Consider the following 53,511-nt stretch of genomic DNA (forward strand, 5'->3'; position numbering starts at 1 on the left):
AATTAATTTTGATGCTCGATGCTGTGAGTGCCCACACAGATTGCTTGATTCAAATTGTTAAAGAGCGACGCAGCTTTTGGCTGCTGCGGGAGTGGCATTCTACTCAACCGCCTTCTCGAGTCAAGCCTTATTTTCAAAGGCTTTTTCGAGGCACCGACCGGCTTGTCTGCGTTGCCGCTTGCCCTGTCGATGGAGGCGCATTATAGGGAGCAGAAACTTTCTGGCAAGCTCATTTTCGTAAAAAATGGCAATAAATCTTCAAAAATGGGCCTTTCTCTAGTTATTCATGTCCAAACACAGCTTTTTCACAAACTTATCCACAAAATAGTCCCGTGAGAGCAAACCCGACACTTTAGTCGTCTATCTTATTATTCATCATGACCAAAGACTTGGATACTAGGATGCTGGAAACAGGAATCTGACATTGGTGGGAACCTCGTTCCTATAACGAGTGTTGTATACGGGGGAGAAGGGACTATCAAGGCAGTTGAGGCAGTTGAGGCAGTTGAGGCAGTTGAGGCAGTTGAGGCAGTTGAGGCAGTTGAGGCAGTTGAGGCAGTATCAGAATCCATTAAGAGAAAAGCCGGGACAAGCCCGGCTTTTTCTTTATCACTCAGCAGCTGCTTCAGCAGCGGCCGGGCGGTCTACCAGCTCGATGTAAGCCATCGGAGCATTGTCGCCGGCACGGAAACCGCATTTCAGAATGCGAGTATAACCGCCGGCGCGCTCCAGGTAGCGCGGGCCCAGTTCATTGAACAGCTTAGCCACGATCGCGTTATCGCGAGTGCGGGCAAATGCCAGACGACGATTAGCAACGCTATCAGTCTTGGCAAGGGTGATCAGCGGTTCAACGACACGACGCAGCTCTTTTGCCTTAGGCAGAGTCGTCTTGATGATCTCATGACGAACCAGGGAGCTGGCCATGTTGCGGAACATAGCCTGACGGTGGCTGCTGTTCCGGTTCAGTTGACGACCACTCAAACGATGGCGCATGACCTTATCCTTCTAACTAAATCTGTGAAACCCGTAATCTGGATTACTCGTCAGCGATGCTGGCGGGCGGCCAGTTCTCAAGGCGCATGCCAAGAGACAGACCACGGGAGGCCAACACGTCCTTGATCTCAGTCAGGGACTTCTTACCAAGGTTGGGAGTCTTAAGCAGCTCAACCTCGGTACGCTGTACCAGATCACCAATATAGTGGATAGCTTCTGCCTTCAGACAGTTCGCAGAACGAACTGTCAGCTCCAAATCATCGACAGGACGCAGCAGGATCGGATCGAACTCGGGCTTCTCTTCTTTCTTCTCGGGCACGCTGACATCGCGCAGATCCACGAAGGCTTCCAGTTGCTCGGCCAGGATGGTGGCGGAACGACGGATGGCCTCTTCAGGATCCAGGGTACCATTGGTCTCCATGTCGATGACCAGCTTGTCCAAGTCGGTGCGCTGTTCCACACGTGCTGCCTCAACATTGTAGGCAATACGAACGATGGGGCTGAACGCGGAGTCCAGCAGCAGGCGACCTATCGGGCGCTCTTCATCATCGTTGTGAACACGAGCAGAAGCAGGCACATAACCACGACCGCGCTGAACTTTCAGACGCATGCTGATCTCAGCATTGGCGCCAGTCAGGTGGCAGATTACGTGCTCCGGGTTAACAATCTCGACTTCATCACCGTGAGTGATATCACCTGCGGTAACGGGGCCTGTTCCAGACTTGGTCAGGGACAGAGTTACCTCGTCCTTGCCTTCCAGCTTCACAGCGATACCTTTCAGGTTGAGCAGGATTTCAAGAATGTCTTCCTGTACACCTTCTTTGCTGCTGTACTCGTGCAGTACGCCGTCGATCTCGACTTCAGTGACTGCACAACCGGGCATAGATGACAGCAAAATACGACGCAGGGCATTACCCAGCGTGTGACCAAAACCACGCTCAAGCGGCTCAAGAGTCACTTTTGCGTGAGTCGGGCTAACTTGCTCGATGTCAACTAGCCGCGGCTTAAGAAAATCTGTTACAGAACCCAGCATTGTGTCCTCTCTTTAGAAGCTAGCTTTACTTGGAGTAAAGCTCGACGATCAGCTGTTCGTTAATGTCGGCAGACAGGTCAGAACGCTCCGGCAGGCGCTTGAAGGCACCTTCCATTTTAGCGGCATCAACCTCTACCCAAGTCGGCTTCTCGCGCTGACCAGCAACTTCCAGGGAAGCTTTGATACGCGCTTGCTTCTTAGCCTTCTCACGAACGCAGATCACGTCCTCAGGGGAAACCTGGAAAGAAGGAATGTTAACAACGCGACCGTTTACCAGGATAGCCTTATGGCTCACCAGCTGGCGAGACTCAGCGCGGGTAGCACCGAAGCCCATGCGATAAACGACGTTATCCAGACGACCTTCCAGCAGCTGCAACAGGTTTTCGCCGGTGTTGCCTTTTTGACGGGCAGCGTCACGGTAGTAGTTGCGGAACTGTTTTTCCAATACGCCGTAGATACGACGAACTTTTTGTTTCTCGCGCAGTTGCACGCCGTAGTCGGACAGACGCGCTTTACGCGCACCGTGTTGACCCGGAGCAGTGTCAATCTTGCACTTGGAATCTATCGCACGAACACCTGACTTCAGGAAGAGGTCGGTGCCCTCACGACGGCTAAGCTTAAGCTTAGGACCGATATATCTTGCCATCTTCTTTCTCCAACAATCCTAGACCAATAAGCTACCAGCGTTACACGCGGCGCTTCTTGGGAGGACGACAACCGTTGTGCGGGATCGGAGTCACATCAGTAATGTTAGTGATGCGGAAACCAGCCGCGTTCAGCGCGCGGATGGAGGACTCACGACCGGGACCCGGACCTTTAACCATGACTTCCAGGTTCTTCACGCCGTATTCTTTGGCGATCTCACCAGCACGCTCAGCAGCTACCTGGGCAGCAAACGGAGTGGACTTACGGGAACCACGGAAACCTGAACCACCGGAGGTAGCCCATGACAGAGCATTGCCCTGACGGTCAGTAATGGTCACGATTGTGTTGTTGAAAGATGCATGAACGTGCGCAATACCGTCGCTCACTTGCTTTTTAACGCGCTTGCGAGCACGAGTCGGAGTTTTAGCCATTTTCTACCTTCCCGTTACTTCTTGATAGCCTTGCGCGGACCCTTACGGGTACGAGCGTTGGTCTTGGTACGTTGACCACGAACAGGCAGGCTACGACGGTGACGCAAACCACGGTAGCAACCCAGATCCATCAAGCGTTTGATGTTCATGGAAATCTGACGACGCAGGTCACCTTCAACGGTGAATTTACCTACTTGTTCACGCAGACTCTCGATCTGAGCTTCGTCCAGGTCTTTAATTTTCACATTCTCAGCGATACCGGCTGCGGCACAGATGGCCTTGGAGCGGGTACGACCGACGCCATAAATCGCAGTCAAAGCAATGACTGCATGCTTATGGTCAGGAATGTTAATGCCAGCGATACGGGCCACTATTCACTCCTACATATAGTAGATTACGACCACCACAAAGCCCGTGAGCGGATACGTGGCGGTCAACCAATACACAACAAAAGTTGGCTGGCTATATTAGCCAGCACAACTATTTGTTGCAAGTACTAACCGTAAAAAATTAGCCTTGGCGCTGTTTATGCTTTGGCTCGCTGCAAATCACACGCACCACACCGTGACGCTTGATGATTTTGCAGTTACGGCAGATTGCCTTAACGGAAGCACGAACTTTCATTGCTTAACTCCGTAACTACGCCGACCTTTAGCGGCCGTAGCCCTTCAGGTTGGCCTTCCTCAGGACGTCGCCATATTGATGAGACATCATATGGGTTTGTACCTGAGCCATGAAGTCCATGATAACTACCACGATAATCAGCAGCGAGGTGCCACCGAAGTAGAACTGTACGTTCCAGGCAGTCATCAAGAACTGGGGTACCAGACAGATAAAGGTTATATAGAGCGCACCTGCCAATGTCAGGCGAGTCATAACCTTATCGATGTAACGTGCTGTCTGCTCGCCCGGGCGGATCCCCGGGATAAAGGCTCCACTCTTCTTCAAGTTGTCTGCCGTCTCGCGTGGATTGAACACCAGCGCGGTATAGAAGAAGCAGAAGAAGATAATGGCTGCTGCATACAGCATCTCATACAAGGGCTGACCCGGCTGCAGGACCATAGAGACCTGCTGCAGAATGTCGGCTACCTTGCCCTCCCCCTGACCAAACCAAGAGGTAATGGTCCCCGGGAAGAGGATGATGCTGGATGCGAAAATCGCAGGAATCACACCGGCCATATTCACTTTCAATGGCAGGTGCGTGCTTTGCGCTGCGAATACCTGGCGGCCTTGTTGACGCTTGGCATAGTTCACGACGATACGACGCTGACCACGCTCCACGAACACCACAAAGTAAGTCACTGCGAAAACAATCAAGCCCAGCAACAACAACAGCAGGATGTGCAATTCCCCTTGACGTGCCTGTTCGGCCGTAGCACCAATGGCATGAGGCAGCCCAGCAACGATCCCGGTGAAAATGATCAACGAGATGCCGTTACCGATACCACGCTCGGTAATCTGTTCACCCAACCACATCAAAAACATGGTACCGGTGACCAGACTCACAACCGCCGTGAAATAGAAGCCCAAACCCGGATGAGTCACGAGTCCTTGCATCATGTTCGGCAGACCGGTTGCGATACCAATGGCCTGGAAGGTTCCCAAAATCAATGTACCCCAACGGGTATACTGATTGATCTTGCGACGGCCGGATTCACCTTCTTTCTTGAGTTCAGCAAGAGCGGGATGAACCACGGTCAGTAACTGGATGATGATCGACGCCGAAATGTACGGCATGATCCCCAACGCAAGAATAGAAGCACGCGAGAGTGCACCACCACTGAACATGTTGAACATCTCAATGATGGTGCCCTTCTGTTGCTGGAACAACTCGGCCAGTACGGCGGCGTCAATACCAGGAATAGGCACATAAGAGCCTGCACGGAAAACGATAATCGCCCCGAGAACGAAGAGCAGACGGCTCTTCAGCTCACTCAGACCACCTTGCGCTTTAACATCCAATCCTGGTTTCTTAGCCATTGTACTGATTATTCCTCGATTTTACCGCCAGCGGCCTCGATGGCTGCACGTGCACCTTTGGTGACGGACAGACCACGAACGGTCACAGCACGGTCAATGTTGCCAGACAGAACAACTTTAGCGAACACGATGTTCTTGGTCAGAACGCCGGCTTGCTTCAGAGTGCTCACATCGACCACATCACCTTCTACCAGGGCGATTTCGTTCAGGCGCACTTCGGCAGAAACCAAAGATTTGCGAGAGAAGAAACCGAACTTCGGCAGACGGATTTTCAAAGGCATCTGGCCGCCTTCGAAACCGTTGCGGACTTTGCCGCCACCGGAACGAGAGGTTTGACCTTTCACACCACGACCACCAGTCTTGCCCAGACCAGAACCGATACCACGGCCCGGACGGTGCTTAACAGACTTGGAACCAGGGGCCGGAGACAGAGTGTTCAGACGCATGCTTAGCCCTCCACCTTAACCATGTAATAAACCTGGTTGATCATGCCGCGTACGCAGGGAGTATCCTCCAGCTCAACGGTGTGACCAATGCGACGCAGACCCAGACCACGCAGAGTCGCCTTGTGCTTTGGCAGACGGCCGATAGAGCTGCGAGTTTGAGTTACTTTTACAGTGTTAGCCATGTCGCATTACCCCAGAATTTCTTCAACGCGCAGACCACGCTTGGCAGCGATCTGAGCCGGGGATTGACCCTGAACCAGAGCGTCTACAGTTGCGCGAACAACGTTGATCGGGTTAGTGGAACCGTAGGTCTTGGCCAGCACGTTGTGGATACCAGCAACTTCCAGCACAGCACGCATGGCGCCGCCTGCAATGATACCAGTACCTTCAGAGGCCGGCTTCATGAACACGGTGGAACCGGAGTGAACGCCTTGCACCGGGTGGTGCAGGGTGCCGTTGTTCAGTTCGACCTTGTTCAGGTTACGCTTGGCCTGTTCCATCGCTTTTTGAATCGCGGCGGGAACTTCACGGGCCTTACCGTAACCGTAACCTACACGGCCGTTACCATCACCCACCACGGTCAACGCGGTGAAGGACATGATACGACCACCTTTAACAGTTTTCGAAACACGGTTTACTGCAATCAGCTTTTCTTGCAGTTCGCCGGCTTGAGATTCGACTTTAGCCATCTTCGACTCCTAGCTTAGAACTGAAGACCAGCGTCACGAGCAGCGGTAGCCAGAGCGGCAACACGACCGTGATACTTGAAACCGGAACGATCGAAAGATACGTTCTGAATGCCTTTGGCGATAGCACGCTCAGCGATAGCCTTACCGACTGCGGTAGCTGCATCAGCATTACCGGAGTACTTGATTGCTTCACTGATGGCTTTCTCTACTGTGGAAGCAGAGGCCAGAACTTCGGAACCGTTGGCTGCGATTACCTGCGCGTAGATATGACGCGGGGTACGGTGAACAACCAGACGGGTAGCTCCCAGTTCCTGCATCTTCTTCCGAGCACGAGTAGCACGACGGAGACGAGCTGCTTTCTTGTCCATAGTGTTACCTTACTTCTTCTTAGCTTCTTTAGTACGCACTTGCTCGTTGGCATAGCGTACACCCTTGCCCTTGTAGGGCTCCGGAGCGCGGTAAGCACGGATATCGGCGGCGACTTGGCCAACCAGCTGCTTGTCCACACCACGCAGAACGATCTCTGTAGCGGTCGGACATTCAGCGGTCACACCAGCCGGCAGCGCATGCTCAACCGGGTGAGAGAAGCCCAGTGCCAGCGCGACAGCATTGCCCTTGATGGAGGCTTTGTAACCTACACCAACCAGCTGCAGCTTACGCTCAAAGCCTTGGGTAACACCGATTACCATGTTGTTGACCAATGCACGGGCAGTACCGGCCTGAGCGTCGGCACCATTGGAGCCGTCGCGCGGGGCGAACTTCAGTACATTGTCTTCTTTGGTCACTTCTACACCGGCGTGAATAGAACGAACCAGGGAACCTTTACCACCTTTGATGGACAGTTCCTGACCGTTCAGAGTCACCTCTACGCCAGCAGGAATAGTGACGGGTGCCTTAGCAACACGAGACATTTCCTACCTCCTATTAAGCGACGTAGCAGATGATCTCACCGCCCATGCAAGCTTTACGAGCTGCACGGTCAGTCATCACACCTTTAGACGTGGACACGATAGCAACACCGAGACCGCCCATAACTTTCGGCAGATCAGTAGTGCGCTTGTAAATACGCAGGCCGGGACGGCTCACGCGTTGGATCAGTTCTACAACCGGCTTGCCCTGGAAATATTTCAGTTCAATTTCCAGTTCCGGCTTCACATCACCCGCTACGGAGTAGCCAGCGATGTAACCTTCTTCTTTCAGCACGTGGGCGATAGCCACTTTCAGCTTGGAAGAAGGCATGGAAACCGAAACTTTGCTCGCCGCTTGACCGTTACGGATGCGGGTCAGCATATCCGCGATCGGATCTTGCATGCTCATAAGTCTAACTCCCGAGATTCGTTACCAAGAAGCCTTCTTCAGGCCCGGAATTTCGCCCTTCATGGCATGCTCACGCACCTTGATGCGAGACAGGCCAAACTTGCGCAGGAAACCGTGCGGACGACCAGTAATATTGCAACGGTTACGCTGGCGGGACGGACTGGAATCACGGGGCAGCTGTTGCAGTTGCAGGACAGCATCCCAACGCGCTTCTTCAGAAGCGTTCATATCAACGATGATAGCTTTCAGCTCGGTTCGCTTGGTCGCGAACTTGGCTACCAGCTTCGCACGCTTTGCTTCACGTGCTTTCATGGATGTTTTAGCCATAACCCTAACCTTACTTGCGGAATGGGAAGTTAAAGGCAGCCAGCAGAGCACGGCCTTCTTCATCGGTATTCGCGGAAGTGGTGATGGTGATATCCAGACCACGGACGCGATCGACTTTGTCATAGTCGATTTCCGGGAAGATGATTTGCTCACGCACGCCCATGGAGTAGTTACCACGACCGTCGAACGCTTTAGCGTTCAGGCCACGGAAGTCACGGATACGCGGTACGGAGATGCAAATCAGCCGTTCCAGGAACTCCCACATACGCTCGCCACGCAGGGTTACTTTACAACCTATCGGGTAGCCTTCACGAATCTTGAAGCCCGCAACAGATTTGCGAGCTTTGGTGATCAGCGGCTTCTGACCGGAAATGGCAGCCATATCGGCAGCAGCATTTTCCAGCAACTTCTTGTCAGAGATCGCTTCACCAACACCCATGTTCAGGGTGATTTTCTCGATCCGAGGGACTTGCATGATAGTCTTGTAACCGAACTGCTTTGACAGTTCATTTACTACATCGGATTTGTAGTAATCATGCAGTTTCGCCATCGTTAAACTCCAATTACTTCACAAGTTCGCCGGTGGATTTGAAGAAACGAACTTTTTTGCCGTCTTCAATCCGGAAACCAACGCGATCAGCCTTGCCAGTGGCAGAGTTGAACAGCGCTACGTTTGAAACATCGAGGGGGGCTTCTTTGGTGACGATACCGCCAGCCTGACCCAGTGCGGGTACCGGCTTCTGGTGTTTCTTCACCTGGTTGATGCCTTCCACGATTACCTTACCCTTGGCAATCAGAACTTGAGTGACTTTGCCACGCTTGCCCTTGTCTTTGCCGGTAAGAACAATCACTTCGTCTTCGCGACGGATTTTAGCTGCCATCGTTCGACTCCTTACAGTACTTCGGGTGCCAGGGACACAATCTTCATGAACTTCTCATTACGCAGTTCACGGGTCACCGGGCCAAAAATACGAGTACCGATTGGCTGTTGGTTGTTGTTAAGCAACACAGCCGCATTGTTGTCGAAACGGATGACTGAGCCGTCCGGACGACGAACGCCTTTACGGGTGCGTACGACCACCGCGTTATACACATCACCTTTCTTCACTTTACCGCGAGGAATGGCTTCCTTGATGGAAACCTTGATGATGTCGCCGATGCCGGCGTAACGGCGGTGCGAGCCACCCAGAACCTTAATACACATTACACTGCGAGCGCCGGAGTTGTCGGCTACACCCAGCATACTTTGCATCTGGATCATTTTAGTGCTCCGCTTTGTTTACTTCTTATCCCTCTCGGGATCTGGCTGCCTTCAAAAGGCGCGAAACTATAACACAGGAAAATTGGAAAAGGTAGCCTAAAAAACAAACGGCCCCCAAAGGGGGCCGTTTGGGCTATAAAGGACCGATTAGGCCTTTTCCAGGATCCCGACCAGGGTCCAAGACTTGGTCTTGGACAGCGGACGGCACTCGCGGATTTCCACGAGGTCGCCAGCTTTACACTCGTTGGTCTCATCGTGTACGTGCAGCTTGGTAGTGCGCTTGATGATCTTACCGTAGATCGGGTGCTTTACCTTGCGCTCGATAGCGACGGTGATGGATTTGTCCATCTTGTCGCTAATGACACGACCTTGCAGAGTACGGATTTTGTCAGTCATTACGCACCTGCCTTCTCAGTCAGTACAGTCTTGATACGTGCGACGTCACGACGCACTTGTTTCAGAGTGTGAGTCTGAGCCAGTTGGCCGGTGGACGCTTGCATGCGCATGTTGAATTGCTCACGCAGCAGGCCCAGCAGCTCCTGGTTCAGTTCTTCGACGCTCTTTTGACGCAGATCTTGAGCTTTCATCACATCACCGTCTTGATTACGAAAGTGGTCTGAACGGACAGCTTAGCAGCGGCCAGGGCGAATGCTTCACGGGCCAGAGCCTCGGGAACACCGTCCATCTCGTACAGAACCTTGCCAGGTTGGATCGGGCATACCCAGTATTCGACGTTACCCTTACCTTTACCCATACGAACTTCGAGGGGCTTTTCGGTAATCGGCTTGTCCGGGAATACACGGATCCAGATTTTACCCTGACGCTTGACGTGACGGGTCATGGCACGACGGGCTGCTTCGATTTGACGAGCAGTCAGCTGGCCACGGGATGTCGCCTTCAGGCCAAAGGTACCGAAGGATACTTCGTTACCAGAGTTGGCCAGACCGCGGTTACGACCCTTATGGGTCTTGCGGAATTTAGTACGCTTAGGTTGCAACATTTACCGAATCTCCTTACTTAGCAGCGCGGCGCTTGTTGTCACGCTTGGGCTTTGCAGGAGCTTGCTCTTGAGCAGCGGCAGCGTTAACAGCAGCCAGACCGCCCAGAACTTCGCCCTTGAAGATCCAAACTTTGACGCCGATCACACCGTAAGTGGTGTGGGCTTCAGAAGTTGCGTAGTCGATGTCGGCACGCAGGGTATGCAAAGGCACACGACCTTCACGGTACCATTCGGTACGCGCGATTTCAGCGCCGCCCAGACGACCGGACACTTCCACTTTGATGCCCTTGGCACCCAGGCGCATGGCGTTCTGTACGGCGCGCTTCATGGCGCGACGGAACATTACGCGACGTTCCAGCTGGGAAGTGATGCTGTCGGCAACGAGTTTGCCATCCAGCTCCGGCTTGCGGACTTCGGAAATGTTGATCTGAGCAGGCACGCCAGCGATAGCGGCGACAGCTTTGCGCAGTTTCTCAACGTCTTCGCCTTTCTTGCCGATCACGACACCCGGACGAGCGGTGTGAATGGTCACACGGATGCTCTTGGCCGGACGCTCGATGGTGATCTTGGACAAGGAAGCGTTTTTCAGCTCCTTGGTCAGGAACTGGCGTACTTGAAAATCGCTGTACAGGTTGTCAGCGAAGTCTTTGGTGTTCGCGAACCAGGTAGAATTCCAAGGCTTGGTAATACCCAGGCGAATGCCATTAGGATGTACTTTCTGACCCATTGCTTATCTCCCAGCCTTAGCGTCGGATACCACCACAGTGATGTGAGCGGTACGCTTGAGGATACGATCCGCGCGACCTTTGGCGCGAGGACGGATACGCTTCATGGAGGGACCTTCGTCGACCATGATAGTAGCAATACGCAGGGCGTCGATGTCGGCGCCTTCGTTGTGCTCAGCGTTTGCAATGGCAGATTCCAGCACTTTCTTAACCAGAGCAGCAGCCTTTTTCGGGCTGAAGGTCAGGATATTCAGAGCCTTGTCTACGGACAGACCACGTACTTGATCGGCTACCAGACGAGCTTTCTGGGCAGAAGTACGGGCATAACGGTGTTTAGCGATAGCTTCCATCATTTATCCCTTAGCGCTTCTTAGCCTTCTTATCAGCAGCATGGCCGCGATAAGTACGAGTCGGTGCGAATTCACCCAGTTTGTGACCGATCATTTCTTCGGTAACGAAAACCGGAACGTGCTGACGACCATTATGGACAGCGATGGTCAAACCGATCATGTTCGGGATGATCATTGAACGACGGGACCAGGTTTTAACCGGCTTTTTATCCCCGCTTTCCACCGCTTTCTCTACCTTCTTCAGCAAGTGCAGGTCAATAAATGGACCCTTCTTGAGAGAACGTGGCATGGTGATTCCTCTATGTTAACAATTACTTGTTACGACGACGTACGATGTACTTGTCGGTACGCTTGTTCTTACGGGTCTTGAAGCCTTTAGCCTTCTGGCCCCATGGGGACACAGGCTGCATGCCCTTGTTACGACCCTCACCACCACCGTGCGGGTGGTCGACCGGGTTCATCGCCATACCGCGAACGGTCGGACGAATACCACGCCAGCGGTTGGCACCGGCTTTACCCAGTTGACGCAACATGTGCTCGGAGTTACCGACTTCACCGATGGTGGCACGGCACTCGGCCAGAACTTTACGTACTTCGCCGGAACGCAGACGCAGAGTTACATAGTTACCTTCACGAGCCAGGATCTGGATGAAAGTACCAGCGGAACGAGCCAGCTGGGCACCTTTACCAGGTTTCATCTCGACGGCGTGAACGGTAGAACCAACCGGGATGTTGCGCATCGGCAGGGCGTTGCCCACCTTGATGGCAGCATCAGCACCAGAAGCGATCGCGTCACCAGCTTTCAGGCCTTTCGGAGCCAGGATGTAACGACGCTCACCGTCTGCATACAGCACCAAGGCGATGTTTGCGGTACGGTTAGGATCGTATTCCAGGCGCTCTACTTTAGCCGGGATACCGTCTTTGTCGCGTTTGAAGTCGACGATACGGTAGTGCTGCTTGTGACCACCACCGATGTGACGAGTGGTGATGCGGCCGTTGTTGTTACGACCACCGGACTTGCTTTTGCTGTCCAGCAGAGCGGCGAAGGGCTTGCCCTTGTACAGCTCTTGGTTGACGATCTTGACGACGTGGCGGCGGCCCGGAGAAGTAGGCTTGCACTTAACGATTGCCATTTTTGAGAACTCCTCTTACTCGGCTGCGCCCATGAAGTCGATGTCCTGACCTGCTTTCAGGGTCACATAAGCCTTTTTCCAATCGGAACGACGGCCTACACGCGCACCTGAGCGCTTGGTTTTACCCTTCATGTTCAGGGTACGGACGGTCTCAACTTCGACCTCGAACAGTTTTGCAACTGCAGCTTTGACTTCCGCCTTGGTGGCATCGACAGCAACTTTGAACACGATAGTGTTCTGCTTCTCGGCGACCATGGTGCTCTTTTCAGAGATATGCGGAGCCTTCAGAACTTTCAACAGACGCTCTTCGCGGATCATGCCAGCATCTCCTCGATTTGCTTAACTGCGTCAGCAGTCATCAGAACCTTGTCGAAAGCGATCAGGCTGACCGGGTCGATACCGGCTACGTCACGCACGTCGACCTTGTACAGGTTGCGAGCAGCCAGGAACAGGTTCTCATCGACTTCAGCAGTCACGATCAGAACGTCGTTCAGTTCCATTTCTTTCAGCTTGGCGATCAGTTCTTTGGTCTTCGGCGCTTCGATGCCGAATTTCTCAACAACGATCAGGCGCTCTTGACGTACCAGCTCGGACAGGATGCTACGGATAGCGCCGCGGTACATCTTCTTGTTTACTTTCTGGCTGTGATCTTGCGGCTTAGCAGCAAAAGTCACACCACCGGAACGCCAAATGGGCGAACGGATGGAGCCAGCACGGGCACGACCAGTACCCTTCTGACGCCACGGCTTTTTGCCGCCACCAGACACTTCAGAGCGAGTCAGCTGCGCACGAGTACCCTGACGGGCACCAGCGGCATATGCAACGACGACCTGGTGAACCAGAGCTTCGTTGAATTCGCGCCCGAAGGTAGTCTCGGAAACTTCAAGAGCGCTCTTGGCGTCTTTCATTACCAATTCCATTACTATCTCCTCAGACGTTACGCTTTGACGGCAGGTTTGACGATCACGTTGCCGTTGGTTGCACCCGGTACTGCGCCTTTGATGAGCAGCAGGTTGCGTTCAGCGTCAACACGAACCAGTTCCAGGTTCTGAGTCGTTACACGCTCAGCACCCATGTGACCAGCCATCTTTTTGCCCTTGAATACACGGCCCGGGGTCTGGTTTTGACCGATGGAGCCAGGTACACGGTGGGACAGGGAGTTACCGTGGGTCATATCCTGGGTGCGGAAGTTGTGGCGCTTAACAGTACCAGCAAAGCCTTTACCCTTGGATGTGCCGGTAACGTCTACCAGCTTAACGTCAGCGAGAAGATCTACTTTCAGCTCGCTACCAACAGTGAAAGCTTCACCGTTGTTCAGGCGGAATTCCCACAGACCGCGACCGGCTTCAACACCAGCTTTGGCGAAGTGGCCAGCTTCCGGCTTGGTCACACGGCTGGCTTTCTTGGCGCCAGTGGTAACCTGAATAGCGTTGTAGCCGTCGGTTTCTACAGATTTGACCTGAGTTACACGGTTAGCTTCAACTTCGATAACAGTCACCGGGATAGAAACGCCATCTTCAGTGAAGATGCGAGTCATACCCACTTTGCGACCTACAAGACCGATTGTCATTGTTATCAACCTCTTTCCGTAATTAACCCAGGCTGATCTGGACGTCTACACCAGCTGCCAGATCCAGACGCATCAGGGCGTCTACGGTCTTGTCAGTCGGCTCAACGATGTCTACCAGACGCTTGTGAGTGCGGATCTCGTACTGATCACGCGCATCTTTGTTGACGTGCGGGGAGATCAGGACGGTGAAGCGCTCTTTGCGAGTCGGCAGCGGAATAGGACCGCGAACCTGCGCGCCGGTGCGCTTTGCAGTTTCAACGATTTCCGCAGTGGATTGATCGATCAGGCGATGATCAAAAGCCTTCAGGCGGATACGGATTCTTTGGTTCTGCATTGACAGAGCTCCAATAGAGAAAAGAACATAAATCAACACCGCCCAACCAGGACTAATCCTGCCGGAGGTGCGATTTTTCACGTTTCTCCCCATATCGGGGAGACTGTATGGCCGGTCTTTCGCAAGCGAATCGACGCGGCAGCAGACATATCGTCTGGCTTACCTGATGGGTAAGCGGAGGGGATTATACGGATATTTTCAATGGGCGCAAGCCATGAGGCCTGGATAGTGCGCATTTTTTATCCTCCGCAGGACTCGGCTCCCCGAGGGGGTACCATCCCCCCGTTGCTCGGCGACAGCGCGATGGCAAGGCTGATAGACTGCGAAACCAATTTGTTCCCGTAACCTGCCCCCCAAGGAGATGCAGCATGGTGAAGAGTCAGCGGAAAGCCTATCAGTACGGCCTGTGCGCCGTTGCACTCTGGTCGACGGTGGCCACTGCCTTCAAGATCTCCCTGCGCTACTTCGAGCCGGTGCAGTTGCTGCTGGTCGCCGCCCTCACCTCGACCCTGGCCCTCGGCGCCCTGGTGATCAGGCAGGGCAAGCTGCCACTGCTAGCCCAGTACCTCAAGCAGCGCCCGCTTTACTACCTGGCCCTGGGCGCCCTCAACCCCTTCCTCTATTACCTGCTGCTGTTCAAGGCCTATGACCTGCTGCCGGCGCAGCAGGCGCAGACCCTCAACTACACCTGGGCCATCAGCCTGAGTCTGCTGGCCGTGCCCTTCCTCGGCCAGAAGCTGCGTCGCCGGGACGGGGTGGCCATCCTGCTCGGCTACTTCGGCGCCCTGGTGATCGCCACCCGGGGAGATCTGCTCGCTCTGCAATTTGACAGTCCCCTCGGCGTCGGGCTGGCGCTGCTCTCGACGCTGATCTGGGCCGGTTACTGGATCCTCAACACCCGCAATCAGGGGGACCCCATCGTCAGCCTGCTGCTCGGTTTTCTGCTCAGCCTGCCCCTCATCCTGGTGGCCACCTGGTGGCTGGCCGATTTTCACATGACGGCCTGGCAAGGGTGGGCCGGTGCCATCTATGTGGGCCTGTTCGAGATGGGATTCGGCTTCGTACTGTGGCTGATGGCCATGCGCAGCGCCACCGATACGGCGCCGCTCAGCAACCTCATCTTCATCTCGCCCTTTGCCTCCCTGATATTGCTCAACCTGCTCATCGGCGAGGAGATCCACCTCGCCACCCCCATAGGCCTGAGCCTGATCATCGCGGCCCTGCTGGTGCAACAGCTCAAATATGGCAAGCGCTATCGGCGCCAGGCGGCCCCAGAGCGTTGAGGAGAACCGCAGATAACACAGAGGGAGCCCATGGCTCCCTCTGTGTTATCTGGGTCATTCGTGCATCAGGCTTGCGGCTCGGTCGATACGAGGCCAAGCGCTCAGTCGGTCCACTCCAGGGGTTGCTGCCTGGGCAGACGGATCTCCACCAGCAGGCCGCCCCACTCCGAGACGCCCAGTCTGAGGGTGCCATGGTGCTGGGCCACTATCTTGGCGACGATGGCGAGCCCCAACCCGCTGCCCCCGCCGGTACGGGCCTGATTGCCCTGGGTGAAGGGCCTGAGTACCCGCTGATGATCCGCCTCCGGTATCCCAGGGCCATCGTCGGCCAGCCGCAGCCGGACCCAGTGACCGTCATCCCTCAGCTCGGCTTGCAGCCTGCCGGCACCATAGCGTTCGGCATTGCTGCACAGGTTGTTGAGCACCCGTCGCATGCCCAGGGGGTGACACTCCACCAGCACGGCCTCGGTCGGCAGGGCCAGCTCCAGCTCCAGGCCCTGCTCCCCTTGCAGCAGCAACACGTCGTGGATCAGCCGGGTCAGATCCGTGGGGCGGGTTTCGATGCTGCCGGCCGGCCTGATGTAGTCGATGAACTGATCTATGATGGCGTTGGTTTCATCTATGTCGGCGTTGATGCTCTCCTTGAGCCCCTCTTCCCGGGACGACATCATCTCGGTCGCCAGCCGAATGCGGGTCAAGGGGGTACGCAGGTCGTGGGAGACCCCGGCCATCATCAGGTTGCGCTCCTCGATCAGCTCCTTGATGGAACGGGACATGTGGTTGAAGCTGCGAGTCAGGCGCCGCAGCTCCCTTGAGCCCTGCTCGCCCAGGGCATCGGGGAACTGGCCCCTGGCCACGGCGACGGCCCCCGCTTCCAGCTCTTCCAGGGGGCGCATCAGCTGGCGGGCAAAGAACCAGGCGGCAAACAGTATCATGGCCAGCAGCACCGTCAGGTAGTAGATGAGCGGCTGGATATCGTCATCGTCGATCTCGGTAAGCGGCACCCGCAACCAGACATCCCTGGCCTGGGGTGGCTGGACCCAGATGATGTAGTGATCCCGGATCTCCACCCGCACCCTGGCGGGCCCGCCCAGTTCATGACTGATCCCCTCCTCCAGGAAGGCATAGTGCTTGGCCGCCGCCAGGCCGTGCTGCTCGGCCTCGTCCTGGTGATAGATGTCGATGCCGGTCGCCTGATAGACCAGAAGCTGGGCATCCTCGGGCATGCCCCCCTCGCGCCCTGCCGGGAAGATGAGCTTGACCTGGTTGGCCAGCAGATGGCTGATCTGTTTGACCGTGGGCTCCAGCAGGTAGTTGTAGAAGGCGAGGTAGGAGACCAGCTGATAGACCACCAGCACGGAAGCCAGGAACCAGAGGGTGCGAGAGAACATGCTGGTCGCACGCCTCATCGGCTGCCCCCGTCCGGCACAAACACATAACCCAGGCCCCACACGGTCTGCAGGTATCTGGGCTGGGCGGGATCCTGCTCCAGCAGGCGACGCAGGCGCGACACCTGCACGTCTATGCTGCGCTCGGTGGCCGTGTACTCGCGGCCACGGGCCAGGTTCATCAGCTTGTCCCGGGAGAGGGGCTCGCGGGGATGACTGACCAGCACCTTGAGCACGGCGAATTCACCGCTGGTCAAGGCAACCGGCTCGCCATCACGGCTCAGCTCGCGGGTCGCCAGGTTGAGTTGATAGGCACCGAAACTCACCATTTTCTCTGCCGCGGAAGGGGCGCCGGGGAGCTCGACGGTATGACGGCGCAGCACGGCGCGGATGCGGGCCAGCAGCTCGCGGGGGTTGAACGGCTTGGGCAGATAGTCATCCGCCCCCATCTCGAGGCCGACGATACGATCCACCTCGTCCCCCTTGGCGGTGAGCATCAGCACCGGGATCGGGTTGCCCGCCTCGCGCAGGCGGCGGCAGATGGAGAGGCCATCCTCCCCCGGCAACATGAGATCGAGCACCATCAGGCTGAAGTTTTCCCGCGCCAGCAGGCGATCGGCCTGCTCGCCATTGGCGACCCCGCGCACCCCGAATCCCTGCTCGCTCAGATAGCGCTCCAGCAGGGCCCTCAGCTTGAGGTCGTCATCGACCACCAGCACCTTGTATGGCTGACTCATCTTGCCTCTCCTTACCCATGAGGGCTCATCCTAGGTCGTCCCCCGCCCCCGGCCAAGGTGAAATATGTTACCGGTTATTGCGTGCGGGCGTGACCCGGCGCCTCGAAGGGGCGATAGCGGATCTCGTTGATATACCAGAACTGCAGGCCGGAGGGCGTATTCACCTCCACCTCGTCGTCCACCTGCTTCTTGAGCAGGGCGCGGGCCAGGGGGGAGTCGATGCTGAGCTTGCCCTCGGCCAGGTTGAACTCGTCCGGCCCCACCAGCCGGTAGCGCACCCGCTGGCCCGCCTCGTCTTCCAGCTCGACCCAGGCGCCGAAGAAGACGCGACCCTCCTGCTGGGGGCTGGGATCCACTATGGTGAGGGCGTCGAGTCGCTTGGTGAGAAAGCGCAAGCGCCTGTCTATCTCCCGCAGCCGCTTCTTGCCATAGATATACTCGGCATTTTCCGAGCGATCGCCGAGGGCCGCCGCCTCCGAGACCGCCTGTGTCACCCTGGGACGCTCCTCCTTCCACAGGTACTTGAGTTCTCGGTCCAGTTCGAGCCACCCTTCGCGGGTGATATAATCGCTTTTTTTCATCTTTACATGTCCTTGCCACTTGGGTTCTATTCTAACCCCGCGCGGGGTGGGCTCGCGAGCCGCCAGCCAGTGACCATGAGGATCGAGAGCACAGATGCATACCATAGAAAAACAGATAGCCACCGAGCTGAGTGCCCGCCCCGAGCAGGTGAACGCCGCCATCCGCCTGCTGGACGAAGGGGCCACTGTCCCCTTCATCGCCCGCTATCGCAAGGAGGTGACCCAGGGGCTCGATGACGCTCAACTGCGCACCCTGGAGAGCCGGCTCGGCTATCTGCGCGAGCTGGAAGAGAGACGCAGGACCATACTCGGCTCCATCGAGGAGCAGGGCAAGCTCATCCCCGAGCTGGCCCGGGCACTGGCCGAGGCCGATACCAAGACCCGGCTCGAAGATCTCTACCTGCCCTACAAACCCAAGCGCCGCACCAAGGGCCAGATGGCTATCGAGGCCGGCCTCGAGCCCCTGGCCGATCGCCTGTTCGGCGACCCGACCCGGGACCCCGAGCAGGAGGCCGCCGCCTTCCTCAATATCGAGGCGGGCATCGCCGATACCAAGGCGGCTCTGGATGGTGCCCGCTACATCCTGATGGAGCGTTTCGCCGAGCAAGCCCCCCTGCTGGCCCGGCTGCGGGACTACCTGTGGCACAACGCCACCCTGCGCGCCCGCGTGGTGGCGGGCAAGGAACAGGAAGGAGCCAAGTTCAAGGACTACTTCGAACACGACGAACCGCTGCACAAGGCCCCCTCCCACCGGGTGCTGGCCATGCTGCGCGGCCGCAACGAAGGGGTGCTCAATCTGGCCCTGGTCGCCGGTGACGACGAGAACGCCAGCCCCTGCGAGGGGATCATCGCCCACCAGCTCGGTATCCAGGCTCAGGGGCGCGCCGCCGACAAGTGGCTGCAAGGGGTGGTGAGCTGGACCTGGAAGATCAAGCTGTCGCTGCAGATGGAGACCGAGCTCATCGGCCAGATCCGCGAGCGGGCCGAGGAGGAGGCGATCAAGGTGTTCGCCATGAACCTCCAGGATCTGCTGATGGCGGCCCCGGCGGGGATGCGCACCACCATGGGGCTGGATCCCGGCATCCGCACCGGGGTCAAGGTAGCCGTGGTCGACGCCACCGGCAAGCTGGTCGACACCGCCACCATCTATCCGTTCGAACCCAAGAAGCAGGTGGAGCAGAGCCTCAAGACCCTGCGGGATCTGTGCGTGAAGCACAAGGTGGAGCTGGTCAGCATAGGCAATGGCACCGCCTCCCGCGAAACCGACCGCCTGACGGCCGAGCTGTTCAAGCGCTACCCGGAGGCCAGGGCCCAGCAGATCGTGGTGAGCGAGGCTGGCGCCTCCGTCTACTCTGCCTCAGAACTCGCCTCCCTGGAGTTCCCGGGGCTGGACGTCTCCCTGCGCGGCGCCGTCTCCATCGCCCGCCGCCTGCAGGATCCCCTGGCCGAGCTGGTCAAGATAGATCCCAAGAGCATAGGCGTCGGCCAGTACCAGCACGACGTCGGCCAGAGCCAGCTCGCCCGCAAGCTCGATGCCGTGGTGGAGGATTGCGTGAACGCGGTCGGGGTGGATGTGAACACCGCCTCGGTGCCGCTGCTGACCCGGGTCTCCGGCCTCTCCCAGACCCTGGCCCAGAACATAGTGGCCTACCGGGACGAGCACGGCGCCTTCCAGAGCCGCCAGCAACTGCTCAAGGTGAGCCGGCTCGGCCCCAAGGCGTTCGAGCAATGCGCCGGCTTCCTGCGTATTCGCGGCGGCAGCCACCCCCTGGACGGCTCTGCAGTCCATCCGGAATCCTATCCCGTGGTGGAGCGGATCCTGGCGCGGCTCCAGCAACAGGTCGAGACCCTGCTCGGCAACAGCAGCCTGCTGCAGAGCCTCAGACCCGCCGACTATACCGACGAGCGGTTCGGGGTACCCACCGTCACCGACATCATCAGGGAGCTGGACAAGCCGGGCCGGGATCCGCGCCCCGAGTTCAAGACCGCCACCTTCAAGGAAGGGGTGGAGAAGATCAGCGATCTGGTGCCCGACATGGTGCTGGAAGGGGTGGTCACCAACGTCACCAACTTCGGCGCCTTTGTCGATGTCGGGGTGCATCAGGATGGCCTGGTCCACATCAGCGCGCTGACCGACCGCTTCATCAAGGATCCCCGCGAGGTGGTCAAGGCGGGGGATGTGGTGCGGGTCAAGGTGCTGGAGGTGGATGCCCCGCGCAAACGCATCAGCCTCACCATGCGCCTCGACCAGCAGGCGGGCGAGGCCGGTGAGCGCAAGTCCAGGGGGGAAGCGCCGCGCCGCGCACCGACCCAGGGCAAGATGGCCAAACCGGCACGGCCAGCCAGCCAGGGCAAGTCGCCCGCCGAGCATGGCGCCTTCGGCAATGCCTTTGCCGCCGCCTTCGCCAAGGCCAGGAAGTAAAGCCCCGATAAACCGAAAGCCCCGCGAGGGGCTTTCGATTGTTCGGAAATGTGCTGGCCAGGGTCAGATCCGCAGATCGAGCTGCTGGGGGGCGGCAGGCCGACTGGCGCCGCGATAACGCTGGGCGATGGCCTGACTGCGCAGCTCCATGTAGGCATTCAACACGCCCCCCGTGGCCGCCACCGACCCCGGGGGACCGGCCGGGCGCAATTGCAATCCGGTCTGGGGCGGCTCGAACGACTGGGTTCTGGCTCCTCCCCCAGACTCCCGAGCCCGCCCCGCCTCGCCCTGCCTCTCCCCCTGGCCCTGCTGACCGTCGCCATGATCCGAGTGTGACTCACGCTCCTCGACCCTGTGCCGGCCAGGATGCACGCCGAAGGGCGGATCCCCTTCCTTGCCCACGCCTTCCCGTCCCGGCCCCTGGCCGTGAGCCTGTCTCGCCTGATCCTGCTGGCTGGCAGATTTCTGGCTTCCCCCGGAGGCGGCACCTTCCGGGGGCCGGGGGATCAGCTCGGCGCGGCGATTGTCGCTGCGCGCCGCATCCGTCTGGGGTTGCAGCGTCGTGGGCAGGCCGGGAGGAAGGGTGACGTTGAGGCTCATGGGACGGTGTGCCGACCGGGGAGCCGGGCCCCTAGACCCGGATGTCGATCAGACTGCCGAGCATGTCGCTGGCGGTCTGGATCACCTTGGCCGAGGCACCGGCCTGCAACTCGCCCAGCTTGAGGTGGATGAGCTCCTCGGTGATCTCGCCCGGGGCGGCTTGCGGCTCGCTCGGGGTCAGGGTGGCACGGGCGATGGCGGTGCTGGCGTCATCGACCCTCTGCTCGGCGCGCTGATATCCCTGCAGCCCTGTGGTAAACGCGGAATCAATCTGCATCTGGTGCTCTCCTTGGCAATGGGCTAAGTATCCACCGCCGGGGGCGATTATCAAAGCGATGAGCTCACTTTTTGTCCACCTTGGCGAGCCAGTCCATCAAGCCGGTGACAAATGCCTCCGGGTGGGAGATGAAGGGCGCATGGGACGCCTTGGCCAGCACCTGATGCTCGCTGTGGGGGTATCGCCCGTCAAGCAGGGGGATGCTGGCCCTCGGCACCAGGGAATCGAGACGGCCATAGATGCGCAGCCAGGGAGTTGTCAGCTGCGCCAGTTCGTCCCGCAGATCCACCTCGGCCAGCATGGTCAGCCCCGCCGTCAAGGCTGGCAATTGCGGCGCAGGCCGTTCGGCCAGCCACTGCTTGAGCTGGCGGATATCATCCCTGGCGTGTTCGCTGCCCATGGCCTGGATGGCGAGGAAGCGCTCCACCGTCTGGCGAAAGTCCCCCCCCAGGGCAGCCATGAAGCCATCGAGTACCTTGGGCGCTATGCCGGGCCACTCCTCCCGGGCCAGGAAGCAGGGAGAGCTGGCCACCGTCACCAGGGAGGCCACCCGTTCGGGGTGATCCAGGGCGATGCGGCTCGCCACCAGTCCCCCCAGGGACCAGCCAAGCAGGTGGGCTCGCACCGGCAAGACAGCGGCAACCTCCCGAGCCAGCCAGGGCAGGTCATACTCGACCCCCTCGGCAAGGGGGCTGCCACCAAAGCCCGGCAGATCCACCAGATGCAGCCGGAAATGGGGACTGAGCAGGGGCACGATCCCATGCCAGACGGCGCCATTCATGCCCCAACCGTGCAACAACACCAGATCCTGCCCCTGACCGAGGCGCTCCACCACTATGCTCATCAGACTCCCTCACTCCAGCCTATTGGGTGTCGCATGTTAAAGCGCCTGCTCGCCAAAGCAAGTCCGATGCTGGGGACCAGCGCCGATTGGCTGGGCCACTGCCTGCTCTGCCGCCAGCCCTGCACGACGGAACCCCTGCTCTGTCACTGGTGCCGCGCCAGCCTCAAACAATCTTCCCAGCGCTGCCAGCTCTGCGCCGCGCCCCTCACACAACCGTGGCCGCTCTGCGGGCGTTGCCAGCGCCGACCACCCCCCTGGGATCGGTTGCAGGTCATAGGCGACTATCAGGCCCCCTACCCCTGGCTCATTCCTCGCCTGAAATATGGCGGCGACCTCTTGCTGGCCCCCCTGCTCGCCCGGCTGCTGGCCGATCACCTGGTGCTGGACAATCCCCCCGAGGCTATCCTGCCCGTTCCCCTGCACTGGTGGCGGCAATGGCGGCGAGGCTTCAATCAGGCGCAGTTGATTGGCACCGACCTGAGTCGCCTCACCGGCATTCCCCTCGACACCGGGGTGATCCGCCGCATCCGGGCGACGCCTCAACAGACCCAGCTCAGCGCCGGTCAGCGCCGACGCAATCTCAGGGGCGCCTTTGCGCTGGCGCCCCACCCATACCGGCACGTGGCCTTGCTCGATGATGTGGTGACCACGGGGGCCACCGCGGGCCAGCTCAGCCGTCTGTTGCGCCACAGCGGCATAGAGAAGATAGAGGTGTGGGCCCTGTGTCGCACCCTGCCCCATCCCAGGGGATGAGTCCGCCGGGCCGGGGCCATGCCGTCTCCCTCTCGAGGCGAACACTTGCTACCCAAGGACAGGCAACCGCGTTATCATGAATACCCTAGTCGTACACTCAGGTTTATGAGGATAGTGATGATCAGCATTTCCGACACCGCCCAGGCCCACTTCCGCAAACTGCTGGAAAATCAGCCTGATGGCACCAATATCCGGGTGTTTGTGGTCAATCCGGGAACCCAGAATGCCGAGTGCGGCGTATCCTATTGCCCGCCGGATGCGGTAGACCCGGAAGATCAACACCTGCCCTTCAGCGGCTTCGACTGTCTGGTCGATCCCCTGAGCGCCCCCTTCCTGGTCGATGCCACCATCGACTTCGTCACCGACCAGATGGGCTCCCAGCTCACCCTCAAGGCACCGAATGCCAAGATGCGCAAGGTGGCCGACGATGCGCCCCTGATCGACCGCATCGAATATGTGCTCACCTCAGAGGTCAACCCCATGCTGGCCGGTCACGGTGGCAAGGTGACCCTGGTCGAGCTGACCGAAGACAAGCTGGCCATCCTGCAGTTTGGCGGCGGTTGCAACGGCTGCTCCATGGTCGACTACACCCTGAAAGAGGGGATCGAGAAGCAGCTGCTGGAGAAATTCCCGGGCGAGCTCAACGGCGTCAAGGATGCCACCGAACACCAGCGCGGCGATCACTCCTACTACTGATTTGCAGCCCTTGTGGCAAAGACATGCGGCAAAGAAAAGGCCCCGCCAGCTGGCGGGGCCTTTTGCATTCTGCGGCGGACCGATCACTCGTCCTTCTTGTCTCGCGACAGCAGGGCGATGGCCGCCTCTTTCGGGTTTTTGCCCTGGTAGAGCACCTGGAAGATCTGCTCGCAGATAGGCATCTCGACGCCGCAACGGGCCGCCAGCAGATGCACCTCCTTGGTGTTGCGATACCCTTCCACCACCTGGCCTATCTCGGTCATGGCGGTGTCGACATTCTTACCTGCGCCCAGCGCCAGACCGAAGCGGCGGTTGCGCGACTGGTTGTCGGTACAGGTCAGTACCAGATCCCCCAGGCCCGCCATTCCCATGAAGGTCTTGGCATCGGCACCGAGGGCGGCGCCCAGACGCTGCATCTCCACCAGTCCCCGGGTGATGAGCGCGGTTCTGGCATTGGCGCCAAAGCCCAGCCCGTCGGAGAGGCCGGCACCGATGGCAATGACGTTCTTGACCGCGCCCCCCAGCTGCAGACCGATGAAGTCCGGGTTGGTGTAGACCCGGAACGAACGGCCGCAGTGGAGCAGGTGGGAGAGATCGTCGGCAAAGTCGTCGTGGGTAGAGGCCACCGAGATGGCGGTCGGCAGACCGGCGGCCAGCTCGCGGGCGAAGGTGGGGCCCGAGATCACCGCCAGCGGAATGGCATCCCCCAGCACCTCCCGGGCCACATCCTGCAGCAGACGGCCGCTATCGGGCTCCAGCCCCTTGGTGGCCCAGGCGATCCGGGTATCCGGGCGAAGGAACGGCTTGACCCGGGCCAGCACGTCGCCGAACACATGGCTCGGCACCACCAGCAGCAGCACGGGAGCGGCTTGCACCGCAGTCTGCAGATCCGCCGTCAGTTGCAGATCGGCAGGGAAAGAGACGTCGGGCAGGAACGCCTTGTTGCAGCGATCCGCCTCCAACACGGCCACATGGGCCGGATCATGGCCCCACAGCAGGGTCGGATGGCCGTTGCGGGCCAGAGAAATGGCAAGGGCGGAGCCATAAGACCCCGCCCCCAACACCGAAATCGCGATCGGGTCGGCCATGGATCAGGCTTCCGCTGTCGCCTGCTGAGCCTGCGCCATGTGCTGGGCAAACAGGGCATCGAAGTTGACCGGCGCCAGGTTCAGCTGCGGGAAGGACCCCTTGCTCACCAGGTTGGCCACGGCTTCGCGGGCATAGGGGAACAGGATGTTCGGGCAGAAGGCGGCCAGGCAGTGGGCCAGTTGCGGCTCCGGCAGGTTGCCGATGCTGAAGATACCGGCCTGCTGCACTTCGCACAGGAAGGCGGTCTCGGTTTCCAGCTTGCAGGTGACGGTCAGGGTCAGCACGACCTCGTAGACGCTATCGGCCAGGATGCTGGTCTTGGTATCCATGTCCAGCTTGACGTCCGGTTGCCACTCTTTCTGGAAGATGTGCGGCGTGTTGGGCGCTTCGAAGGAGACATCCTTGGTGTAAACGCGCTGGATGTGGAATTCCGGTTGTACTTCCTGGTTGTTGATTTCGTCAGCCATTCGTTTGATTCCTTTGATAAAAAGATTGGGCGCACGCCCTTAATTCAGCGTTTTTTGGTTACCGGCAGATTATCTGCACGCCACTGGGCCATGCCACCACCGAGCACATATACCTGCTTGAAGCCGGCTTTGCTCAGCTGGCGGGCCGCGCCACCGGCGGTCATCCCCGACTCGCACACCACTATGATGGGGGCATCTTTATGCTTTTCAACCGTGCCCAGGTTATTGCCCTGGATCTGGCTGAGCGGCAGGTGCAGGGCCCCGGCCAGGTGGCCTTTGGCATACTCGTCCTGGCCGCGGGTATCGATGACGATGGCATCTTCACGGTTGATGAGCAGGGTAGCGCCGTGATTATTCACCGTTTTGACCGGCGAGAGCGTGGCGCGCACCGTGGTGTAGACCAGGGTGCCGGCCAGACCCAGCCAGGCTGCCGACAGCAGCGGATTGCGGGTCACAAAATCCAAATACTCTTGCATCTTTTACTATCCAAAGACCGAGACAAGTGGCCGAGTATACATGGGGGCCTGGAGAAGATCAGCCATCTTGGCGGCAAAGCGGGAGCGGGCTCCCATCATGATGGGAACCCTGACAGCGCCACCATCCCGAGCAGGGGAAACCGATCTCTACGAAGAGCGCCGAGCGGCGATCCCCTCGTCACCACATGCCCTGTCGACAAGCTGGCAACATGCACAAAACCGGGTGATAACAGCAGAAAGACCAAGGAGTTTAGGGACTTGGGGATCAGGTGACTATTTCGGCAGATGTAGTAATATTACGCTAGTTTCACTTCCCCCAGTTCATTCCTATCCGAGAGGACATAGTCTTATGTCAACAGCGAAGAAACCCCTGGTTCTGGTCATCATGGACGGTTGGGGCTACAGCACCAAGCAAGAGCACAATGCCGTCGCCGCCGCCAAGACCCCCAACCTGGACCGCCTGGCCCGTGACTACACCAGCACCCTGATCTCCGGCTCCGGCCTCGATGTCGGCCTGCCCGACGGCCAGATGGGCAACTCCGAAGTGGGCCACGTCAACATCGGCGCCGGTCGCATCGTCTATCAGGAGCTGACTCGCATCTCCAAGGATATCGCCGAAGGCACCTTCTTCGACAACGTCGAGCTGGGCAAGGCCGTCGATGGCGCCGTCAGCAAGGGCAAGGCCGTGCACATCATGGGCCTGATGTCCCCGGGCGGCGTACACAGCCACGAAGAGCACATCATGGGCATGATCGAGATGGCCGCCAAGCGTGGCGCCGAGCAGATCTACTTCCACGCCTTCCTGGATGGCCGTGACGTGCCGCCGCGCAGTGCCCAGTCCTCCATCGAGCAGTTCGATGCCCTGTTCGCCCGTCTGGGCAAGGGGCGTTTTGCCTCCATGATCGGCCGCTACTACGCCATGGACCGTGACAACCGCTGGGATCGCGTGCAGCAAGCCTATGACCTGATGACTCAGGGCAAGGGCGAGTTCACCGCCGACAACGCCACCGACGCTCTGGCTGCCGCCTATGCCCGCGACGAGAACGACGAGTTCGTCAAGGCCACCCGCATCGGCGAAGCCGCCCCCATGCAGGATGGCGATGCCCTGATCTTCATGAACTTCCGTGCCGACCGCGCCCGCGAGATCACCCGTGCCTTCGTCGACAGCGACTTCACCGGCTTCGCCCGCACCGCCACCCCGGCCCTGAACTTCGTGATGCTGACCGAGTACGCGGCCGACATCAAGACCGCCTGCGCCTACCCGCCGACTGCCCTGGTCAACACCCTGGGTGAGTGGCTCGCCAAGCAGGGCAAGACCCAGCTGCGCATCTCCGAGACCGAGAAGTATGCCCACGTCACCTTCTTCTTCAACGGTGGCGAAGAGTCCTGCTTCACCGGCGAAGACCGCGAGATCGTCGCCAGCCCGAAAGTGGCCACCTATGATCTGCAGCCGGAGATGAGCTCGGGCGAGCTGACCGACAAGCTGGTCGGCGCCATCAAGAGCGGCAAGTACGACGTCATCATCTGCAACTACCCGAACGGCGACATGGTCGGTCACACCGGCGTGTTCGATGCGGCCGTCAAGGCCTGCGAAGCCGTCGACCACTGCATCGGTCGTGTCACCGAGGCCCTGGCGGAAGTGGGTGGCGAGTGCCTGATCACCGCCGACCACGGCAACGCCGAGAAGATGCTGGACGAAGAGACGGGTCAGGCCCACACAGCCCACACCAATCTGCCGGTTCCCCTCATCTATTTCGGTCGCAAGGCCGAGGTACTGGAAGGGGGCAAACTGTCCGATCTGGCCCCGACCATGCTGACTCTTATGGGTCTTCCTGTGCCGCCTGAAATGACTGGCAAGCCCCTGATGATTCTGAAATAATCCTGCCCCATGCGGGGATGCGAAGTTATTTCACACCAAACCAGTCGCGTCTGCCTGTTGGCAGGCGCGCTGTTTTTTGCGTTTGTCCCGACCCCGGCGTCGGCGGCCAACGACCTCGGTCAGATGCAATCCCAGATCAAGGCGCAGCAGAAGACCATCAAGCTCAGCAAGAGTGAACTCGCCAGGCTCAACGCCCAGTTGAAGCAGGACGAGCAAGCCATTTCCGCCGCCGCCGCCAAGCTCGACGAGACCAAGGGGCGACTGCGACAAAACCAGCGCAAGCTGGTCGAACTGCAACAGGACAAGAGCGAACTGGAGCAGCAGGCCGGGCGCCAGAAACAACTGCTGGCCAAGCAGGCCGAGAGCGCCTTTCAGGCGGGCAACCACGACTATCTCAAGCTGCTGCTCAACCAGCAGGATCCGGCCAAACTGAGCCGCTCTCTCGATTACTACGACTACCTCAACAAGGCGCGCATCGAGGCCATCGAGACGCTGCGCGCCACCCGCGCCAAGCTGGCGAAAAACCAGCTCGCCACCAAGGAGACCGAGAACCGGCTCCAGACCCTGCTCGGCGAACAGCAGCAGTATCACCAGACCCTGCTCGCCAGCCAGCAGAGCCGCGCCAAGGTGCGCAACCAGTTGCAGCAATCGGTGCAGGCCGACGAGCAGAAGCTCGGCAAGCTGGTCAAGGCTGAGCAGGCCCTCAAGGCCAAGCTGGAAGAGCTCAGGCGCAAGCGGGAAGAGCAGGAACGCCGCGAGCGGGCCGAGCGGGAGCGCCTCGCCAAGATCAAGGCCGAGCAGGAGCGCCAGCGCCGCCTGGAGGCACAACGCCTGGCCGCCGAACAGAAGCGGATTGCGGAGCAGCAGCGCATCGCGGCCCAGCAGCGCCAGGTCGGTGAACAGCAGCGGCTGGCCGCCCAGCAGCAGCGCGTCGCCGAGCAACAGCACAGAGTGGCGCAGCAGCAAGCCGCCGCCGACAAGGGGGCCAAGGCAAATGCCGGCGGCTATGGCGGCCTGCGTACCGGCGGCAATCTGCGCTGGCCGGTGCAGGGCCCCATCCTCATCGCCTATGGCTCCCAGCGCACCGCCCAGCTCAAGTGGAAGGGCACCCTGATCGGGGCCAGTGAAGGCACCCAGGTCAAGGCGGTCGCGCCGGGCCAGGTGGTCTATGCGGACTGGCTCGACGGCTTCGGCATGCTGCTGGTGATCGACCACGGCAAGGGCTACATGAGTCTGTACGGTCACAATCAGTCGCTGCTGCGCCAGACCGGGCAGAAGGTGGAGCAGGGGGAACCCGTGGCCCTGGTCGGGGACAGCGGCGGCCAGGACAGACCCGGACTCTACTTCGAGATCCGCTACCAGGGCGAGGCCATCAACCCGACCAGATGGCTGGCCAGACGCTGAGTCCCTGCTGATGGAGCCATCAACCCGGCCAACAATAGCTGGCCAGACGCTGAGTTCCTGCTGATGGGCCATCAACCCGGCCAACAACAGCTGGCCAGACGCTGAGTCCCTGCTGATGGAACCATCAACCCGGCCAACAACAGCTGGCCAGACGCTGAGTCCCTGCTGATGGGGCCATCAACCCGGCCAACAACAGCTGGCCAGATGCTGAGTCCCTGCTGATGGGGCCATCAACCCGGCCAACAACAGCTGGCCAGACGCTGAGCCAGCCCCCTCATCCCCAGCCCTTCTCCCGCGAGGGTAGAAGGGTGCAAAAGGCGGCAACGCCATTCCGTTTGCCACTTCACCTAACAGAAAGCCTGCATCGCGCAGGCTTTTTGCTTTGCAGGGCAAGCGCCACACCGCCCCATTGATGAAAACTTACCTCTTTTCCGCCCCGCTCAGGGGAAGACCACCAGCCCGATCTGCTCCAGCAGTCCCCGCTGCTGCTCTTCATTGATCTGCACCCCGCTCAGGTCGACCCAGCGCAGATCCAGCCCGGGCAGATCGCAGCCCCGCAGATCGCAGCCGGTCAGGGTCACCTCCTGCCAGTCGAACTGGCCGAACTCACCATCCCGCAGATCCGAGCCCGCCAGGGAGGCGCCCCTCAGGTTCGCGTTCTGCCAGCGATTGCCATGGAGCTCGCAACGCTCCAGCAGGCAGGATGCCAGATTGGCAAAGCTGAAGTTGTTGCCGGTCAGATAAGCCTCGCAGAAGTAGCTGCTGGGGGTGATCCGGTTGGCGAAGCTGGCCTGGGACAGGTCGATGCCCATGGCCTGGCAGTCCCGCATCTCCAGCCCCAGACACTCGCTGCGACTGAGGTTGGCCAGGGTCAGATCGCAGCGCAGGAAACTCGCTTCGCGCAGATCGCAACCCTGCAGCTGGCAGGTCAGCTCCTCCTCCCTGTCGTAGAAGCGGCAGTCGACGAAGCGGCACTCCCGCAGATCCAGCCAGGAGAAGTTGCAGGCGAGGAAGAGGCACCGCTCGAACCGCTGCCCCACCACCTCATCGGCCTCGAACCTGTGCTGGCGGAAGGTCTTGTCGCTCACCATGATTTTCTCCTCTTCATCGGCGCCAAATGCTGACTTTGTTGCGCAAAAACGATAATGTTACCTGTAACATTTTTCAGGATCCCGCCATGAACGACAGCCGTAAACGCCGCCCCACCTTGCAGGACATCGCCGACCTGACCGGGGTCACCAAGATGACGGTGAGCCGCTATCTGCGCGATCCCCAGGCCGTGGCCGAAGGCACCCGGGAGCGGATCGCCGCCGCGGTAGAGCGGCTCGGCTACATTCCCAACCGGGCACCGGACATTCTGTCGAACGCCACCAGCAAGGCGATCGGCATCCTGATCCCCTCCCTCTCCAACCAGGTGTTCGCCGCCCTGGTGCGCGGCATAGAGTCGGTCACCCGGCCCGCAGGCTACCAGACCCTGCTCGCCCACTACGGCTACAGCCCGCAGCGGGAGGAGGAACAGGTTGCCTCCCTGCTCTCCTATCACGTGGATGGCCTCATCCTCTCCGACAGCCAGCACACGGCCCGCACCCGCAAGATGATCGCCACCGCCGGCATACCTGTGGTGGAGACCATGGATCTGCCCGAGCAGCCCATCGACATGGTGGTCGGCATGGATCACAGGGCGGCCGCCCGGGCCATGGTAACAGAGATGCTGCGCCGGGGGCGGCGCACCCCCGTCTACCTGGGGGCGCGTCTCGACGTGCGTACCCGGCTGCGGATGGAAGGTTACTACCAGGCGATGGAGCAGGCCGGCCTGGCGGGCCGCCACCTGCTGACCGAGCAATCCTCCAGTTTCACCCTGGGGGGCGAGCTGCTGGAGCAGGCCCTGACCCGCTATCCCGATCTGGACGGCCTCTACTGCACCAACGACGACCTCGCGGTCGGCGCCCTGCTGCGCTGTCAGGCCAGGGGGATCGCCGTGCCCCAGCAGATCGCCATCGCCGGCAGCAACGCCCTCGACATCGGCCGGGCCATGTCGCCCCAGCTGGCGAGCATAGTCACCCCACGCAAGGAGATAGGCTGCGAGGCCGCCACCCTGCTGCTGGCCCGCCTCGCTGGCGCCCCCCTCACCGAGCGGCGCAAGGATCTCGGCTTCTCCCTCTTCGAGGGGGGCAGCCTGGGCTGATCCCACGCCCTGCCCTCCCGGGGATCAGGTTGGCGCCAAACACCAAGGGGATGGCGGCTGGGCCAGATCCCCTCAACCCCCTCCTGGCTTACACTGGCGGCGCCATTTACCCAGGAGATCACCATGGATTACCCGCAACGACTGCAAGCCTGCCTGCACCGCGTGATTTGCGATCCCGCCTTCCCCCCCGCCGAACTCGACCACTGGTTCACCCCGGATTACGTGCAGCACGTCGACGACAAGGTGCTGGACTACGCCGCCTTTCGCCGGCATATCCTCGCCCTGCGAGAGGATCTCGCCGAGTGCCAGATAACGTTTCTGGCCCTGATCGCCCAGGGTGAGCGGGTCCACTCCACCCACCTGGTCCGGGCCCGCCGCCGGAATGGACAGACCCTGGTCTGCAAGGTGAGCGGCCTGTTCACCTTCCGCGCCGGCCGTCTCTGCCACACCGACGAGCTCACCTGCTTGCTGCAGGGCGATGCCAGGGACAGGGACATAGGCTCACGACACTGACTCGCTGCGCAGGAAACGGTTGAACGCATGGGAGAAGGCGCTGAGATCCCCGTATCCCAGGATCTCGGCGATCCGGCCATGACTCAGCCCCTGGTGCTGCAACTGGCGGGCCCGCCCCATCACCACCTGCTGGCGCCACTGCCGGAAGGTGCAGCCCAGCTGCCGGACAAACAGCCGGTTGAGGGTACGCTCCGACGCCCCGCAGCCTGCCGCAAGCTCCGCCAGGCCCGGCTGGATGGAGGGGGCCTGGCAGACCTTGTCCAGCACCCGCAACAGCCTGGGATCCAGCGCCGCCGCACAGGGCTGCTGCCCTGCCAGGGGCGGCGCGCGCCCCAGTTCGAGGCCGAGCACCCTCAGATAGGGCTCGCCATCGCCCCCAGCTTCCTCCAACTGGGCCAACCGGGCGAAGAGGCCCGCCACCATGGGGCTCACCTCCAGCTGGCCGAAGGGGGCGCCCCGCTCCCGATCGGCGTAGATCAGGCTGAGGCGGGAGCGGCGCAGGACGCGAAACTCGTGCTCCTGGCCCTGTGGCAGGAAGCAGAGCTGGCCCGCCACCAGCAGGCAGCCCTGCTGGCGGCTGCTGATGACGCCACCGCCGCCATGCAGGTAGCAGTACTGTGGCCGATCGTGACCATGGGGCGCGGTCAGGTGCCCCTCGGGATAGGATTGATAGAGATGGATCATGACACTGGCCTCTCGGGACTCGCACAGACTCTAAACGCCGAGGCGATGGCAGTGCAATCCTGAGGAGCCTCACCCCAAGCCATCCCGTCCGTCGACGCCCGCCCGCCGCAGCCCAGTCAGTAGCAACGCTGTCCGTGGCCCCCCAAAAAGAAGAGAGGCCACCCCAGGGTGGCCTCTCTTGCTCACGTCGAACCCGCGGCCCTTAGCGCCGGACCAGCTCGACCGCCTCGCGGGAGAGGCGGGTCACCTCTGCCCAGTTGCCGTGCTTGAGGGCGTCGGCGGGCAGCATCCAGGAGCCGCCGACCGTGGCGACACATTTGAGCGCCAGATAGTCGGCCACGTTGTTCGGGCCTATGCCACCGGTGGGGCAGACCCGCATCTGGGTGAGGGGCGCCGTGATGGCCGCGAGCGCCTTGGTGCCGCCGTTCGCCTCGGCCGGGAAGAACTTGATATGGTCATAACCCGCCTCCAGGGCCTGCATCATCTCGGAGGCGGTGGCCACCCCGGGGATCAGGGGCGCCGTGCCCTTGGCGGCATGGGCCAGCAGGGCGGGAGTCATGCCCGGGGAGATGACGAAGCGGGCTCCGGCGGCCACGGCGGCATCATATTGAGCGCAGTTGAGCACGGTACCCGCCCCCACCATGGCATCCGGCATCGCCTTGGCGATGAGGGCGATGGCATCGAGGGCCACCGGGGTGCGCAGGGTGATCTCGAACACAGAGATGCCGCCCTCCAGCAGCGCCTTGGCCATGGGCAGGGCCTGTTCCAGGTCGCTGATGACCATCACGGGTACCAGGGGGGAGGCGGCAAACACCTCGGCGGGGGTCACTTTCCAGTTTTGCATGGCTCTTCCTCAGTCAGATTTCAATCGAAGATGGTGGCGCCGCACTCGGCGCTCGATACCGCGCGACGCATCACGCTGAACAGTTCGCGGCCCCACCCTTCCTGTTCCAGGGTGAGGTCGATCTCGGCCTGGCGGCGACCGGTCAGGTCGGTCAGGCAGTCGAGCCGGCCCGTCTCGGCATCCAGGCGCAGCAGATCGCCGTCGGCAAGCAGGCCGATGGCGCCGCCGTGCAGCGCCTCCGGCGTGACATGGATGGCGGCCGGGATCTTGCCGGAGGCGCCGGAGAGGCGGCCGTCGGTGACCAGGGCCACCTTGTGACCCGCCTTCTGCAGGTTGCCGAGCACGGGCATCAGCATGTGCAGCTCCGGCATGCCGTTGGCGGCCGGGCCATTGTGGCGCACCACTATGACGGCATCCTGGTTGAGCTCGCCCGCCTGATAGGCGGCGGCCACCGCATATTGGGAGGAGAAGATGCGGGCCGGCGCCTCGACCACCCGATACTCGGGGGCCACGGCGGAAACCTTGATCACGGCGCGTCCCAGGTTGCCATCCAGCACCTTGGTGCCGCCGCTGGCCTGGAACACCTGGCCGCTCGGGGAGAGCACGGCGGGATCCGTGCTCTCGCCCACCGGGCGCCACACCAGCGAGCCCTCGACCAGTTCGGGGGCGGTGAGGTGATCCGCCAGGGTGCCGAAGGTGGGGATGGCATCCATGTTGAGCAGGTTCAGCTCCGCCAGCCGGCGCATCAGGCCGGGCACGGCCCCCGCCTGCTGGAAGGCATTCACGTCTGCCGGGCCGTTCGGGTACATGCGCACCAGCAGCGGCACCACGTCGGAGAGATCGCTCAAGTCGTCCCAGGTCAGCACCAGGCCGGCGGCCCGCGCCAGGGCCACCATGTGGATGCTGTGGTTGGAGCTGCCGCCGGAGGCGAGCAGGGCCACCAGGCCGTTGACCAGGGTGCGGGCATCCAGCACCTGGCTCAGGGGGCGATAGGCCGGGGAGCCGGGGATCAGGGCACTGATGCGGCGGGCCGCCTCCTCGGTGAGGGCGCGGCGCAACTCGCTGTGGGGATGGACGAAGGCGGAGCCCGGCAGCATCAGGCCCATGGCCTCGAACACCAGCTGGTTGGTGTTGGCGGTACCGTAGAAGGTGCAGGTGCCAGGGGCGTGGTAGGCGCCGCACTCCATCTCCAGCAGGGCCTCGCGCCCCACTTCCCCTGCGGCATACTGCTGGCGCACCTTCACCTTGTCATCGTTGCTGATGCCGCTGGCCATGGGGCCGGCGGGCACGAAGGCGGTGGGCAGGTGACCATGGGAGAGGGCCCCCATGATCTGGCCCGGGGCTATCTTGTCGCAGATGCCGAGCAGCAGGGTGGCGTCGAAGGTGTTGTGGGACAGGGACAGGGCGGTGGCCTGGGCGATGAGATCCCGGGAGAACAGGGACATGTCCATGCCCGGCTGCCCCTGGGTGACGCCGTCGCACATGGCGGGCACGCCGCCGGCGACCTGGGCGCTGTGACCGAGCGCCGCCAGGGCGGCCTTGATCCGGTCCGGGTAGTCCTTGTAGGGCTGATGGGCGCTCAGCATGTCGTTGTAAGCGGTGACGATGCCGACGTTGGCCCGGGTCATGTCGAGGATGCGGCCCTTCTCGTCCGTGCTGCAGGCGGCCACGGCATGGGCCAGGTTGCCACAGGCCAGGGCGGCGCGGGTCTTGCCCTGCTCGGCCTGACGGCTGATGCGGGCCAGGTAGGCCGCCCGGCGGCTGGCGCTGCGCGCCGCGATCCGCTCCGTGACCTGGGTGATGATCGGATGAGTCATGCTGTTTCCTCCAAGGCGTGAACGGCGCGAGCGATCACCTGATCCAGGCTGCCGTCGATGTCGATGCGATGGACGCCGGGTTCTGCATCCGGGCGCTCCAGGGTATCGAATTGGCTTTGTAACATGGATTCCCGCATGAAGTGGCCATGGCGCTCCTTCATCCGGGCCAGGATGAGGTCGTATTCCCCGTCGAGGAACAGGAACTGGACCGCCTGGTTGCCTTCGCGGATCTGGTCGCGGTAGCGGCGCTTGAGCGCGGAGCAGACGATGACGCCCACCTCGTTCTTCTGCTCCAGGCTGTAGGCGGCATCGCGGATCCGCTCCAGCCAGGGGGCGCGATCCTCATCGTTGAGGGGGGTGCCGCCGGCCATCTTCTGGATGTTGGCCCTGGGGTGCAGATCATCGCCATCGATGAACTTGGCCCCCAGCGCCTCGGCCACCTGGGCCCCCACGGTAGACTTGCCGCTCCCCGACACACCCATCACGATAATGCTCTTACCCGCCATTGTTTGACCTCTATCTCATTTTTCAAAAAACGTGCTGTCGATGGGTTCTAACTTACCACGTTACCGGTAACATGTTACCGGTAACAACAAGAATTGTGAAGTCTGCCACAGACGGAACATCGCACACAGTCACCCGGGCTTCCCCTGGCAGCCATGGCCATATACATAAATAAATCAAATAGATATGTTCTGCCCCTGCGGGCAGGGTGACGATACCGAACTTGGAATAAGGAACGCACAACAATGTCTGACCTCTCCCTGATCATGACGGCCGCAGGCTCCATCCTGCTGCTGCTCTTCCTGGTGATGAAGGCCCGCCTGCACGCGGTGGTCTCGCTGATCCTGGTCTCCATGGTGGCTGGCCTCGCCGCCGGCATGAACCCGGCCGACATCGCCGCCACCATACAGAAAGGCATGGGCGGCACCCTGGGCTTCGTCGCCGTGGTGGTGGCGCTCGGCGCCATGTTCGGCAAGGTGATGGAGGTGACCGGCGCCCTGGACCGCATCGCCCACACCCTGCTCAACAAGTTCGGGGTGGAGCGGGCCAACTGGGCCATCGCCCTGACCGGTTTCGTCTGCGCCTTGCCGCTCTTCTTCGACGTGGCCGTGGTGCTGCTGATCGGGGTGGCGTTCGCCATCGTCCGTCGCGGCGGCGGCAGCGTGGTGAAGATAGGCATCGCCCTGCTGGCGGGGATTGCCACCTGTCAGGCCTTCCTGATCCCGGCCCCTGGCCCCATCCTGGTCGCCTCCCAGCTCGGTGCCGACTTCGGCTACATGATACTGTTCGGCCTCATCGCCGCCGTGCCCGCCCTGATCCTGGCCGGCCCCCTGTTCGGCAGCTTCATCAGCAAGCTGGTCGACGTGCCGCTGCCCGCCGATGCCCAGAACAGCATCCACGACCATGGCGACAAGCTGCCCTCCTTCGCCCTGGCCATGGGCCTCATCGGTCTGCCGCTGCTGCTGATCGGCCTCAAGACCATCGTCAGCCGCTTCGTCGAGGCAGGCTCCACCCTGCACGGCTGGCTGGAATTCATCGGCCACCCCTTCACCGCCATCATGGTCGCCTGTCTGGCCGCCTTCTATCTGCTGGGGGTACGCCGCGGCATGAGCCGTGACGAGGTGATGGCCGTCTGCTCCAGCGCCATCCAGCCTGCCGGCGTCATCATTCTGGTGACGGGGGCCGGCGGCGTATTCAAGCAGGTGCTGGTGGATTCCGGCGTAGGGGCGGCCCTTGGCAACATGCTGGCCGACTCCGGCCTGCCCATCGTCGCCCTGGCCTTCATCCTGGCCGCCGCGGTGCGGGTGATCCAGGGCTCGGCGACGGTCGCCATGCTGACCGCCTGCGGCCTGGTGCTCCCCATGCTGGAACCCCTGGGTCTGAACGGTGCCCAGCTCGCGGCCATCACGGTCGCCATCGGCGGTGGCTCCATCGTGCTCTCCCACGTCAATGACTCCGGCTTCTGGCTGGCGAACCGCTACCTCGGCCTCACCGAGAAGCAGACCCTGCAAACCTGGACCCTGATGGAGACCATCATCGGCACCACGGGCGGCCTGGTCGCCATGCTCATTTTCAGCCTGCTCTGAAGAGCTGCCTCCCCACCCCAAGGCCTCCATCGCGAGGCCTTTTTCATCTTTCCGACGATTGTTGCTTTGGCTGAAGGGGTGAGATTGCTAGAATCGCCTATTCGTCGCCCCGAGTGGAACGCTTAACTCAGTGATATCAGGTTTCTCTATGCATTCATCGGCCCATTATCGACACCTGTTGGCGCGCCTGCCCCAGATTGCCGTTGCCGCCCAGCAGTTTCAGACGCTCTACAACGCCCGTGACTTCAAGAGCCGGATCCTCTCGCTCATCCAGCAAGCCACCCAGCGCATCTATCTGGTCGCCCTCTATCTGCAAGATGACGAGGCGGGCCGCGAGATCATGGCCGCCCTCCACGCCGCCAAGCAGCGCAACCCGGCGCTGGACATCAAGCTGTTCGTCGATTTCCACCGGGCCCAGCGCGGCCTCATCGGCAAGGGCAAGCAGGGGGGCAACCACCTGATGTATCAGGAGATGGCCGCCCGGCATGAACATCCCATCGCCGTCTATGGCGTGCCGGTCAAGGGGCGCGAGCTGCTCGGCGTGCTGCACCTCAAGGGCTTCATCTTCGATGACACCCTGCTCTACTCGGGTGCCAGCCTCAACGACATCTACCTGCATCAGCAGGATCGCTACCGCTTCGACCGCTATCACCAGATAGAGAGCGCCGAGCTCTGCCGCGCCATGGTCAACTATGTGGACGATCAGTTCGTCGCCAACCCCGCCGTGCAGCGCCTGGATCAGACGCCGATCCCGACCGCCAAGCAGCTCAAGGGACCGATCCGCCGCTTCAAGCTGAGCCTGCGCCAGAGCCAGTACCGCTTCAACACCAGCAAGGCGGGCGAGGCCGAGGTTGCCATCACCCCCCTGGCGGGCCTGGGCAAGCGCAACAACCTGCTCAACCGTACCATCCGCAACCTGGTGCGAACCACGGAGCGGGAGATCTTCATCTGCACTCCCTATTTCAACCCGCCCAAGGAGCTCAGCAAGGACATAGAGTCCCTGCTCAACCGGGGTTGCAAGGTGACCATAGTGGTGGGGGACAAGACGGCCAACGACTTCTTCATTCCCCCCGGCGAGAAGTTCAGCACCATAGGCGGCCTGCCCTATCTGTACGAGACCAACCTGCGCAAGTTTGCCCAGCGCAACCAGCATCACATCGATGCGGGCAGGCTGGATCTCATGCTGTGGCGCCACGATCGCAACTCCTATCACCTCAAGGGGATCTTCGTCGATGAGGAGTGGGCCATGCTCACCGGCAACAACCTCAATCCCCGCGCCTGGGCGCTGGATCTGGAGAACGGCCTGCTGATCCGCGACGAACAAGGGCTGCTGGCCGGCCAGTTCGCCGAGGAGAAGGCCAACATATTGGCCAATACCAGCCGCATCGACAGTTTCAGCCAGGTGGAAGAGCCCAAGGACTACCCGGAGCAGGTGCGCAAGCTGCTGGCTCGGATCCACAGGGTCAAGGCGCATCTGCTGCTCAAGCGCATCATCTGAGCCCTCATCCGCCGCCCGTTTCCGCCCCTCCAGAGGCCTGCCGTTTTCGGCAGGCCTCTGTCATACGGGCCATGCCCCCCGTCCGCGCGGCTTGCGTCGCAACCTCAATAGACCCTATCATCTGGACATATTTACAGTGATCGCAGGCATCTGATTGATGAAATTGGATAAAATCCCTCTCGATAGCCTGAAGGGTGTCGGCAGCAAGATGCAGGAGAAGTTCGAGCGGCTCGGGCTCGCCACCGTGCAGGACCTGCTGTTCCACCTGCCCCACCGCTACGAGGATCGCACCCAGGTGTGGCCCATCGGCGACCTGATGCCGGGTCTCCATGGCGCCGTCGAAGGGGAGATCCAGGATACCCAGCTGGTGATGGGTCGCCGCCGCATGCTGGTCTGCCGCATCATTGACGGCACCGGCTCCCTCACCCTGCGCTTCTTCAATTTCACCGCGGCCCAGAAAAACAGCCTGGCCCAGGGACGCCTGATCCGCTGCTTCGGCGAGGCCCGCCCCGGCAAGTTCGGCCTGGAGATGGCCCACCCCGAGTACAAGCTGCTCGGCGAGGAGCAGGCCGGCCAGACCGAAGAGGCCCTCACCCCCGTCTACCCCACCACGGAGGGGCTGCGCCAGCTCACCCTGCGCAACCTCACGGATCAGGCACTGCTGCTGCTCGATCAACACGGGGTGGAGGAGCTGCTGCCCGCCGGTCTCTACCCCCAGCAGATAGAGCTGGCTGCCGCCCTGAAACTGCTGCACCGCCCCCCTCCCTCCGTGGCCCTGGATCAGCTCGACCGGGGTCAGCATCCGGCCCAGCGCCGTCTGGTGCTCGAAGAGCTGCTGGCCCACAACCTCTCGGTGCTGAAAGTCCGCGCCCAGGCCCAGACCCAGCATGCCCATGCCCTGGCTCCGGCCCCGGCCCTGGTGGCACAGTTGCTCGGCGCCCTGCCCTTCAGCCCCACCGGAGCCCAGCGCCGGGTGGTGGATGAGATAAGCCGGGATCTGCAGCTGGGCCATCCCATGATGCGGCTGGTACAGGGAGACGTGGGCTCGGGCAAGACGCTGGTGGCGGCGCTCGCCGCCCTGCAGGCCATCGGCAACGGCTGTCAGGTGGGGCTGATGGCGCCGACCGAACTGCTGGCCGAGCAGCACGCCATCAACTTCGCCAACTGGCTGGCGCCGCTGGGCATCAAGGTCGGCTGGCTGGCGGGCAAGCAGAAGGGCAAGGCGCGGGAGGAGGCGCTGGCCACCATTGCGGATGGCAGCGTCAAGATGGTGGTGGGCACCCACGCCATCTTTCAGGAGCAGGTGGTGTTCGAGCGGCTCGGGCTGGTGATCATCGACGAACAGCACAGGTTCGGGGTGCACCAGCGCCTCGCCTTGCGGGAAAAGGGGGAACGGGACGGCGTCCACCCCCATCAGCTGATCATGACCGCCACCCCCATCCCCCGTACCCTGGCGATGACCGCCTACGCCGACCTCGACACCTCCGTCATCGACGAGCTGCCGCCGGGCCGTACCCCCATCACCACTGTGGCCCTGCCGGACAGCCGCCGGGGGGACGTGATCGAGCGGGTCAGGCTCGCCTGCGAGGAGGGCAAGCAGGCCTACTGGGTCTGCACCCTGATCGAGGAGTCGGAGGTACTGGAGTGCCAGGCCGCCGAGGACACGGCCACCGAGCTGCAAAATCTGCTGCCCGGCCTGCACATCGGCCTGGTCCACGGCCGGATGCGCCCGATCGAGAAGCAGAGGGTGATGGAGGAGTTCAAGGCGGGCATATTGCAACTGCTGGTCGCCACCACCGTCATCGAGGTGGGGGTGGACGTACCCAACGCCAGCCTGATGATCATCGAAAACCCGGAGCGGCTCGGGCTGGCCCAGCTGCACCAGCTGCGGGGCCGGGTCGGCCGGGGGTCTGTGGCCTCCCACTGCGTGCTGCTCTATCACGCCCCCCTCTCCAAGACGGCCCAGAGCCGGCTCGGGGTATTGCGGGAGACCAACGACGGCTTTCTCATCGCCCAGCGCGACCTTGAACTGCGCGGCCCTGGGGAACTGCTCGGCACCCGCCAGACCGGGCTGGCGGATCTCAAGATCGCCGATCTGGTGCGCGACCAATCGCTCATTCCCCAGGTGCAGAAGCTGGCCCGCTTCCTGATGGATCAGCACCCAGGCCAGGTCGACCCCTTGATCCGACGCTGGCTGGGCCTGCGGGATCACTACTCCAATGCCTGAGCGGAGAAAACCATCACCATGATACCCAAGCTGCCTGATGGATCCGCACCCGGGCCACGTCATATCGACCCGCTGCTCCGCCGACGTTCGGGGCGGCGGGACCACGATTCCAACGCCTGACCCCCATCCAGCCACAGGAGGAACACACGGATGAATGCCTGGTTACGTGCCCTGCTCTACTTCTTCGCCTTCCTGCTGCTGTTCGTCTGGATGGGGCTCGGCCTGTTCGATGCCCAGCGGGCCAAGGATCCCATCGCCAACTGGCTCAGTCGCCAGACCGGAGAGCCGGTCACCATAGGCCGACTGGTGTTCAACCCGCTGCACCCCTACACCCTGCTGGCGGAACAGGTCAGTTATGGGGATGGGGTCAGGGTCGAGAAGCTCTATGTCGAGGTCGACAGCATCGACTGGCTGAGCCGGGACGTGCGCCTCGCCCATCTGGATCTGATCAAGCCCAGCATCCGCTGGCCCCTGCCCAACCAGCTCCCCGCCCTGCCGCTGCGCTCCCTCACCATAGGGGACAGCAAGATAGATGGCCTGAACCTGACCAGCGACGGCCTCACTCTGCGGGGGGCCAGCGCCACCCTGCGCAACTGGCAGCTGCTCGGCCCGGGCCAGCAGGTGCAGGCCGACCTCTCCCTCACCATCAACCGCCTGGAGAGCCCCAAGCTGACCCTGAGCCAGCTGGCCCTCGACGGCACGCTGCAAGGCCAGGTGCTGAGCACGGACCGCCTGGTCACCCGGCTGTTCGATGGGGTGTTGGAGAGCGCCATGGTGCTGGACTGGCCCGCTCGCAGTCTGCGTCTCGGGGATCTCAAGGCCCGGGGGCTGCGCATCGAACTGGCGGATCTCGGCGATCAGCCCTGGCCCCTGCGCCGGGTCAGCCTGGATCGGGGCGACTTCCAGCATGTCAGCCTCAACTCCCTGGAAGGCGAGTTCGCCCTCAACGACTTCAACGGCGAGCTGAGCCAGTTCGAGTGGCAGGCGGGGAGCCCCGCCAGCGGCCAGCTGCTTGGCAGCCTGGGGGATGCGGGCCGCGGCCTGTTCCAGCTGGAGGAGATAGAGGGACAGCTGAGCTTCTCCGGCCAGCAGATCGGCGCCGCCCTCAAGGGCAAGGCCTATGACGGCCGCTTCGACACCCTGTTCAGCCTGGATCCCGATCGCCAGCGCCTCACCCTGCGCCAGCTGACCCTGAGCGGCATGGACATCAGCCTACCCCAGGGGTGGTGGCAGGCCTGGCAGGCCGCAGCGCCGACCCGGCTCGAGATAAGCCAGCTCCATTTCGACAAGCTGAGGGTCCTCTCCTTCGACGATGCCCTGCCCCTCTCCCTGAGCGGCTGGAACCTGGAGCTGGCGCAGCTGGGAGTCGAGGGTGGACAGCCCCTGGCCCTGAGCGAACAGGGCACCGTCAAGAGCGACTGGATAGAGCTGGTGTGGGATGGCCTCTCCGCCCGCAATGGCCAGCTGGCGCTCACGGCCACGCCGCAGCAATGGCAGCTGGAGAGCCTTGCCAGCCAGCTGGCCGACGGCGGCAACCTGAACGCCAGCGGCCTGTGGAGTCGCCAGCCCCGGCAAGCCTCCCGCCTGCGGCTCAAGGGAGAGCAGCTGGATCTGGATCTCTGGGGGGAGCTGCTGCACAACCCCCTCTCCTTCGCCGGCAAGGCCGACCTGGATCTGGCGCTGCAGGCCGATCTCGCCGACTGGCGCCACAGCCTGAGCGGCAGCCTGAGCCTGGATGCCAGGGACCCCTTCTGGGACGGGGTCAAGCTGGACCCCCTGCTCGATGCCTGGTTCAAGGAGCCACAGCCGCCGACCCTGAACCCGCAGGCGCTCTGGCAGGCGATGCAGGGGGGCGATACCCCCTTCTATCGGATCAGACTCGAGGCCAAAGCGGATCAGGGGAAGATCACCATCGCGCAGGGCGGAGCCTCCACCATCACCCATCTGCTGGCCCTCGGCGGCGGGCTGGATCTGGGGGCGGACAGCTGGCAGCTCGATGTCGGCGCCCTCAACCGCGAGGGGTGCGCCGAGCTGGTCGGCCAGTGGCGCGATCGGCTCGCGGCCCCCACCCTCGGCTGGCAGCTGCTGGACGAGAAGGCCAGCTGCGACTGGCAACCCGGGGTCACCTATCCCGCCCAGGGACGCAGCAGTCCCCTCCATCGGCCCGGCTCACGTCAGGGCGGATAGGACGCCATCAGCAGCAAGGCCTCCCGCGGGAGGCCTTGTCGATCATGCAGGACAAGCCCCGCCCTAGCCGCGCCTCACCGGTTGCACCACATAATGGCCGAGGAACTCGGCGGCGAGCCGGCAGCCGCTGAACAGCTGGATCTTGAGGCTGAACCTGGCGGACTGGCCCGCCTTGAGTGGCGCCAGCACGGCGGGCATGCCTTCCCGGGCGACCCGCGCCTCCGGCTCCTCGGTGACGGGACGGTAGTATTTGATCTCCCCCTGGGCCAGCACGGTGTCTCCCACCAGCCCCTCCTCCTTGAGTTGCAGCCAGATGAGGCCCCAACCCGCCAGCACGCACTGGCTGTAGATGCTGCCGGCGAACATGGTGTCATGGACGTTGAGGTTGGCCGCCAGGTTGGCCTTGAGGTGGAAGGTCTGGCCGTCATAGTGGGTGATGTGCACCCCCATCTTCTCGCTGATGGGGATGCCCCGCGACCAGCGGGTGGTGAGATCCTGACACCACTGGGGACGATACTGGATGGTCTGCAAGGGGCTCAGGGACTTGATCATCTGCCGATGGGGGATGCGGCCAAAGGAGACGGGGCCCTCGCCCACCTCGAGGAAGCCGCACTTGCGATAAAACTCCACCGCCTCCTGGCGGGCGTTCATGACCAGGCGCTTGACCTTCTCCTGGCAGGCGAGCTGCTCCAGATCCGCCACCATGCGCGCCCCCAGTCCCTGGCCGCGATACTCTGGCAGCATGGCCATGAAACGGATCTGGGCCTCGTCTCCCCCGACGAACAGCCGTCCCACGGCGATGGGAGTACCATCGGGGGCCAGCATCATCCGATGAATGGCAACCGAATCGTATTCGTCCCGCTCCGAGCCCAGGGGGAAGTTGAATGGCTTGCGCAGCAGTTCCCAGCGCAGTTGATAATACGCCTCCAGCTCCGACTCCGTTTGAGGGGTTACCACCCGGTACATAGCGACATCCTTGAGTTACACTGGTCGAAAGCCATCTTGCCGTGCAATTTCATGGACTTCAATCTACAGACGTATCGCGCCGAACAGTTATTGCACCTGGGAGTCAGTCCGGCTCGCCGCATCTGCGTACAGCAAAACGAGCTGCATCGCTGGCTGGAGATCGACGGAGTGGTGCAGTCCGCCATGATCCTCAGCGCCCCTCATCGCCTCTGCCTGCCCCATCAACAGACCATCGCCGCCCTGCTGCCGGAGCGGGCCAGCCGCGTGCTCGAGCTGGGGCTGGGGGGCGGAGACATGGGCCGCCATCTGCAGGCCCGCTGGCCTGAGGCAGAATTTGACGGCGTGGATCTCGATGCCGAGGTGATCGGCCTCTATCGCGACTTTTTCATGACAGACGAGGCCCTCGGCCGCCAGCGGCTCCATCGGGCCGATGCCCTCTCTTTCCTGATCGAGATGCCGGGATGCCATGACCTGATCCTGGTCGACCTATTCAGTCAGGATGGCAACCCCCCGCTCCTGTTCGCCCCCGACTTCTATCAGGCCCTGGCCGCCCGGCTGGAAGGCGAGCTTATCATGAACCTGCTGCCAAGGACGGGCCGAGAGCTGGACCGGGTGCTGACCCTGGTCGAACACTGGATTGGCCCGGCGCAGCTGCGCGGCGTGCCCGGCTGTCTCAACCGGATAGTCCACGCCAGGAAAGGCTGAGCGACACTAGACCTGCAACCAGAAGGTGACCGGGCCATCGTTGAGCAGGCTGACCTTCATGTCCGCGGCAAACCGGCCGGTTTGTGTCGGCAGATTGTTGGCACGGGCCCGGGCCACGAAGTAGTCGTAGAGCCGCTTCGCATCGGCGGGATGAGCGCCACCGGAGAAGCTGGGGCGCATTCCCCGACCTGTGTCTGCCGCCAGGGTGAACTGGGAAACCACCAGCAGGCTGCCGCCGACCTGGCCCACATTGAGGTTCATCTTGCCCTCGGCATCGGAGAAGATGCGATAGCCGCTCACCCTGTGCAGCAACTTGTCGGCCTTGGCCTCGTCATCTCCCTGCTCCACCCCGAGCAGTACCAACAACCCCTGGCCGATGGCGCCGATGACCTCCCCCTCGACGGTGACGCTGGCCTCGCTGACCCGCTGAATCAATGCAATCACTCGCAGCTCCTCTGACTGACAACCCTGGAAATGAAACGACCGCCTCAGGGGCGGTCGTCGATGCTACCAATAAAACGGGGGGCAAGGCGATGATTCAGATGGCTCAGGCCAGCTCGTCGCTCCCCGGCTTCTCGTACTCCCCGAGGCAGGCGGTGGTCTCGGCGCCGAGCAAGACCACCAGCCAGCTCAGATAGACCCAGACGAACAGGATCGGAATGGTCGCCAGGGCACCATAAATGGCCTGATAGGAGGGGAAGTTGGTGATGTAGAGCGCGAAACCGCGCTTGGCCAGCTCGAACAGCACGGCCGCCACCAGGGCGCCGATCAGCGCATGCACCAGCCGCACCTTGCAGTTGGGCACCACGGTATAGATCAGCAGGAAGCCGAACACCGAAAACAGAAACGGCAGGCTGCGCAGCAGCAGGTAACCGACGCCGAACAGGCTGTCCGCGGCAAACAGCCTGAGGGAGAGGATGTAGGAGGAGATGGCGATGCTGGCACCGATGAGCACAGGGCCCAGGGTCAGTATCATCCAGTACATGGCAAAGGCCTGACCCAGGGGGCGGCTCTGGGTGGAGCGCCAGATGTAGTTGAGGTTCTTGTCGATGGCCGAGATCAGCATCAGGGCCACCACCACCAGGGCGCCTATGCCCACCGCAGTGGTGTTGGTGGCGTTGGCCACGAAGCCGTCGATGTACTCCTTGAGCATCTCTCCCGCGGTAGGCACGAAGTTGTGATAGACGAACTGCTCCATCGCCTGTTTCAGGCTCTGGAAGACGGGAAAGGCGGACATCATGCCGAATACCACGGCGATCATGGGCACCAGGGAGAGCAGGGTGACATAGGCCAGATAGCCGGCGGTGACGGTCAGCCTGTCCTGCTGAAAACGGCCCCAGACGAACTGGGCAAAATGGCGGCCATCATGGCGCAAGAAGGAGGAGGCATGCGCCAGCTGGCGACGAAGATGATGCTGCATATTGGCTTCCTGACGAACAAATCATGACGCTATTGTGCCAGCTTAGCCCCCGGATTGCCCGATACCGAACGAAATGAGTCCCGAGATCGGCCCGCGCCGGCCTGTGACGCCCCCACCTTCTGGCCATGAAGAGCCGTGGTGCACTAAGCCCTTCCCAAGCATCGCCCATAAAAAAGTCCGAACGCCTGGGGCGTTCGGACTCTGATTGCCGTCATTCGGGCCGGTTCAGCGGCCCGATGAGGGAGGGATCAGGCGCGGCCGGCGCGCTTGCGATCCATCTCGGTCAGCAGCTTTTTACGGATGCGGATGGCCTTGGGCGTGATTTCCACCAGCTCGTCGTTGTCGATGAACTCCAGAGCCTGCTCCAGGGTCATGCGGATCGGCGGAGTCAGCACCTGGGCTTCGTCGGTACCGGAGGCACGCATGTTGGTCAGCTGCTTGCCTTTCAGGCAGTTGACGGTCAGGTCGTTGGAACGGGAGTGGATCCCGATCACCTGGCCTTCGTATACCTCGGTCGCGTGACCGATGAACAGGCGACCACGGTCCTGCAGACCGAACAGGGCGAAGGTCAGGGCCTTGCCGGTAGCGTTGGAGATCAGCACGCCGTTCTGACGCTCGCCGATGCTGCCACCCTTGTGCGGACCGTAGTGGTCGAAGGTGTGGTACAGCAGACCGGTGCCTGAGGTCATGGTCAGGAACTCGGTCTGGAAGCCGATCAGGCCACGGCTCGGGATCATGAAGTCCAGACGGACACGGCCCTTGCCATCCGGGGTCATGTTGGTCATCTCGCCCTTACGCAGGCCGAGTTGCTCCATGACGGAACCCTGGTGGGCTTCTTCCACGTCGACAGTGACAGTTTCGAACGGTTCTTGCAGAACGCCATCCACGGTGCGCAGGATAACTTCCGGACGGGAAACCGCCAGTTCGTAGCCTTCGCGACGCATGTTTTCGATCAGGATGGAGAGGTGCAGTTCACCACGGCCGGAGACGCGGAACTTGTCCGGATCTTCGGTCTCTTCCACGCGCAGGGCCACGTTGTGGACCAGTTCCTGGTTCAGGCGCTCCAGGATGTTGCGGGAGGTGACGAACTTGCCTTCTTTACCGGCGAACGGCGAGGTGTTGACCTGGAAGGTCATGTTCACGGTCGGCTCGTCGACGGAGAGGGGCGGCAGCGCTTCCACGGCGTTGTTGTCACAGATGGTGTCGGAAATCTTCAGCTCGCCCAGACCGGTGATGGCGATGATGTCGCCCGCTTGCGCGTCGGTCACTTCGGTACGGGACAGACCCAGGTAACCCAGGACCTGACCGACCTTGCCGGTACGGTTCTTGCCGTTGGCACCGACGATGGTGACCTGCTGGTTGGTCTTGACGCGGCCGCGGGTGATGCGGCCGATGCCGATGACGCCCACGTAGGAGTTGTAGTCCAGCTGGGAGATCTGCATCTGGAAACCACCGTCGGCATCGGCCGCAGGCGCTTCCACGTTGTCGACGATGGCCTGGAACAGGGGTTCCATGTTGTCGGATTCAACGTTCGGATCCAGGGTGGCAAAACCGTTCAGTGCAGAGGCGTAAACAACCTTGAAGTCCAGTTGCTCATCGGTGGCACCCAGGTTGTCGAACAGATCGAAGACCTGATCCATGACCCAGTCGGGGCGCGCGCCCGGACGGTCGATCTTGTTGATGACCACGATGGGCTTCAGGCCCTGGGCAAATGCCTTCTGGGTCACGAAGCGGGTTTGCGGCATGGGGCCGTCAACGGCGTCGACCAGCAGCAGCACTGAGTCAACCATGGAGAGCACGCGCTCAACCTCACCACCGAAGTCGGCGTGACCCGGGGTATCTACGATGTTGATGCGGTAGTCGTTCCAGCGGATGGCAGTGTTCTTGGCGAGAATGGTGATGCCACGTTCCCGTTCCAGATCATTGGAGTCCATGATCCGTTCCTGACCTTCGCTGGTGCGGTCCAGAGTACCGGACTGCTGCAGCAGCTTGTCCACCAGGGTTGTCTTGCCGTGGTCAACGTGCGCAATAATCGCAATATTGCGTAAATTCTCTAACATTCTCGCCTCAATCACCGGGTAAAATTGGGCGCTAATTGTACTCTCGCCTTTGTGATCTGCCTAGCAGAATCGCAGTAGATTCACGCATGACAGTGGATCTGGATCATGGACCCGGGGCAACAAGCCTGTTTAGATGGGACTTCGTGGCCGTCGCACTGGTTTGGTGCACCAAAAAGATCCCTGAATGCACCAATATGATGCACGTCGGCATGAACCCAGCTGGTTTTGGGACGCCAAGATGCGGCAACTGCCCTGAAATCAAGCTGTCACAAACTTGGCACGATACTCGCTTATGTGAATCTGATGACGCATTCACCCAAAGAGTTTTAACACCGGAGGTTACTTAGCATGTCAGCTCAGAACGTAATGGCCTTGATCCAGGAACATGAAGTCAAGTTTGTCGACCTGCGCTTTACCGACACCAAGGGTAAAGAGCAGCACGTTTCCATTCCCTCCCACCAGATCGACGAAGACTTCTTCGAAGACGGCAAGATGTTCGATGGCTCCTCCATCGGCGGCTGGAAGGGCATCAACGAGTCTGACATGGTGCTGATGCCGGATCCGGCCTCCGCCAAGCTGGATCCGTTCACCGAAGAGACCACCCTGAACATCGTCTGCGACATCCTGGAACCGGCCACCATGCAGGGCTACGACCGCGATCCGCGCTCCATCGCCAAGCGTGCCGAAGACTTCCTGAAGTCCAGCGGCATCGCCGATACCGTGCTGTTCGGACCGGAACCCGAGTTCTTCATGTTCGACAACATCACCTTCTCGAACACCATGGGTCACAGCTTCGTCAAGATCGAATCCGAAGAAGCGGCCTGGAACTCCGGCACCGCCTACGAGCACGGCAACAAGGGTCACCGTCCCTTCGTCAAGGGTGGCTACTTCCCGGTTGCACCGGTTGACTCCTCCCAGGACATCCGCGCCGCCATGTGTCTGGTGCTGGAAGAGATGGGCCAGGTCGTCGAGGCTCACCACCACGAAGTGGCCACTGCCGGTCAGAACGAGATCGCCACCCGCTTCAACACCCTCACCCTGAAAGCGGACGAAGTGCAGGTATTGAAGTACGTGATCCACAACGTGGCCCACGCCTACAACAAGACCGTCACCTTCATGCCCAAACCCATGTTCGGTGACAACGGCTCAGGCATGCACTGCCACCAGTCCCTGGCCAAAGACGGCGTCAACCTGTTCGCGGGTGACCTGTACGGCGGTCTGTCCGAGATGGCACTGCACTACATCGGCGGCATCATCAAGCACGCCAAGGCCATCAACGCCTTCGCCAACCCGACCACCAACTCCTACAAGCGTCTGGTGCCGGGTTACGAAGCGCCGGTCATGCTGGCCTACTCCGCCCGCAACCGCTCTGCCTCCATCCGCATCCCCGTGGTGCCGAGCCCGAAAGCCCGCCGCATCGAGGTGCGCTTCCCGGATCCGGCTGCCAACCCGTACCTGGCCTTTGCAGCCCAGCTGATGGCCGGCCTGGACGGCATCATCAACAAGATCCATCCGGGCGATGCCATGGACAAGAACCTGTACGACCTGCCGCCGGAAGAAGCCGCCGAAGTGCCGACCGTGGCCGGCTCTCTGGACGAGGCCCTGGCCGCACTGGACAGCGATCGCGAGTTCCTGACCCGTGGCGGCGTGTTCAGCGATGACTTCATCAACTCCTACCTGGAACTGAAACAGCAGGATGTTGACCGTGTGCGCATGACCCCGCACCCGCTGGAGTTCGAGCTGTACTACTCCGTCTGATCGACACAGTCAGTACCAAATGGATAATAAAACCCGCCTCATGGCGGGTTTTTTCTCTGTTAGGCTTTAAGCGGGATCCCATCAAGGAGAGAGGAATGAACCTCAGCCGCCTGGCCGGATTATTGTTGCTGGCAAGCCTGGGCGCCCATGGCGCCAAGATCTATTCCTGGGTCGATAGCCGGGGGATCACCCACTACACCAATGCCCCCCCCGCTGGCCAGAAGAGCCAGGAGATCGACCTGCGGGTCGCCCCCCTGGTCGGCACTATGCCCCAGTCGGTACAGGTCGCCAATTACCACCACCTGACCGGCACCGATCTGAAACAGACCGATCTGGCCATCACCCTGATCTCTCCCGAAGCGGAGAGCACGCTGCGCGACAACACGGGCAACATCGTCTTCGAGGCGCGCATCACCCCCACCCCTCCCACCCAATTCGACCTGCGCCTGCTGCTCGACGGCAAGGAACGCGCCCGGGCCAGCAACACCCTGATGCTACGCCTTGAGAACCTGGATCGGGGCACCCATAAGGTGCAACTCGAGTTGCTGGCAAAAGACGGTACGATCCTTGCTAAATCGGAGATAGTGACTTTCTACCTGCACAGGACCAGAGTCAATCAGGCCGCTGCCGCCAGCGCCACGCCTCGCAAGGGGTGATCCTCTGCACCGATGCAGGTAGACTGAATGCACTATATTGGTGCATCGCCGGTGTGTAGCACCGTTTTAGGGAGAAACCTGTGCCAGTCCGCTCGGATCAAGCCAAGACATTACTCGACAACCTGCTGACCGCCGTCATCCTGATGGATGAGCGCCTCTGCATCCAGTTCGTCAACCCGGCGGCAGAACAGCTGCTCTCCCTCAGTCAACGCCGGCTGATCGGGCTGGAACTGCCCCATCTGCTGGAGCACATCTCCCTCGACCTGAACCGGTTTCGTCAGTGCCTGGCATCGGGTCAGGGCTTCACCGACAGCGAAGTGACCCTGGTGGTGGAAGGAGAGCCGCGCCTGGTCGAGCTCAGTGCCAGCCCGCTGGCCGACCATGAACACAGGTTGATCGTGGTGGAGCTGCGCAAGATAGACCAGCAGAAGAAGATCAGTCAGGAGCTGCAGCAACATGCCCAGCAACAGGCGGCCAGAGAGCTGGTGCGCGGCCTGGCCCACGAGATCAAGAACCCCCTCGGCGGCCTGCGTGGCGCCGCCCAGCTGCTGCAAAAGGAGCTGCCCAACCCGGCGCTGCGCGAATATACCGGCATCATCATAGAGCAGGCCGACAGGCTGCGGTTGCTGGTCGACCGGCTGCTCGGCCCCCAGCGCCCCGGCCGCCATCAGGTGCACAATGTCCACTCTGTGCTGGAGCAGGTGCGCCGCCTGGTGGAGCTGGAGTTGCCCGGCGGGATCCGCATCGAGCGGGATTACGACCCCAGCATCCCCGAGTTCGAGATGGAGCCGGATCAGCTGCAGCAGGCGTTCCTCAACATAGTGCGCAATGCCGCCGAGGCCCTGGGCAACCAGACCGGCCTCATCAGCATTCGCACCCGCACCGTGTTCCAGATCACCATCCACGGCCAGCGCTACCGCCTGGCGGCCGAGATCAAGATCATCGACAACGGCCCCGGCATCCCGGATGCCATCCGCGACACCCTCTTCTACCCCATGATCACCGGCAAGGAGGGGGGCACAGGCCTGGGGCTCTCCATCGCCCAGAATCTGATCGATCAGCACAAGGGCCGCATCGACTGCATCAGTTGGCCGGGCCACACCGAGTTCACCGTTTATCTACCGCTTCGCAAATAAGGGATCTTCATGACCGCAAAAGTATGGATCGTCGATGACGACAGCTCGATCCGCTGGGTGCTGGAGCGCACCCTCGGCAGCGAAGGATTCGAGTGCGAGAGCTTCGCCGATGGCGAGGCCCTGCTGCACTCCCTGGAAGCGCGCACCCCGGATGTGATCCTGTCCGATATCCGCATGCCCGGCATCGATGGCCTCAGCCTGCTGGAGCAGATCCACCGTCGTCAGGCGGACCTGCCCATCATCATCATGACCGCCCATTCCGACCTCGACGCCGCCGTCAACGCCTACCAGCGTGGCGCCTTCGAATACCTGCCCAAGCCGTTCGACATCGAGGAAGCGGTCACCCTGGTGCGCCGGGCCGAGAATCACCTCAAGGAGCAGCGCACCAAGCGCAAGGCCCGCCAGCAGGACGCCGGCAGCAGCCCGGAGATCATCGGCGAGGCTCCCGCCATGCAGGAGGTATTTCGCGCCATCGGACGACTGTCGCGCTCCAGCATCTCTGTGCTCATCAACGGCCAGAGTGGCACCGGCAAGGAGCTGGTCGCCCATGCCCTGCACCGCCACAGCCCGCGGGCCCACAAGAACTTCATCGCCCTCAACATGGCGGCCATCCCGAAGGATCTCATCGAATCCGAGCTGTTTGGTCACGAGAAGGGCGCCTTCACCGGTGCCAACAACATACGCCACGGCCGCTTCGAGCAGGCCGATGGCGGCACCCTGTTTCTCGACGAGATAGGCGATATGCCGCTGGACGTGCAGACCCGGTTGCTGCGGGTGCTGGCGGACGGTCAGTTCTATCGGGTTGGCGGCCATCAGCCGGTGCAGGTGGACGTGCGCATCATCGCCGCCACCCATCAGAATCTGGAGAAACGGGTCGCCGACGGCGAGTTTCGCGAAGACCTGTTTCACCGCCTCAACGTCATTCGCATTCACATTCCGGCCCTCAGGGAGCGACGGGAGGACATCCCCCAGCTCGCCCACCACTTCCTGCTGCGGGCCGCCAAGGAGCTCAACGTCGAGGCCAAGAGCCTGCACCCGGATACCCAGGCCTTCATCAGCCGGCTGCCCTGGCCGGGCAACGTGCGCCAGCTGGAGAACGTCTGCCGCTGGCTCACCGTCATGGCCTCGGGTCAGGAGGTGCTGGTCGCCGACCTGCCCACCGAGCTGCTGACCCCCATCGCCACCGTCGCCGAACCGGGTCAGCCCGCCCTCGCCGGCGGTTGGCAACAGCAGCTGCGCGACTGGGTCGCCAGCAAGCTGGCCCTGGGGGAGATAGACATACTTGCCGACGCCATGCCCCAGTTCGAGAGGATCATGCTGGAAACGGCGCTGGAGCATACCCATGGCCACAAGCAGGAAGCGGCGCGCCTGCTCGGTTGGGGCCGCAATACCCTCACCCGCAAACTCAAGGAGCTCGATTTCTCCTGAGCATCGGCCGGCCCCCGCCCAAGGGGGCCCCGCCATCCCCCCAGCCAACGTCATGACAACCCCAGGTCCTGCCCGGCCCACCAGAAAAACGCTTACCATCACGCCGACGGCAATCCAGGCCCCTTTGCTTTCAAACAGGGTATCTTTTTTGTCATCCCCGCCTAGAATGACTAGCTTCTCTATCATCGGCTCGAAGAAGGCACCCCT

At 61.5% G+C, this 53,511-nt stretch carries 64 protein-coding genes; 18 read left to right on the forward strand and 46 right to left on the reverse strand.

Features of this window, described 5'->3' with window-relative positions; translation table 11 throughout:
- Positions 1–206 (forward strand): hypothetical protein (locus ACEUCR_RS16780; protein WP_408791526.1); only part of this gene is annotated, 206 nt, incomplete at its 5' end.
- A gap of 403 nt (positions 207–609) precedes the next feature.
- Here ACEUCR_RS16780 and rplQ read toward each other — a convergent pair.
- From rplQ to rpsJ, 28 genes are all read right to left on the reverse strand, one after another.
- Positions 610–993 carry a 50S ribosomal protein L17 gene (gene rplQ, locus ACEUCR_RS16785; protein WP_005307999.1) on the reverse strand — a complete coding sequence of 128 codons (384 nt, stop codon included), beginning with the start codon at positions 991–993 and terminating at the stop codon, positions 610–612.
- Between the two features lie 43 nt (positions 994–1,036).
- Positions 1,037–2,026, reverse strand: a complete 990-nt coding sequence (locus tag ACEUCR_RS16790) for a DNA-directed RNA polymerase subunit alpha (protein ID WP_005307997.1) — start codon at positions 2,024–2,026, stop codon at positions 1,037–1,039.
- 25 nt (positions 2,027–2,051) lie between these two features.
- Positions 2,052–2,672, reverse strand: coding sequence for a 30S ribosomal protein S4 (rpsD, locus tag ACEUCR_RS16795; RefSeq protein ID WP_041999264.1), 621 nt, complete (start codon positions 2,670–2,672; stop codon positions 2,052–2,054).
- A 40-nt stretch (positions 2,673–2,712) separates the two neighbouring features.
- Entirely contained in the window at positions 2,713–3,102 is a 390-nt protein-coding gene (rpsK, locus tag ACEUCR_RS16800; protein WP_005319702.1) for a 30S ribosomal protein S11, read from the reverse strand.
- 14 nt (positions 3,103–3,116) lie between these two features.
- Positions 3,117–3,473, reverse strand: coding sequence for a 30S ribosomal protein S13 (rpsM, locus tag ACEUCR_RS16805; protein ID WP_005307991.1), 357 nt, complete (start codon positions 3,471–3,473; stop codon positions 3,117–3,119).
- Positions 3,474–3,612: 139 nt separating this feature from the next.
- Positions 3,613–3,726: a 50S ribosomal protein L36 gene (gene rpmJ / locus ACEUCR_RS16810; protein ID WP_005319705.1), complete on the reverse strand. Its 114-nt coding sequence runs from the start codon at positions 3,724–3,726 to the stop codon at positions 3,613–3,615.
- 27 nt (positions 3,727–3,753) lie between these two features.
- Complete coding sequence (gene secY, locus ACEUCR_RS16815; protein WP_041999261.1) at positions 3,754–5,082, reverse strand: preprotein translocase subunit SecY; 1,329 nt, start codon at positions 5,080–5,082, stop codon at positions 3,754–3,756.
- Positions 5,083–5,090: 8 nt separating this feature from the next.
- The gene (rplO, locus tag ACEUCR_RS16820; RefSeq protein ID WP_041999258.1) at positions 5,091–5,528 is read right to left on the reverse strand and encodes a 50S ribosomal protein L15; all 438 of its coding nucleotides are present in this window, start codon (positions 5,526–5,528) and stop codon (positions 5,091–5,093) included.
- Between the two features lie 2 nt (positions 5,529–5,530).
- Entirely contained in the window at positions 5,531–5,710 is a 180-nt protein-coding gene (gene rpmD, locus ACEUCR_RS16825) for a 50S ribosomal protein L30 (protein WP_005307985.1), read from the reverse strand.
- A gap of 6 nt (positions 5,711–5,716) precedes the next feature.
- Complete coding sequence (gene rpsE, locus ACEUCR_RS16830) at positions 5,717–6,217, reverse strand: 30S ribosomal protein S5 (RefSeq protein ID WP_041999255.1); 501 nt, start codon at positions 6,215–6,217, stop codon at positions 5,717–5,719.
- 14 nt (positions 6,218–6,231) lie between these two features.
- Positions 6,232–6,585, reverse strand: a complete 354-nt coding sequence (gene rplR, locus ACEUCR_RS16835; RefSeq protein WP_005890919.1) for a 50S ribosomal protein L18 — start codon at positions 6,583–6,585, stop codon at positions 6,232–6,234.
- Between the two features lie 9 nt (positions 6,586–6,594).
- Positions 6,595–7,128 carry a 50S ribosomal protein L6 gene (gene rplF, locus ACEUCR_RS16840; protein WP_041999251.1) on the reverse strand — a complete coding sequence of 178 codons (534 nt, stop codon included), beginning with the start codon at positions 7,126–7,128 and terminating at the stop codon, positions 6,595–6,597.
- Between the two features lie 13 nt (positions 7,129–7,141).
- Complete coding sequence (rpsH, locus tag ACEUCR_RS16845; RefSeq protein ID WP_041999248.1) at positions 7,142–7,534, reverse strand: 30S ribosomal protein S8; 393 nt, start codon at positions 7,532–7,534, stop codon at positions 7,142–7,144.
- 21 nt (positions 7,535–7,555) lie between these two features.
- Positions 7,556–7,861 carry a 30S ribosomal protein S14 gene (gene rpsN, locus ACEUCR_RS16850; RefSeq protein ID WP_005319722.1) on the reverse strand — a complete coding sequence of 102 codons (306 nt, stop codon included), beginning with the start codon at positions 7,859–7,861 and terminating at the stop codon, positions 7,556–7,558.
- 10 nt (positions 7,862–7,871) lie between these two features.
- Complete coding sequence (rplE, locus tag ACEUCR_RS16855; RefSeq protein WP_005331162.1) at positions 7,872–8,411, reverse strand: 50S ribosomal protein L5; 540 nt, start codon at positions 8,409–8,411, stop codon at positions 7,872–7,874.
- A gap of 13 nt (positions 8,412–8,424) precedes the next feature.
- Positions 8,425–8,742 (reverse strand): 50S ribosomal protein L24, encoded by a 318-nt coding sequence (gene rplX / locus ACEUCR_RS16860; protein WP_041999241.1) that lies wholly within the window; start codon positions 8,740–8,742, stop codon positions 8,425–8,427.
- Between the two features lie 11 nt (positions 8,743–8,753).
- Positions 8,754–9,122, reverse strand: a complete 369-nt coding sequence (gene rplN / locus ACEUCR_RS16865) for a 50S ribosomal protein L14 (protein ID WP_005307975.1) — start codon at positions 9,120–9,122, stop codon at positions 8,754–8,756.
- Positions 9,123–9,269: 147 nt separating this feature from the next.
- On the reverse strand, positions 9,270–9,518 hold the full coding sequence (gene rpsQ, locus ACEUCR_RS16870; protein ID WP_005890905.1) for a 30S ribosomal protein S17: 249 nt from the start codon (positions 9,516–9,518) through the stop codon (positions 9,270–9,272).
- Positions 9,518–9,709: a 50S ribosomal protein L29 gene (rpmC, locus tag ACEUCR_RS16875; protein WP_005307965.1), complete on the reverse strand. Its 192-nt coding sequence runs from the start codon at positions 9,707–9,709 to the stop codon at positions 9,518–9,520. Before rpmC ends, rpsQ begins: the two co-directional genes overlap by 1 nt.
- Positions 9,709–10,122, reverse strand: a complete 414-nt coding sequence (gene rplP, locus ACEUCR_RS16880; RefSeq protein ID WP_005307963.1) for a 50S ribosomal protein L16 — start codon at positions 10,120–10,122, stop codon at positions 9,709–9,711. Before rplP ends, rpmC begins: the two co-directional genes overlap by 1 nt.
- Positions 10,123–10,135: 13 nt before the next feature.
- Positions 10,136–10,849, reverse strand: a complete 714-nt coding sequence (gene rpsC / locus ACEUCR_RS16885) for a 30S ribosomal protein S3 (protein WP_005331168.1) — start codon at positions 10,847–10,849, stop codon at positions 10,136–10,138.
- A 3-nt stretch (positions 10,850–10,852) separates the two neighbouring features.
- Complete coding sequence (gene rplV, locus ACEUCR_RS16890) at positions 10,853–11,197, reverse strand: 50S ribosomal protein L22 (RefSeq protein WP_041999233.1); 345 nt, start codon at positions 11,195–11,197, stop codon at positions 10,853–10,855.
- 10 nt (positions 11,198–11,207) lie between these two features.
- Entirely contained in the window at positions 11,208–11,486 is a 279-nt protein-coding gene (gene rpsS / locus ACEUCR_RS16895) for a 30S ribosomal protein S19 (protein WP_005307960.1), read from the reverse strand.
- Positions 11,487–11,508: 22 nt separating this feature from the next.
- Positions 11,509–12,330 carry a 50S ribosomal protein L2 gene (gene rplB, locus ACEUCR_RS16900; RefSeq protein WP_005340614.1) on the reverse strand — a complete coding sequence of 274 codons (822 nt, stop codon included), beginning with the start codon at positions 12,328–12,330 and terminating at the stop codon, positions 11,509–11,511.
- Between the two features lie 15 nt (positions 12,331–12,345).
- A complete protein-coding gene (rplW, locus tag ACEUCR_RS16905) occupies positions 12,346–12,648 on the reverse strand; it encodes a 50S ribosomal protein L23 (RefSeq protein WP_005331199.1) in 303 nt (100 codons plus the stop codon).
- The gene (rplD, locus tag ACEUCR_RS16910; RefSeq protein WP_041999227.1) at positions 12,645–13,250 is read right to left on the reverse strand and encodes a 50S ribosomal protein L4; all 606 of its coding nucleotides are present in this window, start codon (positions 13,248–13,250) and stop codon (positions 12,645–12,647) included. The genes rplW and rplD overlap by 4 nt, the downstream gene beginning before the upstream one ends.
- A gap of 17 nt (positions 13,251–13,267) precedes the next feature.
- Positions 13,268–13,900: a 50S ribosomal protein L3 gene (rplC, locus tag ACEUCR_RS16915; protein WP_041999225.1), complete on the reverse strand. Its 633-nt coding sequence runs from the start codon at positions 13,898–13,900 to the stop codon at positions 13,268–13,270.
- A 22-nt stretch (positions 13,901–13,922) separates the two neighbouring features.
- Entirely contained in the window at positions 13,923–14,234 is a 312-nt protein-coding gene (gene rpsJ / locus ACEUCR_RS16920; RefSeq protein ID WP_005307944.1) for a 30S ribosomal protein S10, read from the reverse strand.
- A 368-nt stretch (positions 14,235–14,602) separates the two neighbouring features.
- Here rpsJ and ACEUCR_RS16925 point away from each other — a divergent pair, with 368 nt between their 5' ends.
- On the forward strand, positions 14,603–15,517 hold the full coding sequence (locus ACEUCR_RS16925) for a DMT family transporter (protein WP_041999221.1): 915 nt from the start codon (positions 14,603–14,605) through the stop codon (positions 15,515–15,517).
- A 101-nt stretch (positions 15,518–15,618) separates the two neighbouring features.
- On the opposite strand, the gene envZ is transcribed toward ACEUCR_RS16925, so the two are convergent.
- The 3 genes from envZ to greB form a co-directional block, all read right to left on the reverse strand.
- Positions 15,619–16,926 (reverse strand): two-component system sensor histidine kinase EnvZ, encoded by a 1,308-nt coding sequence (gene envZ, locus ACEUCR_RS16930; protein WP_408791529.1) that lies wholly within the window; start codon positions 16,924–16,926, stop codon positions 15,619–15,621.
- On the reverse strand, positions 16,923–17,642 hold the full coding sequence (ompR, locus tag ACEUCR_RS16935) for an osmolarity response regulator transcription factor OmpR (RefSeq protein ID WP_041999215.1): 720 nt from the start codon (positions 17,640–17,642) through the stop codon (positions 16,923–16,925). Before ompR ends, envZ begins: the two co-directional genes overlap by 4 nt.
- A 74-nt stretch (positions 17,643–17,716) precedes the next feature.
- Positions 17,717–18,223 (reverse strand): transcription elongation factor GreB, encoded by a 507-nt coding sequence (gene greB, locus ACEUCR_RS16940; RefSeq protein WP_041999212.1) that lies wholly within the window; start codon positions 18,221–18,223, stop codon positions 17,717–17,719.
- Positions 18,224–18,317: 94 nt separating this feature from the next.
- Here greB and ACEUCR_RS16945 point away from each other — a divergent pair, with 94 nt between their 5' ends.
- Entirely contained in the window at positions 18,318–20,645 is a 2,328-nt protein-coding gene (locus ACEUCR_RS16945; RefSeq protein ID WP_408791531.1) for a Tex family protein, read from the forward strand.
- Positions 20,646–20,708: 63 nt separating this feature from the next.
- Here the strand turns inward: ACEUCR_RS16945 and ACEUCR_RS16950 are convergent, their stop codons facing one another.
- The 3 genes from ACEUCR_RS16950 to bioH form a co-directional block, all read right to left on the reverse strand.
- Entirely contained in the window at positions 20,709–21,245 is a 537-nt protein-coding gene (locus ACEUCR_RS16950; protein WP_408791533.1) for a hypothetical protein, read from the reverse strand.
- Between the two features lie 31 nt (positions 21,246–21,276).
- Positions 21,277–21,522 carry a hypothetical protein gene (locus ACEUCR_RS16955; RefSeq protein ID WP_041999203.1) on the reverse strand — a complete coding sequence of 82 codons (246 nt, stop codon included), beginning with the start codon at positions 21,520–21,522 and terminating at the stop codon, positions 21,277–21,279.
- 64 nt (positions 21,523–21,586) lie between these two features.
- On the reverse strand, positions 21,587–22,366 hold the full coding sequence (gene bioH, locus ACEUCR_RS16960; RefSeq protein WP_408791536.1) for a pimeloyl-ACP methyl ester esterase BioH: 780 nt from the start codon (positions 22,364–22,366) through the stop codon (positions 21,587–21,589).
- 33 nt (positions 22,367–22,399) lie between these two features.
- Here bioH and ACEUCR_RS16965 point away from each other — a divergent pair, with 33 nt between their 5' ends.
- Together ACEUCR_RS16965 and nfuA are read left to right on the forward strand one after the other, a co-directional pair.
- On the forward strand, positions 22,400–23,119 hold the full coding sequence (locus tag ACEUCR_RS16965) for a ComF family protein (RefSeq protein WP_408791538.1): 720 nt from the start codon (positions 22,400–22,402) through the stop codon (positions 23,117–23,119).
- Positions 23,120–23,236: 117 nt separating this feature from the next.
- Entirely contained in the window at positions 23,237–23,815 is a 579-nt protein-coding gene (gene nfuA, locus ACEUCR_RS16970; RefSeq protein WP_041999196.1) for a Fe-S biogenesis protein NfuA, read from the forward strand.
- A gap of 83 nt (positions 23,816–23,898) precedes the next feature.
- Here nfuA and gpsA read toward each other — a convergent pair whose 3' ends face one another.
- The 3 genes from gpsA to ACEUCR_RS16985 are packed head-to-tail and all read right to left on the reverse strand — an operon-like array spanning position 23,899 to position 25,847.
- Entirely contained in the window at positions 23,899–24,903 is a 1,005-nt protein-coding gene (gene gpsA / locus ACEUCR_RS16975; protein ID WP_408791540.1) for an NAD(P)H-dependent glycerol-3-phosphate dehydrogenase, read from the reverse strand.
- A gap of 3 nt (positions 24,904–24,906) precedes the next feature.
- Positions 24,907–25,371 (reverse strand): protein-export chaperone SecB, encoded by a 465-nt coding sequence (gene secB, locus ACEUCR_RS16980; protein WP_041999191.1) that lies wholly within the window; start codon positions 25,369–25,371, stop codon positions 24,907–24,909.
- Between the two features lie 44 nt (positions 25,372–25,415).
- The gene (locus ACEUCR_RS16985) at positions 25,416–25,847 is read right to left on the reverse strand and encodes a rhodanese-like domain-containing protein (RefSeq protein ID WP_041999190.1); all 432 of its coding nucleotides are present in this window, start codon (positions 25,845–25,847) and stop codon (positions 25,416–25,418) included.
- A 349-nt stretch (positions 25,848–26,196) separates the two neighbouring features.
- Between ACEUCR_RS16985 and gpmM the strand changes: the two genes are divergently transcribed.
- Together gpmM and ACEUCR_RS16995 are read left to right on the forward strand one after the other, a co-directional pair.
- A complete protein-coding gene (gpmM, locus tag ACEUCR_RS16990) occupies positions 26,197–27,726 on the forward strand; it encodes a 2,3-bisphosphoglycerate-independent phosphoglycerate mutase (RefSeq protein WP_408748028.1) in 1,530 nt (509 codons plus the stop codon).
- Between the two features lie 9 nt (positions 27,727–27,735).
- Positions 27,736–29,130: a peptidoglycan DD-metalloendopeptidase family protein gene (locus ACEUCR_RS16995; RefSeq protein ID WP_408791542.1), complete on the forward strand. Its 1,395-nt coding sequence runs from the start codon at positions 27,736–27,738 to the stop codon at positions 29,128–29,130.
- 440 nt (positions 29,131–29,570) lie between these two features.
- Here ACEUCR_RS16995 and ACEUCR_RS17000 read toward each other — a convergent pair whose 3' ends face one another.
- The gene (locus ACEUCR_RS17000; RefSeq protein ID WP_408791543.1) at positions 29,571–30,221 is read right to left on the reverse strand and encodes a Qnr family pentapeptide repeat protein; all 651 of its coding nucleotides are present in this window, start codon (positions 30,219–30,221) and stop codon (positions 29,571–29,573) included.
- A gap of 86 nt (positions 30,222–30,307) precedes the next feature.
- Here ACEUCR_RS17000 and ACEUCR_RS17005 point away from each other — a divergent pair, with 86 nt between their 5' ends.
- Together ACEUCR_RS17005 and ACEUCR_RS17010 are read left to right on the forward strand one after the other, a co-directional pair.
- Positions 30,308–31,315 (forward strand): substrate-binding domain-containing protein, encoded by a 1,008-nt coding sequence (locus ACEUCR_RS17005; protein WP_408775833.1) that lies wholly within the window; start codon positions 30,308–30,310, stop codon positions 31,313–31,315.
- Positions 31,316–31,438: 123 nt separating this feature from the next.
- Positions 31,439–31,828, forward strand: coding sequence for a nuclear transport factor 2 family protein (locus tag ACEUCR_RS17010; protein ID WP_041999175.1), 390 nt, complete (start codon positions 31,439–31,441; stop codon positions 31,826–31,828).
- Here the strand turns inward: ACEUCR_RS17010 and ACEUCR_RS17015 are convergent.
- From ACEUCR_RS17015 to ACEUCR_RS17030, 4 genes are all read right to left on the reverse strand, one after another.
- The gene (locus ACEUCR_RS17015) at positions 31,817–32,512 is read right to left on the reverse strand and encodes a helix-turn-helix domain-containing protein (protein ID WP_408748031.1); all 696 of its coding nucleotides are present in this window, start codon (positions 32,510–32,512) and stop codon (positions 31,817–31,819) included. The two genes, ACEUCR_RS17010 and ACEUCR_RS17015, sit on opposite strands and share 12 nt — an antisense overlap.
- 202 nt (positions 32,513–32,714) lie before the next feature.
- Positions 32,715–33,356 (reverse strand): bifunctional 4-hydroxy-2-oxoglutarate aldolase/2-dehydro-3-deoxy-phosphogluconate aldolase, encoded by a 642-nt coding sequence (locus tag ACEUCR_RS17020; RefSeq protein WP_408791545.1) that lies wholly within the window; start codon positions 33,354–33,356, stop codon positions 32,715–32,717.
- Positions 33,357–33,376: 20 nt separating this feature from the next.
- Positions 33,377–35,173, reverse strand: a complete 1,797-nt coding sequence (gene edd, locus ACEUCR_RS17025; RefSeq protein ID WP_408791547.1) for a phosphogluconate dehydratase — start codon at positions 35,171–35,173, stop codon at positions 33,377–33,379.
- Positions 35,170–35,679 (reverse strand): gluconokinase, encoded by a 510-nt coding sequence (locus ACEUCR_RS17030; RefSeq protein ID WP_408791549.1) that lies wholly within the window; start codon positions 35,677–35,679, stop codon positions 35,170–35,172. Before ACEUCR_RS17030 ends, edd begins: the two co-directional genes overlap by 4 nt.
- A gap of 243 nt (positions 35,680–35,922) precedes the next feature.
- Between ACEUCR_RS17030 and gntU the strand changes: the two genes are divergently transcribed.
- The 4 genes from gntU to ACEUCR_RS17050 all read left to right on the forward strand — a co-directional run bounded on the left by gntU (position 35,923) and on the right by ACEUCR_RS17050 (position 43,175).
- Entirely contained in the window at positions 35,923–37,263 is a 1,341-nt protein-coding gene (gene gntU / locus ACEUCR_RS17035; RefSeq protein ID WP_111874180.1) for a gluconate transporter, read from the forward strand.
- Between the two features lie 148 nt (positions 37,264–37,411).
- A complete protein-coding gene (gene pssA / locus ACEUCR_RS17040) occupies positions 37,412–38,761 on the forward strand; it encodes a CDP-diacylglycerol--serine O-phosphatidyltransferase (protein ID WP_408791551.1) in 1,350 nt (449 codons plus the stop codon).
- A 157-nt stretch (positions 38,762–38,918) separates the two neighbouring features.
- Positions 38,919–40,988 (forward strand): ATP-dependent DNA helicase RecG, encoded by a 2,070-nt coding sequence (recG, locus tag ACEUCR_RS17045; protein WP_408748035.1) that lies wholly within the window; start codon positions 38,919–38,921, stop codon positions 40,986–40,988.
- A gap of 150 nt (positions 40,989–41,138) precedes the next feature.
- Complete coding sequence (locus tag ACEUCR_RS17050; RefSeq protein WP_408791553.1) at positions 41,139–43,175, forward strand: AsmA family protein; 2,037 nt, start codon at positions 41,139–41,141, stop codon at positions 43,173–43,175.
- A gap of 63 nt (positions 43,176–43,238) precedes the next feature.
- Here the strand turns inward: ACEUCR_RS17050 and ACEUCR_RS17055 are convergent, their stop codons facing one another.
- Positions 43,239–44,141: a bifunctional GNAT family N-acetyltransferase/hotdog fold thioesterase gene (locus tag ACEUCR_RS17055; RefSeq protein ID WP_041999149.1), complete on the reverse strand. Its 903-nt coding sequence runs from the start codon at positions 44,139–44,141 to the stop codon at positions 43,239–43,241.
- A gap of 51 nt (positions 44,142–44,192) precedes the next feature.
- Between ACEUCR_RS17055 and ACEUCR_RS17060 the strand changes: the two genes are divergently transcribed.
- Positions 44,193–44,846 (forward strand): spermidine synthase, encoded by a 654-nt coding sequence (locus tag ACEUCR_RS17060; protein ID WP_408791555.1) that lies wholly within the window; start codon positions 44,193–44,195, stop codon positions 44,844–44,846.
- Between the two features lie 6 nt (positions 44,847–44,852).
- Here ACEUCR_RS17060 and dtd read toward each other — a convergent pair whose 3' ends face one another.
- From dtd to typA, 3 genes are all read right to left on the reverse strand, one after another.
- Complete coding sequence (gene dtd / locus ACEUCR_RS17065; protein WP_408791557.1) at positions 44,853–45,290, reverse strand: D-aminoacyl-tRNA deacylase; 438 nt, start codon at positions 45,288–45,290, stop codon at positions 44,853–44,855.
- Between the two features lie 103 nt (positions 45,291–45,393).
- Positions 45,394–46,266: a virulence factor BrkB family protein gene (locus ACEUCR_RS17070; RefSeq protein ID WP_041999144.1), complete on the reverse strand. Its 873-nt coding sequence runs from the start codon at positions 46,264–46,266 to the stop codon at positions 45,394–45,396.
- A 248-nt stretch (positions 46,267–46,514) separates the two neighbouring features.
- A complete protein-coding gene (typA, locus tag ACEUCR_RS17075) occupies positions 46,515–48,326 on the reverse strand; it encodes a translational GTPase TypA (protein WP_041999142.1) in 1,812 nt (603 codons plus the stop codon).
- A 348-nt stretch (positions 48,327–48,674) separates the two neighbouring features.
- Here typA and glnA point away from each other — a divergent pair, with 348 nt between their 5' ends.
- The 4 genes from glnA (at position 48,675) to glnG (ending at position 53,304) form a co-directional block, all read left to right on the forward strand.
- Positions 48,675–50,084 carry a glutamate--ammonia ligase gene (glnA, locus tag ACEUCR_RS17080; RefSeq protein ID WP_111874176.1) on the forward strand — a complete coding sequence of 470 codons (1,410 nt, stop codon included), beginning with the start codon at positions 48,675–48,677 and terminating at the stop codon, positions 50,082–50,084.
- Positions 50,085–50,179: 95 nt separating this feature from the next.
- Positions 50,180–50,740, forward strand: a complete 561-nt coding sequence (locus tag ACEUCR_RS17085) for a DUF4124 domain-containing protein (protein ID WP_408791560.1) — start codon at positions 50,180–50,182, stop codon at positions 50,738–50,740.
- Between the two features lie 80 nt (positions 50,741–50,820).
- Positions 50,821–51,876, forward strand: coding sequence for a nitrogen regulation protein NR(II) (gene glnL, locus ACEUCR_RS17090; RefSeq protein ID WP_041999133.1), 1,056 nt, complete (start codon positions 50,821–50,823; stop codon positions 51,874–51,876).
- Between the two features lie 9 nt (positions 51,877–51,885).
- Positions 51,886–53,304, forward strand: coding sequence for a nitrogen regulation protein NR(I) (gene glnG / locus ACEUCR_RS17095; protein WP_041999130.1), 1,419 nt, complete (start codon positions 51,886–51,888; stop codon positions 53,302–53,304).
- Positions 53,305–53,511: the final 207 nt, after the last annotated feature.

Origin of the sequence: Aeromonas bivalvium (genome assembly GCF_046078285.1) — a bacterium.
GTDB lineage: Bacteria > Pseudomonadota > Gammaproteobacteria > Enterobacterales > Aeromonadaceae > Aeromonas > Aeromonas bivalvium.

What these genes read in the sequence shown, in the direction of transcription:
- ACEUCR_RS17050 (WP_408791553.1), top strand. Translation starts at nt 41,139, where the DNA reads ATGAATGCCTGGTTACGTGCCCTGCTCTACTTCTTCGCCTTCCTGCTG.
- secY (WP_041999261.1), bottom strand. Translation starts at nt 5,082, where the DNA reads ATGGCTAAGAAACCAGGATTGGATGTTAAAGCGCAAGGTGGTCTGAGT.
- rplC (WP_041999225.1), bottom strand. Translation starts at nt 13,900, where the DNA reads ATGACAATCGGTCTTGTAGGTCGCAAAGTGGGTATGACTCGCATCTTC.
- gntU (WP_111874180.1), top strand. Translation starts at nt 35,923, where the DNA reads ATGTCTGACCTCTCCCTGATCATGACGGCCGCAGGCTCCATCCTGCTG.
- ACEUCR_RS17070 (WP_041999144.1), bottom strand. Translation starts at nt 46,266, where the DNA reads ATGCAGCATCATCTTCGTCGCCAGCTGGCGCATGCCTCCTCCTTCTTG.
- ACEUCR_RS17005 (WP_408775833.1), top strand. Translation starts at nt 30,308, where the DNA reads ATGAACGACAGCCGTAAACGCCGCCCCACCTTGCAGGACATCGCCGAC.
- ACEUCR_RS17060 (WP_408791555.1), top strand. Translation starts at nt 44,193, where the DNA reads ATGGACTTCAATCTACAGACGTATCGCGCCGAACAGTTATTGCACCTG.
- rplW (WP_005331199.1), bottom strand. Translation starts at nt 12,648, where the DNA reads ATGATCCGCGAAGAGCGTCTGTTGAAAGTTCTGAAGGCTCCGCATATC.
- rpmC (WP_005307965.1), bottom strand. Translation starts at nt 9,709, where the DNA reads ATGAAAGCTCAAGATCTGCGTCAAAAGAGCGTCGAAGAACTGAACCAG.
- ACEUCR_RS17030 (WP_408791549.1), bottom strand. Translation starts at nt 35,679, where the DNA reads ATGGCGGGTAAGAGCATTATCGTGATGGGTGTGTCGGGGAGCGGCAAG.
- rplE (WP_005331162.1), bottom strand. Translation starts at nt 8,411, where the DNA reads ATGGCGAAACTGCATGATTACTACAAATCCGATGTAGTAAATGAACTG.
- rplX (WP_041999241.1), bottom strand. Translation starts at nt 8,742, where the DNA reads ATGGCAGCTAAAATCCGTCGCGAAGACGAAGTGATTGTTCTTACCGGC.
- rpsS (WP_005307960.1), bottom strand. Translation starts at nt 11,486, where the DNA reads ATGCCACGTTCTCTCAAGAAGGGTCCATTTATTGACCTGCACTTGCTG.
- ACEUCR_RS16945 (WP_408791531.1), top strand. Translation starts at nt 18,318, where the DNA reads ATGCATACCATAGAAAAACAGATAGCCACCGAGCTGAGTGCCCGCCCC.
- ACEUCR_RS17020 (WP_408791545.1), bottom strand. Translation starts at nt 33,356, where the DNA reads ATGCAAAACTGGAAAGTGACCCCCGCCGAGGTGTTTGCCGCCTCCCCC.
- ompR (WP_041999215.1), bottom strand. Translation starts at nt 17,642, where the DNA reads ATGAGTCAGCCATACAAGGTGCTGGTGGTCGATGACGACCTCAAGCTG.
- envZ (WP_408791529.1), bottom strand. Translation starts at nt 16,926, where the DNA reads ATGAGGCGTGCGACCAGCATGTTCTCTCGCACCCTCTGGTTCCTGGCT.
- rpsN (WP_005319722.1), bottom strand. Translation starts at nt 7,861, where the DNA reads ATGGCTAAAACATCCATGAAAGCACGTGAAGCAAAGCGTGCGAAGCTG.
- nfuA (WP_041999196.1), top strand. Translation starts at nt 23,237, where the DNA reads ATGATCAGCATTTCCGACACCGCCCAGGCCCACTTCCGCAAACTGCTG.
- rpsH (WP_041999248.1), bottom strand. Translation starts at nt 7,534, where the DNA reads ATGAGCATGCAAGATCCGATCGCGGATATGCTGACCCGCATCCGTAAC.
- rplV (WP_041999233.1), bottom strand. Translation starts at nt 11,197, where the DNA reads ATGGAAGCTATCGCTAAACACCGTTATGCCCGTACTTCTGCCCAGAAA.
- rplD (WP_041999227.1), bottom strand. Translation starts at nt 13,250, where the DNA reads ATGGAATTGGTAATGAAAGACGCCAAGAGCGCTCTTGAAGTTTCCGAG.
- rpsE (WP_041999255.1), bottom strand. Translation starts at nt 6,217, where the DNA reads ATGGCTAAAGTCGAATCTCAAGCCGGCGAACTGCAAGAAAAGCTGATT.
- gpmM (WP_408748028.1), top strand. Translation starts at nt 26,197, where the DNA reads ATGTCAACAGCGAAGAAACCCCTGGTTCTGGTCATCATGGACGGTTGG.
- rpsD (WP_041999264.1), bottom strand. Translation starts at nt 2,672, where the DNA reads ATGGCAAGATATATCGGTCCTAAGCTTAAGCTTAGCCGTCGTGAGGGC.
- bioH (WP_408791536.1), bottom strand. Translation starts at nt 22,366, where the DNA reads ATGAGCATAGTGGTGGAGCGCCTCGGTCAGGGGCAGGATCTGGTGTTG.
- ACEUCR_RS16790 (WP_005307997.1), bottom strand. Translation starts at nt 2,026, where the DNA reads ATGCTGGGTTCTGTAACAGATTTTCTTAAGCCGCGGCTAGTTGACATC.
- recG (WP_408748035.1), top strand. Translation starts at nt 38,919, where the DNA reads ATGAAATTGGATAAAATCCCTCTCGATAGCCTGAAGGGTGTCGGCAGC.
- rplN (WP_005307975.1), bottom strand. Translation starts at nt 9,122, where the DNA reads ATGATCCAGATGCAAAGTATGCTGGGTGTAGCCGACAACTCCGGCGCT.
- rpmJ (WP_005319705.1), bottom strand. Translation starts at nt 3,726, where the DNA reads ATGAAAGTTCGTGCTTCCGTTAAGGCAATCTGCCGTAACTGCAAAATC.
- ACEUCR_RS16995 (WP_408791542.1), top strand. Translation starts at nt 27,736, where the DNA reads ATGCGGGGATGCGAAGTTATTTCACACCAAACCAGTCGCGTCTGCCTG.
- ACEUCR_RS16985 (WP_041999190.1), bottom strand. Translation starts at nt 25,847, where the DNA reads ATGCAAGAGTATTTGGATTTTGTGACCCGCAATCCGCTGCTGTCGGCA.
- rplR (WP_005890919.1), bottom strand. Translation starts at nt 6,585, where the DNA reads ATGGACAAGAAAGCAGCTCGTCTCCGTCGTGCTACTCGTGCTCGGAAG.
- greB (WP_041999212.1), bottom strand. Translation starts at nt 18,223, where the DNA reads ATGAAAAAAAGCGATTATATCACCCGCGAAGGGTGGCTCGAACTGGAC.
- rplO (WP_041999258.1), bottom strand. Translation starts at nt 5,528, where the DNA reads ATGCGTCTGAACACTCTGTCTCCGGCCCCTGGTTCCAAGTCTGTTAAG.
- ACEUCR_RS17015 (WP_408748031.1), bottom strand. Translation starts at nt 32,512, where the DNA reads ATGATCCATCTCTATCAATCCTATCCCGAGGGGCACCTGACCGCGCCC.
- rpsQ (WP_005890905.1), bottom strand. Translation starts at nt 9,518, where the DNA reads ATGACTGACAAAATCCGTACTCTGCAAGGTCGTGTCATTAGCGACAAG.
- ACEUCR_RS17010 (WP_041999175.1), top strand. Translation starts at nt 31,439, where the DNA reads ATGGATTACCCGCAACGACTGCAAGCCTGCCTGCACCGCGTGATTTGC.
- glnG (WP_041999130.1), top strand. Translation starts at nt 51,886, where the DNA reads ATGACCGCAAAAGTATGGATCGTCGATGACGACAGCTCGATCCGCTGG.
- ACEUCR_RS17000 (WP_408791543.1), bottom strand. Translation starts at nt 30,221, where the DNA reads ATGGTGAGCGACAAGACCTTCCGCCAGCACAGGTTCGAGGCCGATGAG.
- rpsC (WP_005331168.1), bottom strand. Translation starts at nt 10,849, where the DNA reads ATGGGTCAGAAAGTACATCCTAATGGCATTCGCCTGGGTATTACCAAG.
- rplB (WP_005340614.1), bottom strand. Translation starts at nt 12,330, where the DNA reads ATGGCAATCGTTAAGTGCAAGCCTACTTCTCCGGGCCGCCGCCACGTC.
- edd (WP_408791547.1), bottom strand. Translation starts at nt 35,173, where the DNA reads ATGACTCATCCGATCATCACCCAGGTCACGGAGCGGATCGCGGCGCGC.
- ACEUCR_RS17085 (WP_408791560.1), top strand. Translation starts at nt 50,180, where the DNA reads ATGAACCTCAGCCGCCTGGCCGGATTATTGTTGCTGGCAAGCCTGGGC.
- ACEUCR_RS16965 (WP_408791538.1), top strand. Translation starts at nt 22,400, where the DNA reads ATGTTAAAGCGCCTGCTCGCCAAAGCAAGTCCGATGCTGGGGACCAGC.
- ACEUCR_RS17055 (WP_041999149.1), bottom strand. Translation starts at nt 44,141, where the DNA reads ATGTACCGGGTGGTAACCCCTCAAACGGAGTCGGAGCTGGAGGCGTAT.
- ACEUCR_RS16950 (WP_408791533.1), bottom strand. Translation starts at nt 21,245, where the DNA reads ATGAGCCTCAACGTCACCCTTCCTCCCGGCCTGCCCACGACGCTGCAA.
- ACEUCR_RS16925 (WP_041999221.1), top strand. Translation starts at nt 14,603, where the DNA reads ATGGTGAAGAGTCAGCGGAAAGCCTATCAGTACGGCCTGTGCGCCGTT.
- rpsK (WP_005319702.1), bottom strand. Translation starts at nt 3,102, where the DNA reads ATGGCTAAAACTCCGACTCGTGCTCGCAAGCGCGTTAAAAAGCAAGTG.
- secB (WP_041999191.1), bottom strand. Translation starts at nt 25,371, where the DNA reads ATGGCTGACGAAATCAACAACCAGGAAGTACAACCGGAATTCCACATC.
- typA (WP_041999142.1), bottom strand. Translation starts at nt 48,326, where the DNA reads ATGTTAGAGAATTTACGCAATATTGCGATTATTGCGCACGTTGACCAC.
- pssA (WP_408791551.1), top strand. Translation starts at nt 37,412, where the DNA reads ATGCATTCATCGGCCCATTATCGACACCTGTTGGCGCGCCTGCCCCAG.
- rpmD (WP_005307985.1), bottom strand. Translation starts at nt 5,710, where the DNA reads ATGGCTAACACTGTAAAAGTAACTCAAACTCGCAGCTCTATCGGCCGT.
- gpsA (WP_408791540.1), bottom strand. Translation starts at nt 24,903, where the DNA reads ATGGCCGACCCGATCGCGATTTCGGTGTTGGGGGCGGGGTCTTATGGC.
- rplF (WP_041999251.1), bottom strand. Translation starts at nt 7,128, where the DNA reads ATGTCTCGTGTTGCTAAGGCACCCGTCACTATTCCTGCTGGCGTAGAG.
- glnA (WP_111874176.1), top strand. Translation starts at nt 48,675, where the DNA reads ATGTCAGCTCAGAACGTAATGGCCTTGATCCAGGAACATGAAGTCAAG.
- ACEUCR_RS16955 (WP_041999203.1), bottom strand. Translation starts at nt 21,522, where the DNA reads ATGCAGATTGATTCCGCGTTTACCACAGGGCTGCAGGGATATCAGCGC.
- rplQ (WP_005307999.1), bottom strand. Translation starts at nt 993, where the DNA reads ATGCGCCATCGTTTGAGTGGTCGTCAACTGAACCGGAACAGCAGCCAC.
- rplP (WP_005307963.1), bottom strand. Translation starts at nt 10,122, where the DNA reads ATGTTGCAACCTAAGCGTACTAAATTCCGCAAGACCCATAAGGGTCGT.
- rpsJ (WP_005307944.1), bottom strand. Translation starts at nt 14,234, where the DNA reads ATGCAGAACCAAAGAATCCGTATCCGCCTGAAGGCTTTTGATCATCGC.